Source organism: Cypionkella psychrotolerans (assembly GCF_001294535.1).
GTDB lineage: Bacteria > Pseudomonadota > Alphaproteobacteria > Rhodobacterales > Rhodobacteraceae > Cypionkella > Cypionkella psychrotolerans.
The window spans coordinates 55,779-110,916 of record NZ_LGIC01000069.1; the positions used below are offsets into that span (position 1 = coordinate 55,779).

Consider the following 55,138-nt stretch of genomic DNA (forward strand, 5'->3'; position numbering starts at 1 on the left):
TAGCGAAACATCCGTCCTCTGACAGTTGGTTCCAAAGCCGCGGCTTCGGTTTTCACGGTGCTGGCCTTTGTGGGCGCAGTGACATAGCACTCTGACTGAAAAGGATGTGCGGCAGGCGAGGTGTCTGATGCTCAACCCCAAGGGACAACAGATGAAGAACCCTATTCAGCCTGATTGTTGTGACACGTCCGGGTTTGCACCCGAACACCTCAATCAATCCTGCTTTTGTATAACGCTGGACCGCAATGAGCTGGGCCGGGAGCTGGATACTGCCGCGAGCGAGCCGGGGTTTCACGACCGAATCGCCGCCAATCAGCCGCATCTGTTTTCCAACGTCCCGGTGTTTCTGCCTGCCCGCGCCCTGATGGCAATGCAAGATATCGTCGCAGCCATCGAACAGGTGGCGCAAATACCCAGCTACAAGGCGACGGTTCTGGGCTGGGCCCCGCCGATTGCACAGCACGATCTTGGGCCGCAGGGGGCCCTGATGGGCTATGACTTTCACTTGTCAGACGAAGCCCCGAAACTGATCGAGGTGAACACCAACGCCGGGGGGGCATTTCTGAATGCGCTGTTGGCACAGGCGCAAACCTTGTGCTGCGCAGGGCGGGTGCATGTCGCTGATGACAGCCATGTCGCAGGCTTCGAGGCGGCTGTGATCGCAATGTTTCGCGCCGAATGGCAGCGCCAGCGTGATGCGGCACCGCTGCGCCGGATTGCCATTGTCGATGATGCGCCGCAGGATCAATATCTGTATCCGGAATTTGTGCTGGCCCAGCAGACGCTTGCGCGGCACGGCATGGATGCGCTGATCTGCGATCCGCAGACGCTGACTTTTCGCGACGGCGGGCTTTATTTCGGCGATCTGCTGGTTGATCTGGTCTATAATCGGCTGGTGGATTTCACCCTATCCGAGCCACGCCATGCCGCCCTCCGCGCGGCCTATCAGGCCAGCGCAGTGGTGGTCACACCCAACCCGCACACCCATGCGCTTCTGGCCCACAAACGCAATCTGACGGTGCTGTCCGACCCCGTCGCATTGGCGGCAATCGGAGTGCCGCCCACATTGGCCGCGCGGTTGCAGTCAATCCCGCAAACCCGATTGGTCACACCCGAAAACGCCGCCGCCCTGTGGCAGGACCGGCGGCAGTTGTTCTTCAAACCCGTCTCGGGGCATGGCGGCAAGGCGGTCTACCGAGGTGACAAGCTGACGAAATCTGTTTGGGTCGACATCACCCAGGCTGACTATGTGGCGCAGGCGATGGCCACGCCCAGTACGCGGATGATCCAGCTCGACGGGGTGCCCACCCCGCGCAAGGTCGATTTGCGGCTTTACACCTATGCCGCACATCCGCTGCTGGTGGCTGCGAGGGTTTATCAGGGTCAGACCACCAATTTCCGCACCCCCGGCGGCGGCTTTGCGCCGGTTCTGACTGTCTGATCCGCAGTTCCGGCAAATCCTCGCGGAATTAGCCCCGGCGCTGTAATCCGCAGCGGGGTCAGGCGTCTGTATGTTCAGAAGGCTCTTGCGCCATCAGGCGTGGCGGGCCTTGGCCCGGAACAGGATGCCGCAATGAGCATGAACATCGAAACACCGCCGGGCTGGCGGGCCGACACCGCGCCCACGGATGTGATCGAGGAAAAGGACCTGCGCAGGCGTGGCCGTCTGCAACAGACCAGCGGAGAGTTTCTGCTGTGTCGTTTGCTGGCAAAGATCATTCGAACGGGCACGCTTCACGTGCAGATGCCCAGCGGGCGCACCCATAACGGCACCAAGATGTAGGCCGCGCGTCCGGGCGATCCGTTGCCCGGACACACCGTCAGGGATCTTTAGCCCGGCGGGGCATCAGCCGCTCCGGCAACCACAGGCTTGGCCAGACCGCTAGCCCCAGCACCGCCGCCGTCAGCACAAAGGCGGCGTTGGGCAACCAAGTCACATCATAAAGCAGCCCGCCCGCCCCTGACCCCAGAGCCGCCCCCAGACTGGCTGCCGCCGTCTGCTTGCCCAGTTCCGCGCCGGATTTATGCCCGGCATGGCCAGCAATCCAATAGGTCAGGATCGGTGATAATATCCCGGCACTGGCCGCCACAGCCCCGACCACCCCCAGCATCGCCGGGAATTCCGTGGCCAAGGGCACGGCAAACAGCCCCACCCCCATCACGCCAAAGGCGGGTGCGATCAGCCAGCGGGTCAGTTCTGGCTTGACCAGCGGCGAAAACACCAGTGCCTGCACCGCGATCATTACGCCCGAGCACAGCGTGAACATCGCCGCAATCTGCGCCGGGGTCAGACCAAGTTCCTGCTTGCCGCGCAACGCCAACCCCACCTCGAACACCGCAACCCCAGCGGACACGACAAAGCCCAAGGCCAAAAGCCACCGCACCAGTCCCGGTTCGCTGGTCACGGCAACCTCACGGGCATCGGGCGGGGTGGCAACGGCTAGACGCACAGTCAACGCCACGACCAGCGCCGCGATCAGCGCCAGACCGCCCGTTGCGACCAGCGGCACCGCCAAAGCACCCGCCGCACCTCCAAGCCCGCCCAATCCACGTGTCAGTGCCACGCCCAGCGTCGGCCCCAACAGAAACCCGGAAATCCCCGCCAGCGAAACAAAGGTCAACCGACGGCCCAGTTCCGCCTTGGTCGCCGACACGTCCGTGACCGCCGCAAGGGCAACCGGGGTGACCGCGGCGGCGAATAGCCCGCTCAACGCCCGCTCCACATAGACTGCGGTCAACGTTTCGAACACTGCGAATGCCAACATAGTCGCGGCAAAACCGACAAGCCCGATCAGTAGGACAGGCCGCCGCCCCCACTGATCCGACAGCCGCCCCCAGAACGGTGCACATAGAAACAACGCGAACATATAAAGCGCCGTCAACAGCCCGGTAGCGCGCGACACATGCTCCGCCGTGCTGGCCTCGCCCAGCAGGCGTTCGATCAGGTCGGGCAGCTGCGGCAGCAATATCCCGAAACCGACGGAAATGGTGAACACCGCCAGCATCAGGGCGGCAAGCATTGATGTCCGAGGTCTGGCTTTGACAAGATCACGTGGGGTATCTGTCATACGGCGCGGCTCAGATCGCTGCAACTGCGCCAGCCAGCAGATCACGCACCTGACCGGCCACCGCATGTAGCGCCGGATTGTCGATGGCCGCCATCGAGGCCGTGGGATTTATGGCGCTGACCTCAACCCCGCCGTCAACCGCCCGGAGGATCACGTTGCAGGGCAGCATTGCGCCCACGCGCGGCTCCAGCGCGATGGCTTCCAGTGCCATCTTCGGGTTGCAGGCCCCTAGAATGCGGTAGGCTGGCATATCCACGTCCAGCTTCCTCTTCATCGTTGCCTTGACGTCGAACTCTGTCAGCACGCCAAAGCCGTTATGAGCCAGCGCGGCACGGGTTCTGGCGTCGACCACGTCAAATTCCGCACCTGTGATCAGCCGGTTGATCGTATAGTCCATCGGGTTTCCTTTAAGCTATTTGCGCAAGTATTTGACCAGCGCCGCAATCGCGAGGCCGACCAGCACGAGGGTGACGATCATCCAGAGCCAGCCGAAGCCCATTCCAAATCCCATACCATAGCCGTTCATCTTCATGGCCTCCTGATCTGTGTTGGGATTTCTCCCGCTAACGGAAACTTCGCCCAGTTAGCGGGAGAAAAAAGCCGCGTCAGTCGTTGTCCATCATGCCTTTACCCATGCCCTGCATGCCGCCTTGCTGTCCGCCCATGTGGCTTTGCATCATTTCTGCCATGGCGGACATTTCAGCCTCCGTCACCTGCGCATCTCCATCGGCGTCGTGCATCTGGAAGGCACGCACGGTCATCGGTCGAGTGTGGGCCGCATGCATCACCGCGAATTCCTCCAGCTACAAAGTACCGTTGGCGTCGGTGTCGTAGGTCTTGAGTTCAGCCTGAATCCCGGCTGTCATTTCCTCGGGACTGAGCGTGCCGTCTTTGTTGGTATCGAACGTGACCATGGCATAGCTCTGGCCGCCAGCCATCATTCCCATGCCTCCGTCCATCATACCGTCATGTTGCATATGGCCCTGCTGGGCGACGACCGGTACGGCGACAGCGGCTACGCCAAGGGCGGCAACGGTAGCGAGGGCGAATTTTGTCGAACGTTTCATTCTGTCTCTCCTGGATCAGATTGCGATGGGTCCAATCTGAGAGCGAGGTGTCCCACAGGTTTGTCAGGGCGACGCCAGTTTTGTATCAATCTGTCGCAAGCAAGGGCGTTGAGAGAGATTTGCGACAAACTTCTGTCCGCAGACCCAACAGGTTCGGCTAGGGTCGAAATCAGGAGACAATGATATGACCCAGCCGCCGCATATCCTGATCGTCGATGACCATCGCGATATCCGCGATGCGCTTGTGAAGTATCTGGAAAAGAACGGCATGCGCGCGACCTCTGCCGCCGATGCCGTGGCCATGGATGCGGCGATGAAGGTGGGTCAATTCGATCTGATCGTGCTGGATGTGATGATGCCAGGCGAAGATGGCCTGTCGGTTTGCCGACGTCTGCGCGCGCAGGGGGCCATTCCGATCTTGATGCTGACAGCCCTGGGTGATGAAACTGACCGTATCGTGGGTTTGGAGGTTGGTGCGGACGACTATCTTCCGAAACCCTTCAATCCGCGTGAGTTGCTGGCTCGGATCAAAGCTATCTTGCGAAGGTCCGACCGGGCGGAAGTCGTTGGTCGCAGCCTTGCCGGGCACAGATTGGCCTTCGACCGATGGGTGCTTGATACCGACCGCCGGACCCTGACCGACGACGATGGCATCGAGGTCGCACTGACAACCGCAGAATTCCGTCTGCTGACGGTGTTTCTGGAACGGCCGCGCTTCGTGCTCAGCCGCGAACAACTGCTTGATCTTAGATCGGGTCGCGCCGCACAGGTGTTCGACCGCACCATAGACAACCAGATCAGCCGCTTGCGCCGCAAGATCGAGGCTGATCCGGCCAAGCCTGCGCTGATCGCAACCGTCTGGGGTGGAGGCTACAGCCTTGCCGCAGATGTCAGTTGTCGCGTTGCCCTTAAATCTGGCACTTGGCGCGTTGGTCGGGAGTGGACAAAACATGGGTGTCGTCGTCGGTGATCTGGCCTGTGCTAAGGTAAGCTCTTTACGAGGGGGGCTGCCATGGACGTTCGGATTGCGATCGAAACGACCTTCGACAACGGGGAGAAGCGTACACATCAGCTTGATAGCATATCTCGACCCTACCGGGTCACCTGCCCAGACGGGATCGGGCTGCGCCTCGAGGATGGGAAGAAGATCGCCGAACAGTTCCAAAGGGTAATCCTTTACGACCAAGTCGAGGAGATCACTCGAGAGAGCCGCGTATGCCCTGATTGCGCCTCGGTTCGTGCCATTCATGACTATCGCACGCGCGTTCTCGACACGACCTTCGGGCGGGTTCGGGTCGAAGCCGCGCGCTTGCGCCGCTGTTCCTGTGATGTGAAGTCAGCGGCGATGCCCGGCGGACCTATTTCTCCGCTGGCCTATTTCTTTCCAGACCGGGCTACCCCGGAGCTGCAGCGGTTCCATGCGGAGCTCGGGTCCCGGCATTCCTTTCGCGAAGCCGCGCGGCTGATGAAGAGCTTCTTGCCCTGCCACCCGCCCCATCACGCCACAGTGCGCGCCCGGTTGGGTCGGATCGCCGAGCGGCTCGAGTGTAGTCGCAGGGCTTCAAGCAGTCCCGCTGAGGTGACGCCCAAAGGTGGTTTGACGGTTTTCCTAGACGGTGCACATATCCGCTGTCGCCCGGAATATCAGCAGCGACATCTGGATCTTGTGGTCGGTAAGATTGAAAGCCGAAATATATGTCGACGATTTGGCATGGTCGTCAATGCGACAGCGTCGCCACGCCGCCGCATGCGCGAGGAGCTTTCGGCCTTTGAATGGAAGCCAGGCCGTCTTTTGACGGTCATTTCGGACGGCGAGGCAGCTCTCCCGAACCTCATCCGAAATGCCACCAACGGCGACGGCCCGGTGAAGCATATCCTCGACTGGTGGCACTTCTCTATGCGTGTGCAGCATGTCGAGGCAGCCGTTCAAGGGCTCGTCCAGACACAACGTTTTGCCGGCAATCCAGTGCTGTTCCAGCGCCCCGCGAAAAGCCTACGCTGGTGGTTGTGGCACGGCAGAGCACGCGTCGCGGAAACCTACCTGAAGGGGCTCATGCACGATTGCGCCAGCTTTGCGGAAGAACCTCAGGCTGTCCGCGCGGCTGCCGCGCGCGTGCAGGCACGCTGCGAGACCCTGTACACCTATCTTGCGAACAATATGGAATCCCTTGTGGACTATGGCCGCCGCTATCGGAGTGGGCTGCCGATCTCATCATCTCGTGCTGAGAGTTCGGTCGATGACATTGCCAATGCCCGGATGGGAAAGCGCAGAAGGATGAGGTGGTCACTAAAAGGGGCTCACCGAGTTGCCGTCACACGGGCCGCCGTCCTCGACGGTCGCCTGACGGTCACAAACAGCAAACGCGCGGCATGACCCCCATGTTATGTCCACTCCCCTTTCGAGGTGTCCCAGATCAAAAACACGTTCTGGGGAACCCGCGAAGCAAGGTGTTTATGCCCGGGTCGGCCGGGGTATTAACTCGTTGGGCCATCATTTTCCTCTGCCCAGCAGGCGCGACCCGTCGGCAATCCTATACACTGGGCCTTATGCAGGTCAGACTGCTTTACATGACCGAATTCGATGACCTTACTGTCGCCTCCTATAATGTCCACAAGGGCGTGGGCACTGACCGACGACGTAATCCCGGCAGGATTGCTGCGGTGATTGCTGAAATCGGGGCTGATATTCTGGCCTTGCAAGAGGTCGACATGCGGTTTGGCAATCGTGAGGGTTTGCTTGATCTGGAGGCTCTGCGCCGCGATCTGGGCCTGATCGCCGTGCCGGTGGCCACTGTCCGCGAAGCGCATGGCTTTCACGGCAATTTGTTGCTGGTGCGCAACGGGCTGGTGCAACAGGTCCATCATCTGATCCTGCCGGGGCTGGAGCCGCGCGGCGCACTAATCAACGATCTGCAGATCGCAGGCCAATCTTTGCGGGTCGTGTCCACGCATCTTGGGCTGCTGCCCGCGTCGCGCAGGCTGCAGGCCCGCGCCATTCTGGACAAGCTAAGCACGCTTGACGCCCGGCCCATCCTGCTGATGGGTGATCTGAACGAATGGCGCCACGATGCCCGGTCACCATTGAAGGCCTTGAATGCACATTTCACCAAACCACCAAAACTGCGGAGCTTCCCAGCGCGCTATCCGTTGTTTGCGCTGGACCGGATGATGACCAATGCGCAGGCCGAACTGCATGGCCTTGACGTCCATGACACGCCTTTAGCGCGGCGCGCGTCAGACCATCTGCCGATCAAGGCGCAGTTGCGGCTGATCGGTTTGCAATCGGGTTTGGACCCGTTGGTGGATGAGACATGATCCACTGGAGCCTTGGCTTGCTGATCTGGATGTTTTTGGTAACGGCGGTTGTGGCCGTAGCCTCGATCTTGACATTCCGGTCGTGGCGGCGCTTTGCCAAAACGGCGCGCGGCAAGCCGGGCAAATCGCTGCTACGGACCGGGCCGGATACGCCGCTGGACGCGCTTTTCAACCCTCTTGAAGCGTTGCGTCCCGGGCAAAACGGATTGCTTGGCCTGTTCGATCCGCGTGAAGCTTTCGCCGCCCGTACCTTTTCGGCGCAACAGGCCGGGCGCAGTCTTGACCTGATCTACTATATCTGGCGCACCGATATGACCGGCTGGCTGCTCGTTGCCGATCTGCTGGCGGCGGCGGATCGCGGGGTGCGTGTCCGGCTCTTGCTGGATGATGTCAATGTGCAGGGATTTGATCCCGCTTTTCTTGCGCTGAACCAGCACCCGCAGATTGAGGTGCGCCTATTCAATCCGACCCGCAACCGGGGCCACGCGCTGCGGCGCGGGTTGGAGATGTTGCTGGGTCTGGCGCGGTTCAACCGCAGGATGCATTGCAAGGCCTGGATCGCCGACGGGCGGCTGGCCATCGTTGGTGGTCGCAACATCGGGGACACCTATTTCGGGGCGGTGGGTCAGGGCGGGCGAAACTCGATCGACGCGGACCTGATGGTGGTGGGACCAGCGGTCGCCGAACTCGAAACCCATTTCGATCTCCTTTGGAACCATGGCCTTGTGCTACCCATTCTGGCGCTGTGGCCTAAGTTCAGGATCAATATGACGCGCTTTCGCAGCAGGCTTGCACGGCGCCTGGCCGCGCCGCGCCCCCTGGATTTCCGCACGCAGGTTCTGGATGCACCGGACTCCAACACTGTGCTGAGCACGGGTTTGCGCTGGACCGATACGGTGCGCATCCTGCACGATCCGGTCAGCAAGGCTTACGGCCTGCGCGACGCACCGTGGATGTCCGAAACAGTAGCCGCCGTTCTGGCCGAGGCCCGTCAGGAGGTGCGCCTTGTAACACCATATTTCGTGCCAGGCAGTACCGGGATGCTGCCCTTGCTGGCACTGGCAGCCCGGGGGGTGCGCGTCAGCCTGCTGACCAACGGATTGTCCTCGACCGATATGATTTTGGTCCATGGAGCCTACCGCCGCTATCGCTGGCCGTTGCTGGCAGCCGGAGTGCAGATCCACGAATTCGCGCCACCCGCAGACCTAAACCGGGGCCGCGATGTGCTGCATGCCAAGATTTTTCTGATAGACGGGCGGCGGGCGATCATCGGTTCGCTGAACCTTGACTTGCGATCCGCCAATATGAATACGGAAATGGGGGTCCTGTTCGAAGAGCCCGAAATCATCGCCGAGCTGACCAGGATTATTGACCTCAGCTCCACGCCCGAGCGCGCCTATGCGCTGTCCATTCAGGGCCGTGCGCTGCGCTTTGCCGTAAGCCGACCGGGCCTCCCCGCGCAGATGGGGTTCGAGCCAGAGGTCCCCCCCCTGCGTCGTGTCATTTCCTGGGTGTTTGGCCGATTGCCTATCCATTCCTATCTGTAGGGTTGTGCCCCGATGCAGCCGCGATGTTGATACATCAACTGTTGGCATTGCTTAGCGGACTGCGGTCATCGCTTAGCCCAAGCCGTATCTGCTTTTCTATTTCGAGTATGGCGAAGAAGACCGCACCGATAGCGACGATCAGAATGCCGTCAAGGGGCGGCACGGGCTGCGTGCCCAGCACGGGCTGAAGCGGCGGCAGGTAGGTGATGGCGAATTGGGCGGCGGTAATAACGATGACTACGGTCCAGACCACCCGCGTCCCGCGCGCAGCAGCCCAGGTCAGCGAAGTGCTGTGGATGTTGCGGATGAAGAATAGGTGAAAAATCTCCAGCACCACAAGAGTGTTCATCGCCATGGTCTGGGCCAGCGCCAGCGGATAGCCCTTGTCGATACCATAATTGAAGACGCCAAAGACGGCAGCAAAGAACAGCCCCGCCACCAGAGCCACATGCCATACAAGCGCCCCCGATAGGATCGGCGCATCGCGGCGGCGAGGTGGCCGGGCCATGGTGCCGGCCTCGGTCGGCTCGAAGGCAAGGGCAAGGCCCAACGTAATGCCGGTAATCAGATTGACCCACAGAATCTGTACCGCCGTCACCGGCAGGGCAAGGCCGGCAAGCAGCGCCACAACCACCACGATCGCCTCGCCGGCATTGGTCGGCAATTCGAAGGCGATCACCTTCTTGAGGTTGTCATAGACTGTCCGGCCTTCGCGTACCGCTGCAGCAATGGAGGCAAAGTTGTCATCGGCCAAGACCAAGTCGGCTGCCTCCTTTGCCGCCTCAGACCCCTTGATGCCCATGGCGATGCCTGCATCGGCGCGTTTCAGCGCGGGGGCGTCGTTGACCCCGTCGCCGGTCATCGCGACAGACAAACCACCGGCCTGAAGGGCGGTCACAAGCCGCAGCTTGTGTTCGGGGCTGGTGCGGGCAAAGACATCGACATCCGCCACCTCCATTGCCAGTTGCGCATCGTCCAACTTGTCGAGATCGGCGCCCGTCAACACGCGATGCGGGTTTGCCAGCCCGATCTGGGCCGCGATGGCGGCGGCGGTGCCTGCGTGATCGCCGGTGATCATCTTGACCCTGATCGATGCTGCCCGACACTCGGCGACGGCCACGATCGCCTCGGGGCGTGGCGGGTCGATCAGGCCGACAAGGCCAAGGAATGTCAGCCCGCCCTCCAAGCCGGTGGCGTCGATGCAGTCGGCTGCTTCGGCCCGCTCGGCAAGCGCCAGAACGCGCAAACCGCGCCGCGCCAACAATTCAGCCCTGTGGTGCCAGTGGGGCTGATCGATGCCTGTGCACATTCGCAGCACCCGCTCGGGCGCGCCCTTGACATGGGTCAGGCGTCCTTCCGGCGTCTCGGTCAGAACGGCCATGAAGCGGTGACGGCTGTCAAAGGGAATGGCATCCAGCCTGCGGGCGCTATGGTCGCCGCCGACCTTGCGGGCAAAGGCCAAAAGCGCGCCTTCCATCGGGTCGCCTTCAACCGTCCAGATCCCGTTGCGCTGATGTAAAGCGGCATCGTTGCACAGCGCCGCCGCGCGGGCGAGGCGCGCAAGATCGCCCGAGGGTTCGATTACACCTTCGGGTGCATAGCCAGCACCTGACACGACAAACGCGCCGTCAGGTGTCTGGGCGGCGGCCACCACCATTTCGTTGCGGGTCAGAGTGCCGGTCTTGTCGGTGCAAATGACCGAGACCGAGCCGATGGATTCAATCGCCGGCAGACGGCGCACGATGGCATGGCGGCGCGCCATCGCCTGCACGCCGATGGCCAGTGTGATGGTCATCACGGCAGGCAGGCCTTCGGGGATCGCCGCAACAGCGACGGCGACCACGGTCATGAACAATTCGGAAAATTCGTGATGGCCGACGTAATAGCCCCAAGCCAGCAGCAGACCCGCCGCGAGCAGGATCAGGAATGACAGCCAGCGCGCGAAATGGTCCATCTGCGCCACCAGCGGTGTGGTCAATGTCTCGACCCCCGCCAGCAGCCCGCCGATCCGTCCGATTTCCGTGGCCTGTCCGGTCGCCACCACCAGCCCGCGCGCGGTGCCCTGGGTGATCAGAGTGCCTGACCACAGCATGGATTGGCGGTCGCCAAGCGGTGCATCAGCGGCCACCGGACCTGTGGTCTTTTCCACCGGCACTGACTCGCCGGTCAGGATCGCCTCTTGCGCCGCCAGCCCCCGCGCCTCCAGCACCCGCAGGTCGGCGGGCACCTTGTCGCCCGCCTCCAGTAGTACGATGTCGCCGGGCACCAGTTCGGCCCCGTCCACTGTCACGCGCTGCCCACCCCGCAGCACGGCAGCCTTTGGCGCAAGCATGTTGCGGATCGCGGCCATCGCGGCCTCGGCCTTGCCTTCCTGGATGAAGCCGATCACGGCATTTGCCAGCACAACGGCAAGGATCACCCCGGTATCGACCCAGTGCTGCAAGGCCCCTGTCACCACAGCGGCCCCCAGCAGGACATAGATCAGCACGTTGTGAAACTGCACGAGGAACCGCAGCACCGGCCCGCGACCCCGCTCCTCGGGCAGGCGGTTCGGCCCGTGTTCGGCCAGCCGACGCGCAGCCTCCTGCGCGGTCAAGCCCTCGGGACTTGCGTTCAGTTCGGCCAGGCAGGTTGCGGCGGGGTGGGCATGCGCGTCGGTCAGCACCATGTCATCGTGCCGTATAGCCGCCGTCCACCGCCAGCTCGGCCCCGGTGACAAACTTTGCCTCGTCCGACGCCAGATAGACCACCGCCCAGGCGATGTCGTCCGGCTCGCCCATATGCCCAACGGGGTGAGCCGATCCGGTAGCGACCTTTGCCGCTTCGGGGTCACCCGACATAGCGCGCAGGTGGTTTTCCACCATCGGCGTCCAGATATAGCCGGGATGGATCGAATTCACCCGGATGCCTTCAAGGGCATAAGCGATTGCATCGTTCTTCGTCATCAGCCGCACAGCCCCTTTCGAGGCGTGATAGGGTGCGAGGCTGCCGCTGCCGACCAGACCAAGGATCGACGAAAGGTTGATGATGGACCCAGCCCCTGCCGCGCGCAGATGCGGGATCGCGTGTTTGGTGCCAAAGAATACGCCCTTTACGTTCACCGCCTGCACCCGGTCCCATTCGGCCTCGGTCACCTGATCGGTGGGATTGGGACTGCCCAAGATGCCTGCGTTGTTCACCATGACATGCAGCCCGCCAAACCGCGCCGCCGCCGCGTCAATGGCGATTTTCAACGCGCCCTCGTCGGCGACATCGACGTGCCAAAACGCCACATCGTGACCTTGCGCAGACAGTGTGGCGGCCAGCGTTTTGCCCTCGGTGGTCAATATGTCAAAGACCGCGACCTTCGCGCCTTCTTCAGCCATCCGCTCCACACAGGCCCGGCCGATGCCGACGGCACCCCCGGTGACAATGGCTATTCTGGATTTGAGACGGTTCATGATGGCTCTCCTTTGATACGGCGGTTTCAACGATTGGGTGGCGATCCCGTCTGCGCGCAGATTCCAGTGAGAACCGTACGCGGGAAGGCATTCGTTTGACGGCTGCCCCCAAAGTTGGCGGACGAAACGGCAGCATTGCGCGACGGGGCGCGCGCCGATCTAGCGCGCGATGATCACAGTGCAGGGTGCCCGGTTTGCCACATCCGAGGCCACGGAACCGAGAAACAGGCGCGACAATCCGCGTTTGTCACCAGTGCCCAAGACGATGGCATCAATGTCATGTTCGATCGCACAGTCGATGATCCCGCCAGATGCCTCCCGGGCGAGAACGACCATCGCTCCAGACACCTTTTGTCCGCTTTTGGAAACCGACACTGCAGCGGCGTCGAGGATCGCCTGCGCTTCGTCCTTGGTCCAGACCAACGCCTGTGGCCCTCGGGGCGATGCGCCAAAAGCTACGTTCACCGTGACAAGCGAAAGTTCGGCCTCAAACTTGCTGGCAAGCTCCATCGCTGCAAGCAAGGCGATTTCTGCATGGTCCGACCCGTCGACACTGCATAGAATCCGTTTCATCAATTTTCCCTTCGTTGTTCAATTTGTGTAATTCGGTTTTTCGGTTGCATCGGCGTCGCCACGATCTCGACCATCCCGGGACCAGACATGAAGCCCCCGGCAAGTTGGTTGATCGTCGTCAATTTCCGGGTTCTGGCGGCCCCGCCATGCCGCCCAGACCGGCGGACGTATCAACGGCCTGATCGCGTGGAGCCGTCTCGTGCGCCTTGAGGAACCGAGCGAGATCGGTATCGGCGATGCGCCATCCCTTGCCGATATAGATGGCGCGCAAGTCACCGGACTTGATCCACAGCCGCACGGTCGCCTCGGCAACTTCAAGCCGTTCGGCAAGCTCCTGCACGGTCTGATACCCGTCTTTCGGCATTCAATTTACTCCCCAACATGATGCAGAATAGTGATGTCTGGTCATCTTTCGTTGATCTGGATCAACTCCAGAATTGCTTATTCGTGCGAATTTGGCTGTGTCCTCAGCGTCCCGCCGAGGATCCTCGCAGTCGTTCGTCGCGATGGTTTATGGTTCGAAAGAGGAGCCAGCCTGATGAAGATCCACACCGCCTACATGCCCTTGAACACATATCCCGATGCCGTTTCTGATGACGCGGTTCGGGCTGCTGTCGGCTTCGCAGCATCTTTGGGCGCGGCGCTACATGTCACGACCTTTGCCGTCAACATCCCGCAGATGCGCTCCCCTCTCGGCGGGCTGGTGCTGGACGTTCCGGGGATGGTGCGTGTCGCCGAAGAGCGCAGCCGGGCCGAGTGCCTCCGCCTTGGGGGTGTTGTGCGAGAGGCGGGACCTGCGATTGTTCTTGATCTGGACCAGCGCGAGGTCGTTCTGGGTGCCGCACTTGACGCGGCCGCCGACGAGGCGCGCTACTATGACCTGTCCGTGCTGCCTTGGTCGGGCGATAGCATCGCGGCACAGGATATGACGCAGGCCGTCGTCTTCGGGTCTGGCCGCCCCACCATCGTCGTGCCGCCGTCCGCCCGGGAAGAAACGCTGCACCATCTTGCGGTTGCGTGGGATGGCAGCCGGGTCGCCGCGCGCGCCCTTTGGGATGCCGTGGCCCTGCTCCCTGAGGGCGGCCGCATTACGGTTCTGACGGTGCAGGACGAAAAGCTGCTCGCTGGACAGGGGATCGCCCAGTCCCTCGCTTTATCATTGAGGAAACGTGGATTTGCGGCGGAGGTGCATGAAATTGCCATGGGAAGCCGTACGATAGGCGAAACGTTGCAAGAAGCGGCCCTTGATGCCGGCGCGTCGTTGCTCGCGATGGGCGGATTTGGTCATTCACGCATCCGCGACTTCATCCTTGGCGGTGCAACCAAGGGTGTCTTCTCGGATCTTCGCCTGCCCGTGCTGATGTCGCATTGACCAGGGATCCCGATCCAATTTTGGCACTGGCCGACTTGGGCATCACGCACGCCGTAGTCGAAGGCGAGCACAGAAGAATGCAAGCGATGATCTGAAGGCCGTGAGAGCCACGAGGACGACATCCATCGGCCACATCAGGGATGAGACCTCTTCCGTCAGTATGGAAAGGAGCACCACGAGTGCCGCACCTATAAGCAAATGATGGGCATTGCCACGATCGGGTCAACCCGGCCGGTGAGCCGCTTGATGGCGACGGTTCCCATGGAAACAACAGTCCCGGCGCATCCGAAATAGACGGTAACGAGGGAGTAGCCTTGGATGTGGTTTGCAGCGAATCTTGGCAAAACGATGGAGGCGATGCTGGTCCACCCGCCCGCTAGGCCAGCCATGCCAATTGCTTGCGAGGTTCCAGGAGATGAACGCTTGGAATCCATGCATGCATTTCGGCAATCTTGCCCATTTTCAACGTATGTTGATCCAGATCATACTCGGCGAATGCAAAAAGTGACCTAGTAGCCTTGCGGATATGGAGTTTATTACAGTGTTGGTCTGGCGTGTGATCATGTTTTTGACTGCTTTCATGATGGTCATGGGTACGGCCAGCATGAATTCAATGGGCCATGCATCAGCAGTTGGCGACCAGCGTGGCGTGTCCTTCCCGATGCCCGGCGACGCCGCCTTGGCCGACAAGTCCGGATGTTGCGATCATGGTTGCGGCGGTTTAGCTGACTGCGCGTCCTGTATCGTAGCCTTTCCGATTGTTACATCACAATCAGTTCCCTTTGATCGGGTTCGCATCACTTTTCCAAGTGAAGCGGTTGTTCGTCAAAGCCTGCAAACGGCACCTGCGAAGGCACCTCCACGACTGGTTTGAGATCCATCAGGTTAGATGTCGCGGAATAGTCCGCTGCGTCGGACATCGTCTCAACAAAAGTCAGGATTGCACTCAAATGGATCGCCGCAGTTTCTCGAAAGCCCTCGCAGCAGGATGCCTGCTTCCCTTCGTCAATGCACGCCTTGGCGGCGCCGGATATGCTCGGGCGGCCACGCCAAGCATTACTGTCAATGCCGTCACCCGCGTGATCGAGGTCAACGGCAAGGCCGCTACGGTCTTTGGGCTGATCGGGCCAGATGGCAAGCCGGGCCTGTCGATGGATGCGGATGTCGTCAGCACTGTCGATTTGATCAGTGTCTTGTCGGTCGAAACAATGATCCACTGGCACGGGCTGACGCCGACCTGGCCGCAAGACGGCGTGCCCGGTATGCCCAGCCCCCTGCTGGCAGCAGGCGAGACGCGGATCTATGGCCTGCCCGGCGGGCGTCCTGGCACGCATTGGATGCACGCCCATACGCTTCAGGAACAGGCGCTGCTGGCCGCCCCTTTGATCGTGCGCGGCAAGGCGGATAAGGCGCAGGACGCGCAGGACGTCGTGATCCTGCTGCATGATTTCTCGTGGAAGTCGCCAGAGGAGTTGCTGGTCGGATTGCAGGCAGGCGGGGCAATGGGCGGAATGGACAAGTTCTCGACGGAGGGGATGGCCATGGCGCACGACCTGAACGACATCCAGTATGACGCCTATCTCGCCAACGACCGCACGCTGGACGACCCCGAGGTTGTGATGGTTGAAAAGGGCGGCATGGTCCGGGTGCGCATCATCAACGGGGCCACGGCGACCGGATTCACGATGGACGTGGGCAAGTTGCAGGCGCAGGTCATCGCGGTAGACGGGCAGGATATCACTCCCCTCACCGCCACCACCTTCCCGCTGAGCATGGGGCAACGCGTTGACTTTCTGTGCAGGATTCCTGCCGAGGGTGGGGCGTTTCCGATCCTTGCGCTGCGTGAAGGTGCGCCAGAGCGCGCCGGTATCGTGCTGGCAACGAACGGGGCTGCCGTGGTGAAACTGCCGGTGGCAGGGGTCGCGAACGGCCCGGTCCTGACGCTGGACAGTGAAGCCATGCTGGTCACGGCCCGCCCACTTGTCGCGACCCCGGTCACACGCCGCTTTACGCTGGACCTGACCGGAACCATGAAAGGCTACACTTGGGCCATCGGGATACCGGCACCGATCAAGGTGGCACATGGTGATAGAGTGGAGATGACCTTCCGCAACACCACGATGATGGCGCATCCGATGCACCTGCACGGCCATCATTTCCAGGTCGTGGCGATCAACGGCGCGGCGTTCAGCGGCGCGCTGCGCGACACGGTGTTGGTGCCGCCGATGACCAGCGTCAGCGTGGCTTTCGATGCCAACAATCCGGGTGATGGCTGGGCGCTGCATTGCCACCATTTGTACCACATGGCCACAGGCATGATGAGGACCGTCGCCTATGGGGAGGCTTGAAATGTTTCGCTGCTTTTCAACCCTGAAAGGTGCGGCGCTGCTGGTGGGGGTCATGCTGCTGGCTGTCTATCTATTCGTCTGGCATGGCGCGCATGTCGCGGTGGCGCTGCCATTTCTGCTGCTGCTGGCCTGCCCGCTGATGCATGTGTTCATGCATGGCGGGCATGGGCACCAACATGGGTCCATGCGCCACGGCGATGACGCCGCGGAAGGATATTCTTCCCAGCCCAAGCAGCCGCCGTCGCCCGACGCTTAATGTTTCCCTCACGGCCCCGACCTCAACAAGGGTAGGACGCTGTGCTCCCTGCTTTCCACTTATCGCCACGCGAAAAGGAAATCTGATATGAAAACCTGCATGAAACTTGTTGTCACCTCTGCCCTTGGCCTTCTGATGCTGGGATCAGCCGGTTGGGCTGAAGATGCCCATCACCCGGCCACGCCCGAAGTCACTGCGGCCACGACCGAGACTGTAGCGCCCGCGACTGAAGTTGCGCCCCCCGCGCCAGGGATGATGGCTATGATGCCGGACATGATGAAGTTGATGGCGGCCATGTCGCCTGGCATGATCGGCGGGCCCACTGAACACGTCGAAGGCCGCATCGCCTTTCTGCATGCGGAACTCGCAATCACCGCCGATCAGAAGACCGCATGGGGAGCCTTTGCCAATGCGATCCGCGTCAACGCCAAGGGCTTGGCCGATTCACGTTCGTTGTCCAGCGATAGTGGGGCAACCGGGGTCGCAGCCCGGCTCTTGTCGCAGCAACACATAGTGGAGGCCCAGCTGACCGGGTTGAAGGCAATTAACGCGGCGTTGGACGGGCTGAACAAAGGGCTGAGCGATGCGCAGCGCACCACTCTGAACAGCCTATTGCCCGAATTTCTGGGCCTTCCCGCAATGGAAATGATGGGCAACATGATGACCGGCATGAAGATGGGCGGCATGACGCCTGGCAACATGGCGCAGAAACCATGAGCGAATTTATCGAAAGACTCCAAACCGCAGGATCGCTTGCGACCGTCGGAACATTCTGAAAAAGTGACAGGAAGGCTGAAACAATGACCACCAGCACGTTTGAAGTCGGCGATCTGCTCTCGATCCTCGGCGCGCACGGAATTGAAAAGCAGCTCAAGCAAATCGTTGGCGTCGGCAGTGTGTCGGTCAACCCGGTGTCAGGCTCGACCACAGTTGCCTTTGACCCGGCGAAAACAAGTTCGCCAGCGATTGAGGCGGCGATCAAGGAATGCGGATATCATTGTGCGGGCGAGGCTCTGCCTCAATCTGTGTGGCGGAGTGGAAGCTTTAGTACTCTCAGCAAATTCGGACCAACTCTGCCATACACGACACGTTTCAGGGTCTTCAACCGATTGATCTGGCCTTTAGCTTGAATGTTGCTCCGCGGTAGTTCGATGGCGTTTCTGAAAGCATCGATGTTCGGGTGAAGCGTTAAAGCAAAGCGCATGATAAGCGCAAGGTTCGTATTGATTGCGTTTTCGATCCAAGCATCAGGGCGATCGGCCTGACGACCGCGCAGGATTCCTTCGAACCGCATGGCAACGCTCCGCATCGTCGCGAAGGCAGGAGAACCGGCTTTCAATGCATCAACCTAAATCGCCATGACGGTCGAAAACTGCAGGGTTTCGGGCATGGTCCGCCGCCCCAACCCGCGCCCTTCGGCGGGGGTCTAATCGCTAAACACGGCAAGATGCACCGGGGCATCGCGCAGCCCCACCGGTTTCAGCCGGACATATTCCGCCTTTGTCACATCATCATAGCCCGCCGCCGCCTCATGGTTGCAGCGTTCAAAGATCTCCTGAACCGCTGCGCGCTTCCCCGGATCCATGACCCGCAGGACACGCCAGGGACGGGAGTTCCCCACCGACGGAGCCATATCCATCGCCGCCCGCAACCGATCGATGACGGGTTCCGCAACGGGATCAGTGCGAAAGTGCCGGACATCGCGAAGCCACCGCAGAATGTCGTTCAGCGTGTCGGCCTTTGTCGGTAGAAATTCCATCCCGCCTCACTGTGATGACCTTGGCCCGATCCTGCCCGCCAGTACCACGGTATTGTATTCTTGGCTTAATGTATCAGCCGCGCCCGCGATAGGGCGGCACGCCCTGATCGGGGATCCAGACGTTATCGGGCAGAGCGCCGGTCTGGTAGAACACATCGATCGGGATACCGCCGCGCGGATACCAGTAGCCGCCAATGCGCAGCCATTCCGGGTCGAGCAGTTCCACCAGCCGCTTGCCGATCGAAACCGTGCAATCCTCATGAAACGCGCCGTGATTGCGGAACGACCCGAGATACAGCTTCAGCGATTTGCTTTCGACCAGCCAATGCTGCGGCACATAGTCGATCACCATATGTGCAAAATCGGGCTGGCCCGTCATCGGGCACAGCGAGGTGAATTCAGGTGCGGTAAAGCGGACGCAATAGGCGGTGCCCGCCTGCGGGTTTGCCACCTTTTCCAGCACCGCCTCTTCGGGGCTTTGCGGCAGCGGGGTGGCAGTGCCAAGCTGTTTCAGATCCTTGTAGATATCAGTCATGTCGATCTCCATCGCGGTCAGACCCCGCGTTTGTTGCCCCAAAGCAGAACGTGAAGTTGTGGCAGCACGTGGGCGGCAAACCAACGGTCGGCAATCAACCGCTCCACCAGCCAGCCCATGCGCTGTAATATCCCGTCAGTGTCGATAAAGGCATCGTCGTCCTGCGGCCCCGGCGGGGTGTGATTGCCCGGTTGCAGATAAACCGGCAGGCCCGGAAACCGTGCTGCGGCATCACGGGCGTAGGCATAATCTGCCTCGTCGAACACCACGAATTTGAGCACGATGCGCGGCCCGGACGCGGCGGCTTCCACACAGGCCCGCAGCGCCGCCCAGTCGGTTGTCATCGCACTAGAGGGCGGTTTGGGGCTAAGCACCAACACATCAAGATCGGAAAACCAGTCGCGGCTGACCGAACCTTGGGTTTCCAGCGCAAAGCGATAGCCCGCAGCTTGCCCCTGCCGGATCAGTGACCCCAAAGGCTGAATGGCCGGATTGCCCCCCGACAAAGACACCATCAAGGGCTGCCCCCCCGACAAAGCCCGCACCTCGTCCAGCACCTCACCGGTGGTCATCGCCCGCCAATCAGCACGAAAGCGGCTGTCCACCGCATGCAGGCTGTCGCACCAGGAACAACGGTAATCGCAGCCGCCGGTGCGCACAAACACAGTGGGCTGGCCGATCAGGGCGCCCTCGCCTTGAATGGTCGGCCCGAAGATCTCCGAGACGCGGATGTCGCTTTCGACGGTCCCGGTCATGGCCGGTATTCCGCCCAGGTCTTTGGCGTCTCGCTGACCCGCACCGCGACGGTTTCCGGCAGGCGCGGTTTGCACCAGTCATAGAAATGCTGCGCCAGACATTCCGAGGTGACGGCGTCATGGCCCAGCACCTCGTTCAGGTGGCGATGGTCAAAATTGTCGTCGATGTAGCGCTTCAGCGGGGTCAGATCGTGGTAATCGCGCACAAAGCCAAAGGCGTTCAGCGCAGCGGCGGCCAGTTCCACCACCACGATATAGTTATGGCCATGCAGCCGGGCGCATTGATGATCCACCGGCAGTTGGCACAACTGATGCGAGGCGGAAAAGTGGAACTCCTTGGTGATGCTGAACATCAAACCGCCGCCCGCTTGACAGCTTCGCGCCAGAAATCCGCATCGGCGTAATCGGTGGGATCGGTAATGCCGGCCAGATCAAAGGCCTCGCGCCGCTCGACGCAGGTGCCGCAGCGCCCGCAATGGACCGCGCCCCCCTTGTAGCAGGACCAAGTCTGCGCAAAGGGCGTGCCGTGCCTTGCGCCATCGGTGACGATGGCCGATTTCGGTACATTCACATAGGGGGCCAGCAGCGCGATATCGGCATATCCGTCCAGCGCATGGCGTTGCATGGCCTGGAATGCGTCGATGAATCCGGGGCGGCAATCAGGGTAGATGAAATGATCGCCGCCATGCACTGCGGTGGCCACGGCATCCGCCCTGCGTGATGCAGCGACCCCGAAGGCGACGGCCAACATGATCGCATTGCGGTTCGGCACGACGGTGATGCGCATGCTCTCTTCGGCGTAATGCCCGTCGGGCACCGCCACATCATCGGTCAGAGCCGAGCCGGACAGGCTTTGGCCAATCGCGCGAATGTCGATGATCTGATGCGGCACGTTCAGGCGCGTCGCACAGGCCGCCGCAAAGTCCAACTCTTTGCGGTGCCGCTGTCCGTAGTCAAACGACAGCAGCCCGAGCAGGTCATGCTCGGCCGCGACCCTGTGGGCCAGCGAAACGGAGTCCAATCCGCCGGAGCAGATGACGATAGTTTTCATGCGAGTGTCCTTGTTTTAACCGGGTAGGCTGCGACCGGTAGTGCATGGCTCAGGTCATACTGCGGCGACTGGCGGAGGGGAAGGGGCATCATCCTGTCACTAGTCGTGGTTGATGTCTTGCGCGAAGGTGCCGATTTTGCCGCGGCTCGCGCTGCCGCGCCCCCGAATGATGACAGCCAAGACCATCCCGCGCAGATCAGGCATCCAGCCCAAGTCAAGCGTCCGCGCCCAATGTGTCAGCGCATATGCGGAGAAATAATCAACCCCGGTCGCCGCCCCTTCGGCAATCCGCCGGCGCGCCATGTTGCCCTACGCTTCGGTCACGCAGCGCCCCGCAACAAGCTGCAGCGCCGTGCGCAGGGTCGCGGTGTCCATATTTTCCAGCAGCACCCCAACTGCAAAGTTCAACGCCAGCACCTCGGCCAGTTGATCCAGTCAGTTGACCTGGATCTGGATCCCCTGCACTGCTAGCCCTGCGCGGTCGGCAATTGCGCCATTCACCTCGACCGGAGTGGTCATCGAATCCAACGATTACAAAATTTTTCAACGTGATCATTTTCATTTAAGAGCACATATTGCCCGAACCGACGAAATCCACTTCTGGCAGCGCATCCGCAATATTGCTGGCCATCGAATATTCCGTGGCCAGCATCGCCCTAGCAGGTTTCAGCCGCTGCACATATCCGATGGTGCCGGCAGTCGAGCCCGAAAAGTCGGCCTCGTCCACCAAATCAGCGGGCATTCCGGGTGGGCGATGAACACCCTATCGCGCTGAACGCTCGGAATTCACGCAGGTCTTGCGCGGTGCATCGTTCATGCACGATGCACGAGCCCTCCCGCCGCATCACCCGCTGATGCGGCACCATCCGCGCCACGTTCTGCGCCAGATCTTTGTCTGGCGTCTTAATCAGCGTATCGCCTTCCATTGCCGGCACGATGTGTGCCGCATTAGCCGACGTGCGGAAAATATGCGATGCGGCCTTTCCCGCTTCCTTCGTTTTCACATACGTGACCACCAGCGCACCCAGATAGCGCGCCCGCATCTGCGTAATCCCCGCCGGAGTGATCGCGTCCGCTAGAGCATGTCGTGTTCAATCACATTCAGGCATTCACCCCGCAACCCGAGGCAGCGATTGCCCTTGCAAACGCTGCCTCGGGTTGCGGGGTGAATTCAATTTAACGCGACACGCTCTAGCGAACACATCGACCTGCACCTCGGTCACCTTGATCGCCAGATGCAGGCTGTCGCCGACCACATCGGCGACGCCATGGAAAATATCTGGCGTCATCTAGTTATGCGCAAGTATCACAGCATTGCGCTCTTGCTTCAGCCGGTTAATCGCCAGCACATAGGGCGCATGGCACGCCCAATCAGCCAAGGGCACAACCCGCGCCACCCGAGCGTGTACATCCGCCGTCGCCTCTGCGGCGGCAAGGGAAGGTGCCAGATCAAAGCTTTGCGCCAGTTTGGCCCTGATCGCGTCAACGTCCATCATGCTCCTATCCAGACTTCCCAAGATCGGACGCGCCAGCACGGAAGCGATGCCACAGAAGGGCTAAGCGATGCATTACGAAGATTGACCCGGTCAATTCTCCCCCCTATCCTGCGCATACGTCAGGGGAGTCCCGCCGCAGGGACTGAGAGGCAGATGGCAATGGGGTAACCCGGAGCGGCGCTGCGACCCTTTGAACCTGACCCAGTTGATACTGGCGTAGGAAGCACAAACGGTCGCCCTTTCCGTGCGGAGGGGCCTTTCGGGGGCATGCCTGCGCCCCAGCTCCTGCCTCATCATCCGCTTGGGTCATCTTGTGCTTTGAAAGGGCAAAAGATGAACCATGTGACCAATATCGACCCGCAAGTGACCACCGGGCCGCTGCCTGCCTCGACCAAAATCCATCTGGCGGGCGCAGTTCACCCCGATATCCGCGTGCCGATGCGCCAGATTGCACTACACCCCACGGCGGGAGAGCCGCCGGTGGTAATCTATGACGCCTCTGGCCCCTACACCGATCCTGCGGCGCAAATCGACATTGGTGCGGGGCTTGTTTCTGTACGAACCGCGTGGATCGCGGCACGCGGTGATACCGAGTCCTATATGGGTCGCGTCGTGCAGGATGCTGACAACGGCTTTACCCCCGCAAGCCATCTGGTCCCCGCCTTTCCGATCCGCCCGGAGCCGCACCGCGCACTAAACGGCGCTGCGGTTACCCAGTTGGCCTATGCCCGCGCCGGGGTGATCACGCCCGAAATGGAGTTCGTAGCGATTCGCGAAAATCTGGGGCGCACGCAAACCCCGCCGCGCGATGGTGAGGATTTTGGTGCCTCGATCCCCGATCTGGTCACGCCGGAATTTGTGCGCTCGGAAATCGCCGCTGGCCGGGCGATCATTCCCGCCAACATCAATCACCCGGAACTGGAGCCGATGATCATCGGCCGCAATTTCGCGGTCAAGATCAACGCCAATATGGGGATCTCTGCCGTCACCTCCTCGATGGCGGAGGAAGTCGACAAGATGGTCTGGGCGATCCGCTGGGGGGCCGATACCGTGATGGACCTGTCCACAGGCCGCAACATCCACAACACCCGTGAATGGATCCTGCGCAATTCGCCGGTGCCGATTGGCACGGTGCCTTTGTATCAGGCCTTGGAAAAGGTGAACGGCGTTGCTGAAGATTTGACCTGGGAGATCTACCGCGACACTTTGATCGAGCAGGCCGAACAGGGCGTTGATTACTTCACCATCCACGCCGGGGTGCGGCTGAAATACATCCACCTGACCGCCAACCGGGTGACCGGGATCGTGTCGCGCGGCGGCTCGATCATGGCGAAATGGTGCCTGTTCCATCACCGCGAAAGCTTTCTCTACACTCATTTCGCCGAGATTTGCGAGATTTGTCGCGCCTATGACGTGTCTTTCAGCCTTGGCGACGGCTTGCGCCCTGGTTCCATCGCCGACGCCAATGACGCGGCGCAATTTGCCGAGTTGGAGACGCTGGGCGAGCTGACCCAGGTGGCTTGGGCGCGTGACTGTCAGGTGATGATCGAAGGGCCGGGCCATGTCGCCATGCACAAGATCAAAGCCAATATGGACAAGCAACTGGCCACCTGCGGCGAGGCACCGTTCTATACTTTAGGGCCGCTGACCACCGACATTGCTCCGGGTTATGACCATATCACCAGTGCCATTGGTGCGGCAATGATCGGTTGGTTCGGCACGGCGATGCTCTGCTATGTGACACCGAAAGAGCATCTGGGCCTGCCCGACCGTATTGATGTGAAGGTCGGGGTGATCACCTACAAGATCGCCGCCCATGCCGCCGATCTGGCCAAGGGTCTGCCCGGCGCACAGCTGCGCGATGATGCGCTGAGCCGCGCAAGGTTCGAGTTTCGCTGGGAGGATCAGTTCAACCTGTCGCTGGACCCCGACACCGCGCGGTCGTTCCATGACGAAACCCTGCCGAAGGACGCCCATAAGACCGCGCATTTCTGTTCAATGTGCGGGCCGAAGTTCTGCTCGATGAAGATCAGCCACGACATAAGGGCGGAGGCGCAGAAGGAAGGCATGGCGGCGATGGCGGAAAAGTTCCGCGACGGTGGCCAGCTTTACATGCCAGTCGTCGCGGAATGATCACCGTTCTGGGCATGGGCGGGGCGGGGCTGTGTGCCGCCACCGCCCTGACCGAGGCGGGGCTGGCGGTGCAACTCGCCGCGCCGCAAGGCCCAAGCGCCAGCCATTTGGCGGGCGGCATGCTCGCCCCGTTCTGCGAAGCCGAAGCCGCCCCGGCTCTTGTCACCACGCTTGGGCGCGGCGCTGCGGGTTGGTGGGAGGCCCGCGTGCCGGGCGTTCACCGCTGCGGCACCTTGGTGATCGCGCCGCCGCGTGACGGCACGGAGTTGCGGCGCTTTGCCAGCCGCTCCACGGGGCATCAAGCGTTGGATGGCACTGGAATCACAGCTCTGGAACCGGCCTTGGCGGGGCGGTTTTCCCGGGGCCTGTTCTTTGCGGACGAAGCCCATCTTGACCCCCGCGCCGCCCTCGCTGCGCTGGCTGCCACGCTGCGTGCCAAAGGTGTCGCCTTTGACCGGACCGCTCAAGGCCAGATCGTCGATTGTCGCGGCATCGCCGCGCGGGACCGCCTGCCCGCTTTGCGCGCCGTGCGGGGCGAGATGCTGCTGCTGCGCTGCCCGGATCTGACCCTGTCGCGCCCGATCCGGCTGCTGCATCCGCGCTTCCCCTGTTATCTTGTGCCGCGCGGCAAAAACACTTTCATGTTGGGAGCGACGATGGTGGAGTCCGACCATGCAGGGCCGATCACCGCCCGCTCTACGATGGAGCTGCTCTCTGCCGCCTTCGCCATTCACCCCACTTTAGCTGAGGCGGAAATCATCGAAACTGGCGCTGGCCTGCGTCCGGCCTATGCCGACAACATCCCGACCGTGCAGCATGACGCCGGGCGCTGGCACCTCAACGGCCTCTACCGCCACGGCTTCCTGCTGGCCCCTGCGCTGGCGCAGCAACTGGCGGCGCGCCTCACCATAATCCCGGAGCCCATCCATGCAGATTGACCTGAACGGCCGCCCGCAAACCATAACCGCCACAACTCTCGCCGCCGCCTTGACCGAATTGGGGCTGACCGGCCCGTTGGCCACCGCCGTAAACGGGCTATTCGTGGCAGGATCGGCGCGCGCCATCACTACCCTGAACAACGGCGACCGGGTCGAGGCACTGTCCCCGATGCAAGGGGGTTGAGATGAGGGTCTATGACACTGACCTCGGCTCAGACCTGCTGCTGGGAACAGCACAATATCCCTCGCCTGCCACCCTTGCACAGGCCATCACCGCTTCGGGCGCTGCGGTGGTTACGGTTTCGCTGCGGCGTGAAGGCGGGCACGGCACCGGCTTCTGGCCGCTAATCCAAGCCGCTGGCTGCCGGATCCTGCCCAACACTGCCGGGTGTCATTCGGCGCAAGAGGCGGTGACGACAGCTTGCATGGCGCGCGATCTGTTTGAAACCAACTGGATCAAGCTGGAGGTGATCGGCCATGCCGATACCCTGCAGCCCGATCCTTTCGCGCTGGTCGAAGCGGCAGGCATTCTGGTGGCTGAAGGCTTTGAGGTCTTCCCCTACACCACCGAAGACCTGATTGTGGGCGAGCGTCTGGTGGATGCCGGATGCCGCGTGCTGATGCCCTGGGGTGCGCCCATAGGCTCCGGTCAGGGCCTGCGCCACCGCGAGGCTTTGGCGACCATGCGGGCGCATTTTCCGAGCGTGCCGCTGATTGTCGATGCCGGAATCGGCGCGCCAAGCCAAGCGGCTTTGGCGATGGAGATGGGCTTTGACGGGGTTCTTCTGAACACTGCCGTCGCCAAGGCGGGCGATCCGGTGGCCATGGCTCGCGCCTTCGGTCAAGCCGTGCAGGCGGGGCGGGCAGCACATCTGGCAGGCCTGATACCGCCACGTGACATGGCGTCCCCCTCGACCCCGATCTTTGGCATGGCGGATTTGGCGACGGTGTTGGCATGAGGCTGGACCGGTTCTATCTGATCCTGCCGGATGCAACGATGCTGGCGGCTTTGGTGCCCTTGGGCGCGCGCTTGGTACAATTGCGCCTGAAGTCCGATGATGTGGCAGAAGTGCGCCGTCAAGTCGCGCAAAGCCTTGAAATCTGTGCCAAACATGGTACGCAACTGGTGGTCAACGACCATTGGCAAACGGCCATCGACCTTGGCGCCGATGCTGTGCATTTGGGGCAGGAAGATCTGGATACCGCCGATCTGCCAGCCCTGCGCCGCGCCGGAGTTGCGATTGGCATGTCCACCCATGATGAGGCGGAGTTGGAGCGCGCCTTGTCGCTAAGCCCGGCGTATGTGGCGCTGGGGCCGATCTATCCGACGCTGTTGAAGCAGATGCCGTGGCAGCCGCAGGGGCTGGAAAAGCTGACCCGCTGGAAGACCTGGATCAGCGCCCTGCCCCTTGTCGCCATCGGCGGCTTGACCCTGCCCCGTCTGCCCGGCGTATTTGCGGCCGGGGCTGACAGTGCCGCCGTGGTGACCGATATCGTCACGGCCCAGGACCCCGTCGCACAGACCCAAACCTGGCTGAGGGCGACCAGATGAGCAATGAACGCTATGCCCGCCAGATGATCCTGCCGCAGTTCGGCGCTTTGGGCCAAGCGCAGTTACAAGCGGCTCATGTCGTAGTGGTTGGCGCCGGCGGCCTTGGGTCAACTGTGATCCCGGCTCTGGCGGGCGCAGGAGTTGGGCGGTTGACCATCCTGGACGCCGATGTGGTGGAGGCGAGCAACCTGCACCGCCAGCCGCTTTATACGATGCACGATCTTGGTCAGGCTAAGGCGCAGGTGGCGGCGGCGCGGGTGCGGGCGATCAACCCTGATTGTCAGGTGCAGGCCCGCATCATCCGCGCGGGTCCGCAGGATGAATCTCTGGTCGCTTCGGCTGACCTGATCCTCGATGCGGCCGATAATTTTGCCACGTCTTACGCGCTGTCTGACTTGTGTTTTACGGCGGGAAAGCCGCTGATCGCGGCCTCGATTCTTGGTATGGCGGGCTTTGTCGGCGGGTTTTGCGGCGGCGCGCCCAGCTTCCGTGCGGTCTTCCCCAAACCCGACGCGGCGGCGGGCACCTGTGCCACCGCGGGGGTGCTTGGTCCTGCGGTGGCGGTTCTAGGCGCGATGCAGGCGCAGATGGCGCTGGCGGTGCTGTTGGGCATGACCCCCTCGCCGCTTGGCCGGATGGTCACGTTGGATCTGCAACGCTGGCACTTCGGAGGCTTTGAGTTCTCGAAAGCCGAAGAGATTGCCGGTTTTGCCTTTATTGCCAGCTCTTTGCCGTCGGACACACTGATTGATCTGCGCGCGGCACCGCCCGATCTTTCCACACTGGTTCTGCCCCAATGCCGGATCGTTCTGGCCTGCAAGACCGGACTGCGGGCCTGGCGTGCCGCAGAAATTCTCGCCGCGCGCGGGGCGAAAGACGTGGTTCTGCTGGCAGACGGCCAATGAGCGTTCTGGTCATTGCCGGGCTTGACAGTTCCGGTGACGCCGGAGTGCTGCGCGATTGTGCCGTGTTGGCCGAACACGAGCTGACGGCACGGGTCGCGGTGACCGCGGTAACCGCGCAAGGGGCGATGGGCGTGACGGCACTGCACCCGGTGCCCCCGGCGGTCGTGGCGGCGCAGATCGCGGCCGCCGGATCGGTTCGGGCGATCAAATCCGGCATGCTGGCCAATGCAGGTATCGTGCTGGCAGTCGCCCGGGCACTGCCATGCGGCATTCCTTTTGTCCTCGATCCGGTGCTGGCCGCAAGTTCGGGTGCCGAGCTGCTGGATGCGGCCGGACGTGCCGCCCTGCTTCAGCATTTGCTGGCACGCGCGACGCTGATCACGCCAAATCTGCCTGAAGCGGCCAAACTGACCGGCCTGCCTGAGGCGATGGACGACCACACCCGAAATGCTACGGCGGCGGCCCTGATCGCCATGGGCGCGCAGGCGGTGCTGTTGAAAGGCGGCCATGCCAGCGGGCCGTGGGCCACAGACTGGCTGCACCGCCCCGGCCAGCCAACTCTTGCCTTCACCGCCCCGCGCCTGCCCAATGACAAACGCGGTACAGGCTGCACTCTTGCAACGGCTTTGGCATCGGCTCTGGCACGGGGATACGATCTGCCGGAGGCCTGCGCCGTCGCCCGCGAGTATTTGCAGCAGTGGCTGGCGAGCTGCTAAGTTAAGCATTGCGTTCGGCACCGCAGCCATTTTATCTATAAATATGGCTAACTCCGACACGCCCCCAACAGAAACCCTCTCCGACCGAATCGCCAACGCGCTGACCGAGCAAATCGTGCGCGGCGATCTCGCCCCCGGTGAAAAGCTTCGCCAAGATCACATCGCGCAAGCGCATAATGCCAGTCATGTGCCCGTGCGCGAAGCGTTTTTACGACTGGTCGCTAAGGGCCTTGCTACCAACGAGCCGCGCCGTGGCGTGCGCGTAGCCCCGCTCAGCCGCGACGATATGCGCGAGGTGCTGGACATGCGGCTGGCGCTAGAGGTGCTTGCCTTGCGACACGCAGCCCCCGTGATGGCCCCGGCGGACTTTGCACGTGTCGATGCCGCCCGCATTTCCTGCGATACCGCAGACAACAGATTGGATTGGGAGATTCATAATCGCGGCTTCCATTATGCCTTGGTTTCTCCCTGTGCGATGCCGCGCCTGCTGGCCGAAATCGGCACGCTGCAACTGCTCAGCGCGCGGCATTTTCACGCCACTTGGCGCGCCGATTGGGAAAGCCGCACCGACATTGACCACCGCAACATCCTGTCTGCGCTGCTACGCAAAGACACCGAAGCAGCGGTGGCAATTCTGATCCGGCATTTGCAGCGGTTGCGTTAACGCCGCCGCGCCAACACCCGAATCGGCGCATAGGTCAGCGTCACGCCGCCCGCGCCATCGGGGAATTGCGCGCGATAGGCCTGTTCAAATGCCGACAAATGGCCCCGCGACCACGGAACCTGCGCTGTGGCATTCACTCCAGTTCGGCGCAGATGCAGCAGCACCTCGCGGGGCGAGGCAATGCGCAGCACCTGTTCTGCGGCCCGTAGCTCCAGAAGATTCAGCGCGGCAAGCATCCTCTGCCAATCCTGCGCCCCGTGATAGCTCATTCCCGAATTGCCCGGCACCAAAGTCCGCAATTCAACGAAATGCCGGGGCGTAAAGCTGCTCAGCGCCAGCACGCCGCCAGAGGTCAGCGCCCCCGTCAACCGGGCCAGCAAAGCAGGCACATCACGCACCCATTGCACCGCTGAGGCGGCAGTGATCAGGTCGAATCCTTGCGGAAGCTCCATCTTTTCAACTGCACCCGCCCGGAATTCCCAAGCACGATGGCCAGCAAACAGCGGCGCGATTTGCGCCTGCGCCTCGGGCAGCAAATCGTTGATCAGCCAGTTTGAGCAACAATTCCGATCCCGCAAAGCGCGGGTCAAAAACCCGGTGCCGCAGCCAAACTCAAAACCGGTGCGATAGCCCTGTGCCGGGGATGCGGCGGCGATCGCCTGTGCCAACCCCGTCGCAATTTGCGCCTGCACGCCCGCATCGGCGGTATAGCTGGCCAGCGCGCGCCGGAAATGCGCGCCGATTTTGGGGTGGGGCGCGTGCTCCGTCATGCCAGCACGTCCTGCAGCCGCGACCATTGCGCGAACGGCGCGTGCGGCGCGTCGATCAGGCGCACGGCGGCGCACCCCGCCCACGCCCGCAGCATATTGGGCAGCGGAAAAATCTGATCCTGCCGGGCGATCCAAACCCGATCCCACGCCACTTGCACCGGATAGTCGCGCGCCGCAATCGCCAGCAATTCGGCGCGGCAGGCGGCAAGGTCAATCTGCTGCTCCGGCTGTTCTGCACCAAAACACCGGGTCTGAAACGTGGCAAAACTGGCCTGCGACAGGCTGTTGGCCGTCACCTGCAGCCGTTGCGGCGCGATCCCGGTCAGCCGGTTCACCGGAGTCATACTGCCGCACAGTGCCACCTTGCGCTGAAATGGATCAACCCGCCCCGCCTGCCACAGCGTATAAGTCGCCACGCCGAACGACCATGAAATCAGACTGCGCGCCGCATAACCGCCAAGCTCTGGCAGGGCGGCGTCAAGGCTGCGGTAATCGCTGACAAACAGCAGATCGGCCGCACTTTGCAGCGTCAACCAGATCTGCGGCCCTACCGCCCAGCCGCCGAATATCACGGTGACTTCCTTCGCACCTTCGGACTTTCGCAACCAATCAACGCGCATTTACAACACCTTGGCCAGTTCAAACATGGCATGGCTGATCTGCGATAGATCATCAGCCCCCGTGATAAACGGCGGCATACAATAAATATTGCGGCCAAACGGGCGCAGCCAGACGCCCAAGTCTTTGCACAGCGGATGCGCTTGCGCTGCGCTGACCTCATGATCCATCTCGATCACGCCAATCGCGCCCAGCACCCGCACATCTGCCACGCCGGAAAGGCTGCGCGCGGGGCGCAGCTCGGTTTGCAGCTGCGCCTCAATCGCGGCGACGCGGCTTTGCCAAGGCGTCGTGTCCAATAGCGACAGGCTGGCACTGGCGGCAGCACAGGCCAGCGGATTGGCCATGAATGTCGGCCCATGCATGAACACGCCCGGCGTGGCCGCACTGATCGCCAGCGCGATGGCATCTGTGGTCAGCGTGGCGGCAAAAGACATCGCGCCGCCGCTCAAAGCCTTGCCAAGGCACAAAATATCTGGCCGCACCCCGGTCATCTCGGTGGCAAACATCCGTCCGGTGCGGCCAAATCCGGTGGCAATTTCGTCGAAAATCAATAGCACATCGAAAGCATCACAGAGTGCGCGTGCGCGGGTCAAATAGGTCGGGTGGTAGAAATACATCCCGCCCGCACCCTGCACCACGGGTTCCAAAATTAACCCAGCAATCTGCGCGTGATGAGCTGCCAACAGCCTTCGCAAATCGCCCAAACCGTTTTGCGCTTCATCCTCAACCCACTCCGCACCATACCGCAGCGGCGGCTGTGCGCAGAAATACTGCGGGCTCAGCGCACCGGCGAAAATCTGGTGCATCCCGGTCACCGGGTCGCAGACGCTCATCGCTTTCCAAGTGTCGCCATGATAGCCGCCGCGCGGTGTGGCAAAGCGCACTTTTCCCGGCCGGCCCTGCGCCACCTGATATTGCACTGCCAGTTTCAGCGCCACCTCGACCGACACCGAGCCGGAATCGCAGTAGAAAATCCGCGGCAATCCGGCCGGCGTGATCGCCAGCAACTGCTGCCCCAACCGGATCGCGGGGGTATGGGTCAGCCCGCCAAACATCACATGCGCCATCGTCTGCGCCTGATTGCTGATCGCCTGCACGATCGCAGGCTGGCCATAGCCGTGGATGGCGCACCACCACGACGACATCGCGTCAATCATCTGCCGGCCGTCATCCAGCGTCAACCGCACGCCTCTCGCCCCTGTCACCAGATGCACTGGCCCGGCGGTGCTGACGCTGGCATAGGGATGCCAGAGGTGATCTCGGTCAAAAGCCAGGTCCGTCATGCAGGATCAAAAGCGGCAAGGTCAAAGCCAGCCGCAAAGGCGTAGCGCAGACCGCCCGCAGTCAGCATGGGCAACATCGGCAACCGCCCCAGATTGCGGCACGCACCGATCTCGCAGATTGTAGCCTCAACCTGCGGATTGGCCTCGCCGATAAAGGCCATGCCCAGCAGCGCGCAGCCGCGTTGGCGCAGCGCCACCAGTGACAGCAGACTGTGGTTGATCGTGCCCAGACTGGTCCGCGCGCAGAGGATCACCGGCAGGTGCCAGCGCGCGAACACATCGACAAACAGGGTGTCGCGCGTCAACGGCACCATCACGCCACCCGCGCCTTCGATCACCAACGGGTTGCTGTCGGGCAAGCTCAACCGCGCCGGGTCAATCGTTACCCCTTCCGCCTCGGCGGCCAGATGCGGCGAGGCAGGCATTTGCAGCCGGTAGGCCTCTGGCAAGGGGACACAACCGCTAAGCCGCGCAACACAATCGCTGTCGGTTTCTTCCATTAGCCCCGACTGTACCGGCTTCCAATAGAGGGCACCAAGCGCCCCGGTCAGGCCTGCCGCAAACACTGTTTTGCCGATGCCAGTATCGGTACCCGTCACGATAAATCGCTGTGTCATACTGCCTCCAATTCTGCGACCAATGCGGCAAACATCGTGTCAATCTGCGCAATCGTCACATTGCGCGTGATAGAAATCCGCAACCGCGCCGTGCCCACCGGAACGGTCGGTGGACGAATGCCGCGCAGATCAAAGCCGCGCGCCTGCATTGCTGCCGCCACCTGCATTGTCCGCGCATTCTGCCCCAGAACCACCGGCAAGATTTGCGACCCTGACCGCAGCAGCCCCAATGCCTGCGCCGCCGCTTGCGCGCGCGCGACCAGCGCCGTTAGCTCTGCCTGAGCAGCACCCTGCTGCAACTCCCGCAATGCCGCGCGCACCAATGCCGCCATCAACGGCGAGGGTGCTGTTGAAAAGATAAAGCTGCGCGCCTTGTTGATCAGCAGCTCAATCAGTCCTGCGGCACCGCAGATCAGCGCGCCGGATGCGCCCAAAGCCTTGCCGCAGGTGTGCAGCAACAGCACGTTATCCGCAGCCTCCATCAAGCCGCGCCCCTGCACCCCGAACACCCCGGTCGCATGCGCCTCATCCACCACCAGCACCGCGCCGTGCCGCAAAGCCAGCGCCTGCAACGGGGCCAGCGGGGCCAGATCGCCCTCCATGCTGTAGACGGACTCGCAGGCCAACCAGATCCGCCCCGCCCCTCCCGCCCGCCGCCACGCCACAATCTGCGCCTCGGCATGGGTTACATCATTGTGGGCGAAGTCCAGGACCGCAGCCCGACCAAACCGCATGCCGTCATGCGCGCTGGCATGGATCAGCGCATCGTGCAGAACCAGATCGCCGGGGCGCGGCAAGGTGCTGAAAATCGCCAGATTGGCGGTGTAGCCATTCGCCAGATACAGCGACCGCGCGGTTCCAAAAAACACCGCCGCCTCCGCTTCTAGCGCCTCGTGCTCGACGTGGTTGCCGCGCAACAGCCGGGCTGAGCCTGCCCCAAGCGGCACACCTCGATCCACTGCCTCACGCGCCGCCGCACGCAGAATTGCCGAATTCGCCAAACCCAGATAATCATTCGAGGCAAAATCAATCCCGGCGATAGGTTGCAAGCTGCGCAAACGGCCCTTGGCTTGCAAGGCCGCCAGCAACCGCCGTTCTGGGCCAGGAGCGTTCATTCCGCAGCTTCGGCTCCGAACTCCATCGCACGAATGCCCAAGCGGCGAAACAAATCCGCATCGCTGCTTTCGTCCGGGTTGTCCGCTGTCAACAACTTGTCGCCCACAAACATCGAGTTCGCACCGGCAAAGAAACACATTGCCTGCAATTCCGCGCTCATCGCCGACCGCCCCGCCGAAAGCCGCACATGTGATTTCGGCATCAGCACCCGTGCCAGCGCAATGGTGCGCACAAATTCCAGCGGGTCCAGCGGCGGCGCATCGGCCAGTGGGGTATCGGGCATCGGGATCAACATGTTCACCGGCACCGAATCCGGATGCGCGGGCAGCGTCGCCAGTGTCAGCAGCATGTCGATGCGATCCATCTGCATCTCGCCCATGCCAACGATACCACCGGCGCAGACCTTGATACCCGCGTCGCGCACCCGCGCCAATGTCGCCAGCCTATCCGCAAAAGTCCGGGTTGTAATCACCTGCGGATAATAGCGTTCCGAGGTGTCGATGTTGTGATTGTAATAATCCAATCCCGCCGCCTTCAGCCGCCGCGTCTGAAAATCGTCCAACATCCCCAGCGTCATACAGGTTTCCAAGCCCAGCATTTTGACGCCTTGCACCATCGCCTCCAGCGTTGCCATGTCGCGGTCTTTGGGCGATCGCCACGCTCCTCCCATACAAAACCGCGTGGCCCCGCCAGCCTTTGCCTTGCGCGCCTCGGCCAGCACCTTTTCCACTTCGACAAGTTTTGACGCCGGCAGGGCAGAGCCGTTACGTGCCGATTGACTGCAATAGCCACAATCTTCGGGGCAACCGCCGGACTTGATGTTCGACAGCTTGCTAAGCTGCACCGCATTCGGGTCGAAATAGCGCCGATGCAGGCTATGCGCTTGAAACATCAAGTCGTTGAAGGGCTGGCAGTAAATCTGTTCAGCCTCGGCGCGGGTCCAATCGGTGCGCAGGTCGGTCTGGGCGTGCAAGAGTGGCCTCCTGGATCAGGGCAGCAATGTTGTGGAGAGCATCTCACACATAATAGATAAAAATACCATAGCGTGCAGTCTAAATTATAAATTATAGATATTTTTTCCCTACTGTCCAGACCAGCAGCAAGGTCGCCCGCACCCAAACTCTCCATCTGCATCGCTCTCGCTCACCCGCACCGCTCACTATACCCGGTTCATGCTTAACACGTCGGCCGGTCGCGAGCGACAACGACGCAAGTACAAAAGTGGAAGCGGCACGCCCGGTCGCCGCGCAGGCTTCGGGCACCATAATGGCCACGCCAGCAGTCCTGTTACCTTTGCCGCTCTGCCGTGACCAATGGTCAATGCTCTTTGTAAACCTCGGTGCTCAGATATTTGATGCCGGTGTCGATCATCAGGGTCACCACAGTTGCGTCCGGTCCAAGCCGTTCGGCCAGCCTCAATGCCGCGACCACATTCGCTCCCGAAGAGGCACCGGCAAATATTCCTTCCTCGCGGGCCAGACGACGCGACATCGCCATCGCGTCACTGGCCGACACGGAGATGATTTCGTCCACAAGGTCCGGCTTCCACAGCGGCACGACATAACCCATCCCGATGCCTTCGATCCGGTTGGCTCCGGAGGTACCACCTGACAGCACCGGCGACTCGGCCGGCTCAACCGCGACGATGCGGATGGCGCGGTCATGCAGACGCAGCGCTTCGGCGGTGCCGCGCAGCGAGCCGCCAGTGCCCACCAACTGCACAAAGGCATCGACGCGCCCGGCGGTCTGCGTCCAGATCTCGTTGCCCAAGTCCGTGTAGCCCGACAGAACATCGGGATTGTTGAACTGATCTGCCCAGAAATGCCCCGGCTGCTGGCTGAGTTGCCGCGATGTCTCGATCAGGGTCTTGACCAGTTCGGCGGTGATCTTCTTGTTGTCACTGCGGACAATCTGCAACTCAGCCCCAAGTGCTTGCATATGTGCCAGCTTTTCGGCGCTGAACGCGTCCGATGACACCAGCAGGCATTTATAGCCCATCGCCACCGCGACACTGGCCAAGGATGTGCCGGTGCTGCCGCTGGTGCATTCGACAATCGTGTCGCCGGGATGCAACCGCCCCGATTGGGCGGCGCAACGCGCGATGGCAAGTGCCGCCCGGTCTTTCATGCTGCCGGTTGGGTTGGCCTGCTCCAGCTTGACCAACACTCGGGCATGCCCCTGCGGCACCAAACGGCGCAGTGGCAGCAAAGGGGTATTGCCGATCAGATCCATCACGCTGCTTTGCACCATGCCCCCCATCGAATGCTGATCTGTCAACCACCATACTGAAGCCCGCCATCCTCGCCCTCATCCGCCAAATCCTTACCATCGGGGGCACGGCGCTCGTCGCCAAGGGCTATGTTCAAACTTCTAACATCGAACCAGTGATCGGTGGCATGCTTACCATCGGGTCAGTGATTTGGTCGGTGGCTGACAAATTGGGGCTTTGAACGCTGAGTTTCAGCATTTTCCAGCCGGAACACCGTTTCGCCGACTTCTGTCGGATCTTGCCATAGCTTATAGGGTAACCACGGTCTGGCTCAGATGGGACCGCTTGCAATTTTCTGTTACTCCATCAGGACGCGAAGGCGTCGCAATATCTGGGCGTGCGACGTGTCTTTGAACAATCGCTCCATCGCCTGTCATAGCCATATGTCGCAGCATTGCCTGCCGCCCTTTACTTTCGCAAATCTGGCGTTTTAGCTGGCAAAGACGACCGTGTAATTTTTCCACGGCCAAGCAACAGAAAAGAGACCCCCATGACCAACCCGAACATTGTTCTGATCGATCGCCATCCGGGCCGCTCTACCCAGACCATCGTCCTCGCGCTCGAGATCGGCACCGACCCGGCACTGATCCACGAACCTTCTGTTGGCGTGGTTGGCACCAAAGGCGACAGTCAGTGCTATCTTGGCGTCATGGCCAAGGTCGAGGCGATTCACCGTGCCCTCAAGGACCGCATCGGCACCGGGCCGGGGCAGTTGAAGTTCCGCCTTGTGCAGCCTGAATACACGATTGCGACCTCGGACGGCATCCGCAATGGCACGCGGGAGATGCGCTATTCGCTGATCGGGCGCGAGGTGACGCAAGATGCCTTGTGCGAACACTTCAGTGCAACCGGTCTTGCCGGTACGATTGCTGTCGTTGCCTGTGACAAACCGCCTGTCGGCACACTCGCGGCCATGCTGGAGCATAACCTGCCGTCCATCATCATGTCGGATGGTCCGATCCACCCCGGAACCGACCCCAAGACCGGCGAAAAGCTGGATATCGTCAGCGCATTTCAGGTCGCCGGGCACCCGGACCCCGAATATCGCGAACACATCGCCTTTCACGCCTGCCCGGGCATCGGCAGCTGCGGCGGTATGTTCACCTACAACACCATGCAGACATTCATCGGCGTGCTGGGCATGCAGCCGTTGCACATGGTGGCACCGCCGTCCGACGATCCCCGCCGTTTGAACGAGTTCCCTGCCGAATTGGTCACCCTGCTGGCGCAGATGATCGAAAATGACCTCAAACCCCGCGATATCGTCGTGCGCGACAGCCTGCGAAACGCCACGATTGTCGCCATGGCCATCGGCGGCTCCACCAATGCGATGTTGCACGCGCCCGAGATCGCCCGTGCCGCAGGCTTTGCTGATTTCTGGAAAGAGATCATCACGCCGGAGGAGTTCAACCACCTTTCAGAGCATGTCGTGCCAGTGCTTACCAACGCGCGGCCCTACGGGCAGTATTCCATGGTCGATATCGACCGGGCGGGCGGCGTGCAGGTCATCGTGCGCGAGTTGCTGGACGCGGGTCTGCTCAATGGCGATATGCTGACCTGCACCGGGGAGACGCTGCGCGAACAGGTGGTGCGCCTTTGCGCGAAGCCTGCCGATGGCGAGGTCATCTATCCGGTCGAGGCACCCTACAAGACAACCGGCGGCCTGCGAATGCTTGGCGGCAACCTTTCGCCAGAGTTTTCTGCAATCCTGAAGCTTGCAGGCGTCGAGGGCGGGCTTGAGAACAACCTGTTTCGCGGCCGCGCGCGCGTGTTCGATGGTCAGCAGGCACTGATAGATATGCTGGACAAGGCGCCAGAGACTTTCGAGAACAATGACATGATCGTCGTGCGTTACGAGGGACCCAGCGGCGCACCGGGCATGCCGGAAATGCTTGACCCCACCGCGCGCATCACCACCTTGTGCCGCGAGCGCGGCATCGTCATCGCCCTGATGACCGACGCGCGCTTTTCTGGTGGCTCGATCGGCCTTGTGATCGGCCATGTCGGGCCCGAAGCGGCACTTGGTGGGCCGATCGCGTTTGTTGAAAATGGCGACGAGATTGTGGTGGATTTGAAGAGCAACGAGATCAACTGCACAGCACTGAACGATCCCGCTGTCTGGAAGGCACGCGAATCTGCGTGGGACAAGGTGGTGGCCGACAACTGCGGTTTCCACCCGAACTGTGGCGCTGCGGATACGCGCCTGCTGCAACGCGCGCGGCACATGGCCGTTCCGGCAAGGCGTGGCGCGGGTCTGCACCCTAACCGTGAAGTCTGGGTGCGCAACCCGCGAGAGGCGACCCCCTCAGGCTTTGCACCGCGTAACAAATTCCGTCCTGGGACCGGAAATGGGTCCTGATCCGTGACACCCCTTGGCGTACATTCAGATCAGGAGGCCAATGAACCTGTCATCGCGGGTGCAGCGTCTGTGTTCTATCCAAAGCGACCCTGCGCCAGAACCTCGGACAAAAGCGGGTTGGGAAAGCGACGCGCTGCGGTTACGGCTTGAAATGTCTCAGTGACATCGTCAAGCCGTGCCGCCTCAACCAGCAGACCTGCCGCCAGTTCGTCTTGCACTACGATTGGCGGGATGACCGCGAGCCCCGCATTTTCGCGGGCAAGCAGGCGCAGCATTGCCATGTCTTCAACCTCGGCGGCGATCATCGGCACGATGTTCAGACGGCTGGTGAGGGCGTCGAACGCAGCACGCAGCGCCGTCTCTGGCGGAGGCAGGATCAGCGGTTCCTGCAACAACAATTCCTGTATCGTCCGGGGGACTTGGCCAAGGCGCGCAGACGTTCCGATCAGACTGACGCGCTGCTCGGCCAGCCGGTGAACCAGCCACGGCGTTGCCGCATCGCGCGGCGGAGCAAGGTTGGTCAGCACGACGTCGAACACCAAAGACTCCAGCCCGCGCAACAGTTCCGCCTGACTGCCTGAACGCAGCACGACCTCCACATCGGGCCGTCCGATCAACGGGCGAACGAACTGCATCTGGAAATTGCGCGACAGCGTGGCAAGCGCGCCCACCCGCAAGGCCCGCCGCCCCCTGCCGGTTTCGCGCAGGGTCGCGGTCAGGTCATCGGCGGTGCGAAAGATCGCCTCGGCATGGTCAAGTGCTATGCGCCCTGCCTCGGTCATGATCAGGCCACGGCCGCGGCGTTCAAACAGATCATGGCCCAGTGACTTCTCAAGCGCTTTGATCTGCGTAGACAATGCCGATTGCGACAGGTTCAGCCCCCGTGCGGCGCCAGTCAGCGTGCCGTCCGATGCCACAGCACGGAAAAGGCGCAGGTGATGCAGGTTCAGGGGTGCCACTCTTCTACCATACAGAACGTTTCGCCGGATAATATGTAATTTATTTTGTAAATCGCAATCGCTATCCCGGTCAAACCTATCGCACACCGGAGAATGCCATGCCCTTTGTTCCACCCCTGATCGTTTTCGCACCAATCCTCCTACTGGCCGTGGCCAGGTTTGCTCTGTTCCAACCCGGCCGCCGACCGGGCGCATTGCCGCGTCTGGCCGAGGGTGCGGCGCTTGGCGTTCTTGCTTTGGCAATCGCGAGCGTCGGGCAACTGATCCTCAATGGCCCGGCCACTGTCGGGTTCGGCGGAGGGCTGGCGCTGATCGCCTTCCGCCTTGACGCGATAAGTGCCACGATGGCGCTGCTCGTTGCCTTTGTCGGCTGGGTAGTCGTGCGCTATGGCCGAACCTATCTGGACGGCGAGGCCAGGGAAGGTGCGTATCACGGGTTGATGCTGGCCACGCTGGCCGCTGTGCTGACGCTGGTGCAAGCGGGCAGTCTGGCAGTGCTGGCGCTGGCCTTTGTCGCCATCGGTCTGGGGCTGCGGCAGTTGTTGCTGTTCTACCCCGAACGGGCCGAGGCACGGCGGGCGGCGGCCAAGTTTACCCTTGTCTGGGGGGCGGGCGATGCGGTGCTGGTGCTGGCTGCCATGCTGCTGTGGACCGCGTTTGGCACGGCGGACATTGCCGCGCTGTCGCAGGCTGCCGGGGGCGGACTGCCTTTGTCGGCTCAAGTTGCCGTGGCGCTGCTGGTGCTGGTGGCAGCGCTCAAAACGGCGACGTTCCCGCTACATGGCTGGCTGACCGAGGTCATGGAGGCGCCAACGCCCGTATCTGCGCTGCTGCATGCGGGGATCATCAACGGCGGCGGGTTCCTGTTGATCCGCCTGTCCGATCTGATGCAGGCCAGCCCCGGTGCGATGGCGGCGTTGGTGATGCTGGGCGGGCTGACCGCGCTGTTTGGCGCTACAGTGATGCTGACGCAAAGTGCGGTAAAGACGGCGTTGGCCTGGTCCACAGTCGCGCAAATGGGGTTCATGCTGCTGCAATGCGGGATGGGGCTCTGGGCACTGGCGCTGCTGCATATCGTGGCGCATTCCCTGTACAAGGCGCATGCGTTCCTCGCCTCGGGTGGTGCTGTCAGGGCGGTGGCCGAGGTGCATCGGCCCGGTCCGGTCGCCGTACCGGGCATCGGCGCAGTGGCGCGGGCCTTTGTGCTGGCGCTGGTGCTTTATGCGGTCGTGGCAGTGGGCTTTGGGCTGGTGGTTGGGCCGAAGTCGGCGCAGGCGCTGGCGTTGGGGGTGATCCTGATCTTCGGCGTGGCTTATCTGGTGGCCCAAGGGCTGGCCGATACCGCACCACGCGCGCTGACACAGCGCACGGCGCTGGTCTCATTGGCGGCAGCAGTGGCTTATTTCGGCTTTCAGGTGGTCGCGGCGGCACTTTGGGGCCCCTATCTGCCCTTGCCCCCGGTGCCCGGGCCGCTGGAATGGGCGCTGATCGTCCTGGCGCTGATGTCCTTTGGTCTGGTTGCAGTGGCGCAGGCGCTGTTCCCGCATTGGGCGCATCACCCGGCGGCGGCGGGTCTGCGGGTGCATCTGGCCAATGGCCTTTATCTGAATGCGGTTCTTGACCGGATGATCGGTGGCTTTCGCGCCACCAAACCCCTCTGACCCCCCTTTCCCCTTCGGAGACAAAGATGTTCCTTAAACATGCACAGATCGCGCCAGCCCGCCTCGCAGGTCTTCTCAAAGCCGCCGAGGCTGCGGCCCGCGCCATTCCGCCCGCTTTTCCGCTGGATGCAACGGTAGCCGTCAATCCTTTCCTTGGGCAGACCGGCGAAGATCTGGCCACCGCGAGCGCACGGCTGGCCCGTGTGGCCGGTGTCAAGATTACCCGCATGCGCGCCGACTATGCAGGCCAGGTGCGGGCAGGCAGCATCAGTGACGACGATCTTGCTGTGGCCCTGATAGCTTGCCAGTCGCCCATAAAACCCGCCGATCTGGCGCGGCTCAAGGCATCACTGACCGCGACCAGTGCCGCGCCCCGGATGCTGCCGACGGTGGCTGATCTGGCCGCCAAGGCCGTCGGCACCGACTGGCCTTCGGTCATCGCGCGCAGCTTTGGCCTTTGGGCGGCGGGTCATTTCGACCGGGGTCAGGCGCTGTGGTCGCCAGCGCCGATGCTTGGGGCCTTTGCCGCCTGGCGTGCGTGGGCGTCACACGACCTGACGCCCGAGATTGCCGGGCTGACCGGCTTTTGCGCCCATGTCGCCGGGTCCGACGATGCGCCCGAGCGCGTCATCCTGCGCGCAACCGACCGGCTGGGCCTGTCGGACACAGCGGCCGAGACCACCTTTCACCGGATGTTGATGGATCTGGGCGGCTGGTCGCAGCACGCCCGCTGGCTGTTGTGGGAGGCCGAGCTGAAGGGCCAATCCGACATGACAATCATTGATCTGCTGGCCATTCGCCTGATTTGGGAAGAGGCGTTGCTCGCACATGTGCCGCAGGTTGCAGCAGACTGGGCGTTGGCAGTTGCGGCACATGGCGCGCCCGTGCAGCCTTCGCCGGATGAGGTGATCGACGCGATCCTGCAAGAGGCCGCCGAGCGGGCGCATCAGCGCAAGCTCGACGCGGCGCTGTCGGGACCCAAAGCCACGACGGGCCGTCCGGCGCTGCAAGCCGCCTTTTGCATCGACGTGCGGTCCGAAGTGTTCCGCCGCGCGCTGGAAAGCCAAAGCCCGGACATTGAAACCATCGGCTTTGCGGGCTTTTTCGGGCTTCCGCTGCAACACAGGGCGCATGGCACCGAAGAATTGCAAATCCACCTGCCTGTCCTGTTGAACCCCGGTATGACCTCGACCGGCCATACCGCCCCCGAGGTCGAGCGTGCCACGCGGATCGCTGCCCGCACCACCCGCGCCTGGGGCCGGTTCCGGCAGGCGGCGGTGTCGTCCTTTGCCTTTGTCGAGGCGGCGGGACCGGCCTATGCTTTGAAACTGGTGCGCAGCGCACTTGCGTTGCCACCCGGTCACCAGCCCCCCGAACCCGCGCCGCGCATCGAGGGCGGCCTGAGCGCCGAGGCCAAGGCCGCGACCGGGTCTGCCGTGTTGAAGGCGATGAGCATGACCACGAACCACGCGCGGCTTGTCCTGCTGCTTGGTCACGGCGGGCAGGTTACCAACAACGCCCATGAAAGCGCCTATCACTGCGGTGCCTGTGCCGGGCAGACCGGCGAAGTTTCCGCCCGGCTGCTGGCCCAATTGCTGAACGACCCCGAAACGCGGGCGGGTTTGCCAGCGCAGGGCATTGATCTGGCGCAGGACACGGTGTTTCTGGCGGGCCTGCACGACACGACCACCGACCAGATCGCGCTGTTTCGCGACGACGCGGCCCCTGCACACACAGCGGATATCGCGCAGGCCGCAGACTGGCTTGCCCGCGCCGGGGGTCTGGCGCGGTCTGAACGCGCGTTGCGTCTGCCGGGGGCGACGGCCAGGTCGATCGGCCAGCGGGCGCTGAACTGGGCCGAGGTGCGCCCTGAATGGGGACTGGCCGGCTGTGCTGCCTTCATCGCCGCGCCGCGCCCGGCCACAGCCGGGGCCGATCTTGCAGGTCGCGCCTTCCTGCACAACTATGACTGGCAGGCCGACGCGGGCTTTGGCACGTTGGAATTGATCCTGACCGCACCGGTGGTCGTGGCCAGCTGGATCAGCCTGCAATACTATGGATCATCCGTCGCACCCGAGGTGTTTGGCGGCGGCAACAAGTTGATCCACAACGTGGTGGGCGGCATCGGCGTGGTGCAAGGCAACGGCGGCAAGCTGCGCCCCGGTCTGCCATGGCAAACCGTGCACGACGGCGCGAAGTTGGCGCATGAGCCGTTGCGGCTGTCGGTGCTGATTGAAGCCCCACGCGAGGCAATCATCGACGTGCTGGCCCGTCACGCCGGGGTGCGCGCCCTGTTCGACAACGGCTGGCTGCATCTGTTCGTCCTTCATGAGGGTCAGATCGCGGCCCGCTATCAGACTGGTCTGGTCTGGGACGACAAGGAATATCAACGCCGTGCCGCATGACACTGCCTGACCGCGCCGCCCTTGGCACCATGCACGGCAAATCGGCGGCAATCGCGCCGCCGCTCGCCCGTCTCGGTATTACGCTGGTGGTTCCCGAGGGGCTGAACACCGACCAGTTATGCACCTTCACCGCCGAAACCCCGCGCATGGGCACGATGGAAGATGCCGCCCGCGCCAAGGCACGTGCCGCCATCGCAGCCACCAGACTATCGGTCGGTATTGCCAGTGAAGGCGCTTATGGCCCACATCCATTCTTCCCTTTTCTGCCCATTGGCAGGGAGGTGCTGTTGTGGCGCAATGAGGAAACAGGGCATGAGGTTATTGAAAGGCTGATAGACGAGGCCCCGTGCTACGATCATGCAACCATCTATTCGGCCGACGAAGCGACCGCTTTTCTGTTGAGCATGGGCTTCCCCCGGACCGCGGTCATCGTGGCTTCGACAGGCGCAGGCGCGACACCTTTGGCCAAGGGTTTGCAGGACCGCGATGCTGTTGATGACGCAATCGCGCGCGCGGCTCAACTGTCAGCGCAGGGGGGAGCGTTCCTTCAGACCGACATGCGCGCCCATCTGAACCCCCGCCGGATGGAAACCGTCGGCCGTCTCGCCGAACGCCTTGCCGCGCGGCTGGCGACGGCATGCCCAAGCTGCGCAGCGCCCGGTTGGGGGCTGTTGCGGGTGGAAACCGGCCTGCCCTGTGCCTGGTGCGACGGTCCGACGCTGCTGGTCAAGGCCGAGATCCACGGCTGCACGCTCTACGGACAACAAGTTGTTCAACCCCGCGTCTACGGACCGAACGTTGCCGACCCAGGCCAATGTCCGACCTGCAACCCGTGATCGCAAAGTTACGTAAAAAACCAAAGCGGCGCAAAAACGTTGCACGTTAGTCCGGTCCCCTCTGCCACTTTAAGGAAAGTGTATCCGCTCCGGCTGTGGCCAGATTTTCCTTTTGTCCTGGAGGGATTGACAATTCTAACGCCATCCGCCGCTGGCAAAAATGGCGATGGGTCACGACATCCGAGGCGAAGGAGACTACCGTCAAACGGTCGCGGGAGTTCAAACGATCCAGCAGCCCCAGGGACGCCAGTTTTGCAGCCTCGAGCTTGCCGCCAGACATCGACCCACTCGCGTCGATCGACAAGGCAATGTTGAGGGGACCGCGCTCGACCCGGCTTTGCAATTTAGCAGTTTGAACCTCCAGCTTCGCCACAAGGTAGCGGACAGACCCACCTTCGGCCAAGACAAGGTTGCGGTCAAATCTGTCAATCGGCACGCAAAATTGGCTCTGACTCAATCTCGATGCACATCACGCACTCCCCAGCAGTCGCGCGCGCAGGAGGTCGAGGTTTGCTCTGCCATACATCTGGCGTTTGACCAGCTTCAGCTTGGTGATCTGTCCTTCTGTCTGGCCATTGGACCAAGGGCTGGCGATGGCAGCGGCGACCGCAGTCCGATCCGCGATGATGCCGCGTGTGAAGGCGACCAGATGTTTAGACGCGTCTTGGATCCATGTATCGAGGTCTTTTGCACATCCGGTGCGGATCATGTGGTGGAAACGCTGAACAAGGGTCTTTGCTTGCCATAGGTCTGGCAACTCCGCTTCTATCAGAGTTGCCAGCATGAGGTCGGCACGTGGAAGGCGGTCTGGATCGAGCATAAGCAATCTGGCGATCATTCGCGAACTCAGACATCTGCGCGGTAACTCCGTTGCCTCATCCCGGCGGCGCCGGGTCGCCCACTCGGTCACGACACGCAGTGAGCCTGCATAACCTTGGGCGCGCAATCGTCTCCAGAGTTCCGCGCCGCTCCGGCAACCACTTGCCCACTCGTGCGACAGCCAGTCGAGATATCCGTCCAGTGTGCTGGCTTTTGATCGGAAGACGTCAGAACGATCGCCTCGAGCAATGTTGCGCACGCATTGCCGCGATCGGCCGGTTCGGCGGACGATGTCTTTGATTGGCACCTGCGCCTTCACCAGGTCCGTGATCATGGCGCTCTCCGCAGAACGATGGCGCCAGCCCTCGTATTGCTTGCGCTCGACGGCCGTCATGACCTCCGGACCAAGCTGCCTTACCCCCACAACCCGGCGGATGTCTCGCATCGCGTTCCGGACAACGCCTAACAGGGCCGCACTACAATTTTCCATGAGATGCCAACGGTCTGCGACCTGCACGGCGTCCGGACGCCCGCGACGGCCGGCAGGTCCATAGCCACCGCCACGATCCCGCGCGATGATCTCGATGGAGGGGCGTGCCGCCAGCCAGGCCTGAGCCGTCGCCGTCTCGCGATCCGGCAGGACATCGATGATCCGCCGCCGTTCGAGGTCACAGACGACGGTTCCATAGCGGTGACCCTTTCGCCAGGCCCAGTCATCGATGCCGACCACCCTGGGTGAGGCGTCAGTTGCTGGTGCCCTTCGGCGCACGACCCTGAGCAGCGTATCGCGGCTGACCGGAAGGACCAGTCGCTTCGCTGTCCGCTGGCCCGGGCGACCACCAAGTGCGAGGCCAATATGATGAACAATCCCCTCGAGACGCTCCGTCCGCCTCCCAAATCGCTGCACGATAGACGGGTCAAACCGCTCGGCGAAGATCTTCACAGGGCAACCGATTGACCTGCATCTGAACCGCCGGGTTTGAAGCAACAGTCTTCCCGCCGAACCATGTGACGGCAAATCCGCCAAGCTCCTGACGTATCGACTGTGAACCGAACCCGACACCGCCCCGCATCCAGGGCAAGCCGATGATCGCAACAATGACCGTGCTACGACCGTGACCAGGCCGTCGCAAACTTCGATCGATTCAACGATCAGCCCCTCCGGCACCTCCAAATCATCCTTGTGCATCCGCGACATCTTGTTGGTCCTCCCGGAACCATCACAACATGTCGGCCAGAAAAGCGTGCATCAAGATTGAGTCAGAGCCAAAATTGGACGCCGATTACCCCGCCAACGGGGTCCGTTTTGCACGCCGAAACACAGCCTCGGCGGCCGGGGTCAGGATTTCGTAGCGATCACCGTCCAACTCGTCGAACCGGTGCTGGACCAACTGCGCCGCCCGGCCCAGCGCGGGCCTATGGATCAGGAAATGCAGTGCCGAAAGGGGCTCAGGGTAGGCAATGGCATGGGCCATAGCCTGCTCTTCGGCCTCGACATCGTCGAAATCCGCAAGGCGCTTCAGATAGGCGCGCAGGTGGTCCGCAGCGAGGCTGCGGTGAAAGCACTCCAACCGGAACACCTGCGCCTCGTCCGACCGGCCTAGCCCTTCCAGCACATCCAGCCCGGCCGCCTGCCATTCCTCAGGCACCCAAGCGCGATCGCGAAACTCGGCCCGCTCCAGAAACCCCAACGCGTCCCCAGCCCGGCCAGCGGCCAACAACCGCACCGCAATCTGCGCATCGATCTTCGGCACCTTGCGCGTGGCGGGATCGTATTGGGCGATGAAGGCGTCCACGTCGCCCATCGCATCGGCAATGTCCTTCAGCGCCATCCGCGCCAGGCTCTGCCGGGCGCGTTCTTCCATTTGATGCGCATAGGTAGCGCCGCCGCTGACATAGCCCACCGCCTCCCATTCACCCTTCGGCGGCACGGGAACCGACGTCGCCGCCAACGCCTCGATGCGCACCTTGAGATGGGCAAGCCCCTCGGCCCCCAGTGCGGGGGTAAGGATGGCGATGAGGCCGTCATATTGGCCGCAGCCATTGTCGCGCAAAGCCTCGACTGCCGCATCGGCCAACGCCTCGGGACGCGTTCCGGCTGCAAGTGCGATCTCACCCAGCAGCGCGCAGGCATCGTGAAACACACCAATGACGATGCCGCTCCTGTCGTCTTAGCGCTCGAACAGGGGCGTGGCAACTTGCAAGAAGCGCTAGGTCAGCGCCAGCGCCTCGGTCGGATCGGTAGGTGCGATCTGCTCCTTGATCGCGCGCTTCTGGCTTTCCAGATCAGTGACCAGCGGCTTGCGGTTCTGCCAGTGCACGAAACTGCGCGCCCGCGCAATGCTGGTCAGCCGTTTGGCCACCTCGCGCCCGGCTTCCTTCGGGCTTTGCGCCCCCGCCAGTTCCAGCCGCAGCCGCCGCTTGGCCATGGCCGATCCGGTGCTGATTTCGACCAGCAGTTGAGCCAAGCGCTCTGCACCCAGCGTCTCGAGGTTCTTTGCATTCAGGGTGGTCTTCGATGCCATTGGAAATCCGTATCAATTCGGGCCTACCCTAGCAGCGGCTGGATCAGAGTGAAACGCCGACGCTGATTCGATTTGGGCGCAGAATAGGCTGGGCGTATCACACCGGTGCCCTGCGCGCCAAAGCTGCGGAGGTGATGAAGATCAGAAAGAAAACGGGACGTATCGATCAAGGCTTTCTCACTTTTACAAGGAACTGGACAAGCTTAAAGGCGGGCCGCTGGAATTAGAAGTCCGGACTGAAGCCTCGATGGAATGCGCGCGAGTCAAACGGACGGCTGTTCTGCTCTGATACTGGCCGAGGAAGGAGACAGCGGCCATAATGACGGCCCATGCCCCTTTCGTTATCTGTGCATCAACGGGTAGCTAAAAGCAGAACAGGTTGTGATGCAGCTACCACGTCCGATCTGATAATTTCCCGATCTCAGTCGCCACAATTTCAGCGACCGCCAGTGCTCCTTCCATATAGCCCCCCATCCTCGGCGCAACTTCAGTTGAGACGAAATGAAGTCTTCCGTTCCATAGGCCCGACAAGCTCTGGGGAAGGCCGTAATCCGGATGCGCAGACAGGAGCACAAGATCGTGCTCAGTTGCGGTTTCCGGCTCGAAAGCCCAATCCTGAAGCGCCACCTGCGCAGGTGTCATCGCCTTCGCCCCGAAAATGCGGGCCAACTGCTCCAGTGCTGCTGTCGTGATCTCTTGCGCACGACCCTTGCGGTGCGCGGGGTGGCAGTCCCAAGAAGCCGAAAAGCGCAGCGGGTGTACCATTCGTGCCAGAGGCATCGTGGATTTCCGCCATAGGGCCGCGCCTACTTGTAGCATCGCCGGAAAGGCCAGCGTCGCGCCAGAACGGTGTGTCGCACACGGCGACAAACTTCGCGTGCCCTGCCATCCAGGTCGGGATGGCTTCCAGGCTGTGCTTTTGATCAGGTCTTAAGGCGGGCAGGAATGTCAAACCGGCGGCTATGCGGGGCGGCAGGGCAAGAACAACGTGCGGCGCGGTGCATATCTGCCCGTTTGCAAGTTGAACGCCGCTCTGCTCGTCAATCGTCGCGACCCGGGCGCTGTTATGCAGACGATCTGCGGGCAGACCGGCCACAAATGCATCGGCCAGCCGAATAACCCCGCCCGCAATGCGCAAAGAGCCTTCCATCGAGGCAAAGCCCAAGCCGTGATGCACCCTGCCGGTTTCATCCTCATACCACTGATCGCCTGTCGCATATTGCGCGAAATCGGTCAGGCCCAACGCCTTGAGCAGCGTCGCAATGCTCTGCTGCCCCGGCCAGAACCACGATGGCCCCAGATCGACCGCGCCGTTTGGCGTTTGTAACGCTGCGATCCGGCCACCAAAACGGCTGCGCGCCTCGAACAGCTGAAAATCGACGCCGGTTTGATCAAGCCGTCGTGCAAGGGCAAGACCCGCAAGTCCACCACCGATGATGGCCACCTGTGTTTTCATCGGGCTGTCTTTACGAAGGGGCTGCGACAAAGCGGAGGTGCCCGGTTTTCATCCAGAGCTTGGCGCCGCCCTGCCCCGCCTCTGCCGCAAAGGGCTGCCCTTCGGGCAGGCGAAGCCAGGATCCTTGGCGCAAGTCATCGCCACTTTCCATCAGGCTGCCGCTCAGCACAAAAACCTCGATCCCGCCGGGTGCTTCAACTTGCAGCGCCGCGCCGGGGTCGAGTTCGAAATAGGTGACCACCTCACGCGCGTCGCGGTGCAACTCTGCAGACCGCACGCCATCCTCGACCGACAACAGCCCCTCGGCCATGTTTTTACTGAATTGGTCTCGATCAGCAGGATCGAACTGCCACAGCTTCACAAGGATGGTGCAACCTGCATCCGATCGGGGGGTATGCCGCGAAGTGGGAGGATTACGCACATAGGTGCCAGTGGGGTAATCGCCATGCTCGTCTTGAAAAATCCCGTCCAGAACCACGAATTCCTCGCCCCCGCCATGGGTGTGCGCCGAAAAGCTGTGGCCCGGCGCAAAGCGCACGATGGTGGTCGCACGCGCAACCTCGCCACCGATCCGGTCCAGCATACGGCGATCCACGCCAGCCAAAGGTGAGTGCTGCCAAGGCATCTCGGCCGTACGGAGCAGAATTCGCTGCGAAAAGTCTGTATGAAGTTCCATAATTCCTGCAGTTTGTGTGAGCGTGCCATCCATCATATTGCGGCAAAATGCTGCGACGGTGGCATGCAATTGTTCGAGCGCACTTGCGCACTTTATTGGTTATCCTAATCTCATATTCAGAGATTTCAAATGCACAGGAACGGGCCATGCCGGACGGAAGCAAGACAGATAAAGGCGCACAGCGCAGCATCGTTGTGGGCAGCTTCACCAACTCAGTGTTAGACCCCGATGCCCAGATGCTTGGCCCAGTTGAAGACGGCGGCACGATCATCGCGAACACTGCACCGGGCTGCTGGGGCCCGATGATCACGCCAAGCCTGCGCGGCGGGCATGAGGTGACGCAACCGGTGTTCATCGCGGGCGCCGAGGTGGGCGACGGGGTGGCCATCCGCATCCGCGACATCACTGTCACCTCGATTGCCACCGCGTCTGGCCATGACAGCTCTCCCGACGGTTTCTGCCTTGGCGACCCCTATGTCGCCGGACGCTGCCCCACCTGTGACACCGTTTGGCCCGAGACGCATATCGAAGGCATCGGCCAGGACTCGGTGAAATGCAATGTCTGCGGCAATGCGGTCACCCCGTTCGCGATTGTGCACGGCTATACCGTCACCTTCGATGACACGCGCGCCGTTGGCTTGACCCTGCCGAAAGCGGCGGCCGAGACCATTGCCGAGCGGGCCGACCACTACTCGGCCCTGCCAGATGGAAGCCGCCAGCACTCGATCCTCAACTTCGCGCCCTCTGACATGCCCGGCACTTTGGTGCGGATGCGCCCCTTCATGGGGCAGCTTGGCACCTGCCCGTCCATCGCGATGCCCGACAGTCATAATGCCGGCGATTTTGGCTCATTCCTCGTTGGCGCGCCCCATGCTTATGGCCTGACCGCCGAACAACTAGCGCAGCACAAGACCGATGGCCACATGGACATCGACGCGGTGCGGGCGGGCGCGATCCTTGTGTGCCCGGTCAAGGTGAAAGGTGCAGGCGTCTACATGGGCGACATGCACGCGGGCCAAGGCGATGGCGAGATCGCCGGGCACACCATGGATGTTGCAGGCAGCGTCACGCTGCAAGTCGAGGTGGTAAAAAACTACCCGCTGGACGGCCCGGTCCTGTTCCCGCTGATCGAGGATCTGCCACCTATGGCGCGGCCCTTCACCGATGCCGAAAAGGCCAAGGGGCAGCGCCTTGCCGACAAGTGGGGTGTGGCCAACATCGAACCGCTAGCCCCGATTTCCGTGATTGGCACGGCGGCCAACCTGAACGAGGCCATCGAGAACGGCCTTGCACGCGCGGCCAAGCTGCTGGGTGTGACCGTCGCCGAGGTTCGCAACCGCGCCACTGTGAACGGCGCGATTGAGATCGGACGCGCACCGGGCGTCATCCAAGTGACGTTCCTCGCCCCCCTAGCCAAGCTCGACGCCGTCGGCCTGGGCGGTTACGCGCGCGAGCAATACGGGCTTTAGCGGTCAGGGCGGCAGTTCGGAATGATGTGACTCCGGGCCAGATTTCAGCTGATGCAACGGCTGCACTGGCCCGGCGGCGGCTTTCAAAGGCCGATGCTGGCAAGTCGGCATCGACTCCTGAGAACTCGACTTGCCTGCGGACTTTGATACGACGTTCGGAAGGTTTCAGAACCCGTGGCGGCGCAGTTCGGCGACGATCAGCGATCTGGAGGCGGTGTCCTGCGTGGGGAAGGCTGCAAGGTAATGTGCGGTCGTCGCGTCAGCCTTGCGCCGACGCACCTCTTGCCGCCAGCGGGCCGCCTGATCTCGGCGCCCTGCCAGCCCATTGGCAGCAACCGCTATCATCGCGATCAGGTAATGCGCGCCGGGCGTGCTTGCGGCCTTGTCGCCCCAGCGGGCGGCGGACGGGTAATTGCCTGTTTGCATCAGCATCTGCGCCCGGACCCCGTGAAACCCGTAAAGCAGCGGGTCCAGCGGGCTAAGCTGCAGGGCGATGTCCAGCCCGGCCTCGGTCGCCGCAGCATCACCTGCCAGCATCGAGGTCAACGCCGAGGAATAGAAGCCCTGCGCATAGTTCGGGTTCAATGTGGTGGCCCGGTCAAGCCACCCTGCCGCTGAACCCAGCTCATGGGTCAACCAGAAGGACCGCCCCATGGTGAAATTCGTGAACGGGTCCAGCGGGTCAAGTTCCAGCCCACGCTCGGCATGGCGGCGCGCAGCAAGCGTCGCGGCGGGCACATCCGGGCCGAGATGAAGGAATGCCTCAAGAAAACTGGTGAAGGACAGCCCGGCATGAGCACGAGCGAATTGCGGGTCCAGCGTCACGGCCCGTTCAAAGCAGCCCTTTGCTCGCAGGTTGTCGTCACCCGTAAACCGATACAGATGTTGCAGACCGAGATGGTAGTTCGCCCACGCATCCAGTGTCTCGATCCCGGCCATCTGGGCAACCCGCGCCTCATTCAGCGGAATGTAGACCTCAAGCGCTGTGACAAGATGCGTGACGATCTGAAAACGCAGATCGTCGATGTTGTCGATCTGCGCTACCAGACGATCCCCCCAGATCACTTCGTTCTTGCTGCTGTCCGAGAGTTCAAGCGTTACGGCAAGGCTGCGATTTCGGGCCTCGATGATGCCGGTCAGGACATAGCGCGCACCCAAGGCTGTGGCGACAAGATCAAGGTTCGGCTCGGGGTCTCGGAACCGGAAAGACGAGCCGCGCGCAATCACCGCTAGCCAACGCATGCACGACAGCGCCTGGATGATCTCACACGGGATCGCCTCGGCCAGAATGGCTAGATCGGGGGCCATTGCCAGGGCGCGAAACGGAAGGATGGCAATCGACGGTCTGCCGGCCAGCGTACCCTTCGGTTGGGCGATCTCCCGTGCCGCGGGTTGCGCGGGTTGTGTTTCCACAACCTCTGCCACGAAACGGAATCCCCGGCCGTGAACGGTGCGGATGATCGTCTGGCCTTCGCCATTATCGTCAACCGCGCGGCGCGCCGAACGGATACGGCTGGAAATGCTGGCATCCGAAACTGCCCGTCCCTGCCAGACCTCTGCCACGATTTCGTCCTTGGTCACCATGCGATCGCGGTTGCGCACCAGATGGACCAGCAGGGTAAGCACCTGCGGTTCCAGGCGCACGGACTCGGACCCGCGCGACAATTCGAACCGCTCTGAATCAAGCCGGAAGGCGCCAAAAATCCATGTCATGCGTCAGAATACCGCAGAATCACACGTTTCTACACGAATTCTTCAGGACTCCATCAAGCCCGCCGGAACCGAAAGACGTAAGCTTTCCTGATCAGCGACCACGGCAACGGGAAAACGTATCCATCCAACGGAGGACGACATGAACGCGAATGCTATAGAAACACGGCGGTTTGAAACCCCTGACCAACGGCTCGACATGAAGGAACGCGGCGGCATTTCCATCGTCAAGATGACCGATGGCAGCATGGGAATGCACGCGATCTTCGAGCCGGGCTGGACATGGGAAGCGGATGAAAAACCGTTGCTTGGCTCGCCCGACTCCTGTCCGATGCGGCATACCGGCTACTGCATTTCGGGCAGATTGGTCGTCCGAATGATCGCCAGCGGTGTCGAAACGCGTCTTGGCTGCGGCGATTTCTTTGAAATCCCGCCGGGGCATGATGCGTATGTCGAAGGTGACGTGCGGGTTGAACTCATCCTGTTCGCGCCGCCCGAGCACCAGCACTGACTTGTCAGTTATCCCGGACTGATGCGGGCGATTGCAAACCTTGAACATCCGATGGAGAAAGCCAATGGACGCGATGGCTATAAGGACGACCAAAGGGCGCGGGATGCTGTACGACAGTATCCTTGAGACTGTCGGTGACACGCCCGTGGTGCGGATCAACAACCTAGGCCCGCAAGGCGTACGGCTTTACGTCAAGGTTGAGGCGTTCAACCCGGCAGCCTCGATCAAGGACCGGCTGGCGCTGAACATCATTGAGGCGGCAGAACGGACGGGGGCGCTGAAGCCGGGCCAGACCGTGGTCGAGGCCACAAGCGGCAACACCGGAATTGGACTTGCGATGGTCTGCGCGCAAAAGGGTTATCCGCTGGTCGTGACAATGGCTGACAGCTTTTCGGTCGAGCGGCGGCGGCTGATGCGGATGCTGGGGGCCAAGGTCGTGCTGACCCCGCGTGCGCAAAAGGGCACCGGCATGTATATGAAAGCGGCAGAGCTGGCCGAAAAGCACGGCTGGTTTCTGGCCCGACAGTTCGAAACTGCTGCGAATGCCGACATCCATGAGGCGACCACGGCACGCGAGATTATCGGTGACTTTGCCGGGGACCGGCTGGACTATGTGGTGACCGGCTATGGCACCGGCGGCACGGTGACAGGGCTTTCGCGTGTGTTGCGCCGCGAACGTCCCGAGACGCGGATCATCCTGACCGAACCCGCCAACGCGCAACTGATTGGCAGTGGAAAGGCGCAGGAGCGCGGCGTCGGTGGCGCGCCCGCCGCAAGCCATCCCAGCTTTGAGCCACACCCCATTCAAGGCTGGACGCCGGATTTCATCCCCAACGTCTTGCAGGAATGTCTCGACAGCAGCGGCTATGATGAACTGATCCCAGTTGCAGGAGCCGACGGCGTGGCTTGGGCGAAGAAACTGGCGCAGCGCGAGGGAATTCTGACCGGTATTTCGGGCGGCGCTACCTTTGCCATAGCCATTAAGGTTGCCGAGCGGGCGGAAGAGGGAGCGGTGATTCTGGCGATGCTGCCCGACACCGGCGAACGCTATCTGACGACGCCGCTTTTCGCCGACATTTCCGAAGATATGGACGCGGAAGAGGTGGCGCTGTCGCAATCGACGCCCGGAAATCAGATGGGCTGAGGCCGTCGTAGCGAAGGAGAAGGACATGACTACGCAGGAAACCAACTTCGCCGAAGAGACGCTTGATCCCACCGACTGGGCTGCCACACGGGCGCTGGCGCACCGGATGGTCGATGACGCCATAAACCATCTGGACGCGGTTCGCGAACGGCCATTGTGGCTAGAGATGCCTGCCTCGGTGAAGGCCGGTTTTACCGAACCGCTGCCACAGGGACCGCAGCCTCTTGAAGACGTTTATTCTGACATTACCGCCAGTCTGATGCCGCATCCGATGGGCAACATCCATCCACGGTTCTGGATGTGGTATATGGGGGCCGGAAATTTCACCGGCGCTTTGGGCGATTTTCTGGCGGCCATCGACGGGTCGAACCTCGGCGGCGGGAACATGGCGGCCAGCCAGATCGACCGGCAGGTGACTGACTGGATCAGGGACATGATGGGC

Annotated in this window: 60 protein-coding genes and 3 pseudogenes (2 of these 63 only partly in view); 30 read left to right on the top strand and 33 right to left on the bottom strand. The window is 62.1% G+C overall.

Features of this window, described 5'->3' with window-relative positions:
* From ppk2 to AKV04_RS16060, 3 genes are all read left to right on the top strand, one after another.
* Positions 1 to 3 carry the end of a polyphosphate kinase 2 gene (ppk2, locus tag AKV04_RS16050; RefSeq protein ID WP_054007496.1) on the top strand. Its footprint begins 801 nt before the window's first position, so 3 of the gene's 804 nt are visible here — the last part of the coding sequence; the start codon falls outside the window, past its left edge; it ends in the stop codon at positions 1 to 3.
* 148 nt (positions 4 to 151) lie between these two features.
* Positions 152 to 1,441 carry an ATP-grasp domain-containing protein gene (locus AKV04_RS16055; RefSeq protein ID WP_054007497.1) on the top strand — a complete coding sequence of 430 codons (1,290 nt, stop codon included), beginning with the start codon at positions 152 to 154 and terminating at the stop codon, positions 1,439 to 1,441.
* 132 nt (positions 1,442 to 1,573) lie between these two features.
* Positions 1,574 to 1,783, top strand: coding sequence for a hypothetical protein (locus AKV04_RS16060; protein WP_156317587.1), 210 nt, complete (start codon positions 1,574 to 1,576; stop codon positions 1,781 to 1,783).
* A gap of 37 nt (positions 1,784 to 1,820) precedes the next feature.
* Here the strand turns inward: AKV04_RS16060 and AKV04_RS16065 are convergent, their stop codons facing one another.
* The 4 genes from AKV04_RS16065 to AKV04_RS27210 all read right to left on the bottom strand — a co-directional run bounded on the left by AKV04_RS16065 (position 1,821) and on the right by AKV04_RS27210 (position 4,135).
* On the bottom strand, positions 1,821 to 3,068 hold the full coding sequence (locus AKV04_RS16065) for an MFS transporter (protein WP_202905638.1): 1,248 nt from the start codon (positions 3,066 to 3,068) through the stop codon (positions 1,821 to 1,823).
* Between the two features lie 10 nt (positions 3,069 to 3,078).
* Complete coding sequence (locus AKV04_RS16070) at positions 3,079 to 3,465, bottom strand: DUF302 domain-containing protein (RefSeq protein ID WP_054007434.1); 387 nt, start codon at positions 3,463 to 3,465, stop codon at positions 3,079 to 3,081.
* Between the two features lie 208 nt (positions 3,466 to 3,673).
* Positions 3,674 to 3,853 carry a hypothetical protein gene (locus AKV04_RS27205; protein ID WP_235815666.1) on the bottom strand — a complete coding sequence of 60 codons (180 nt, stop codon included), beginning with the start codon at positions 3,851 to 3,853 and terminating at the stop codon, positions 3,674 to 3,676.
* 18 nt (positions 3,854 to 3,871) lie between these two features.
* A complete protein-coding gene (locus AKV04_RS27210) occupies positions 3,872 to 4,135 on the bottom strand; it encodes an EF-hand domain-containing protein (RefSeq protein ID WP_235815667.1) in 264 nt (87 codons plus the stop codon).
* Between the two features lie 184 nt (positions 4,136 to 4,319).
* Between AKV04_RS27210 and AKV04_RS16080 the strand changes: the two genes are divergently transcribed.
* The 4 genes from AKV04_RS16080 to AKV04_RS16095 all read left to right on the top strand — a co-directional run bounded on the left by AKV04_RS16080 (position 4,320) and on the right by AKV04_RS16095 (position 8,997).
* Entirely contained in the window at positions 4,320 to 5,105 is a 786-nt protein-coding gene (locus AKV04_RS16080; protein ID WP_235815668.1) for a response regulator, read from the top strand.
* A gap of 42 nt (positions 5,106 to 5,147) precedes the next feature.
* Positions 5,148 to 6,509: an ISKra4 family transposase gene (locus AKV04_RS16085; protein ID WP_054007435.1), complete on the top strand. Its 1,362-nt coding sequence runs from the start codon at positions 5,148 to 5,150 to the stop codon at positions 6,507 to 6,509.
* A 194-nt stretch (positions 6,510 to 6,703) separates the two neighbouring features.
* On the top strand, positions 6,704 to 7,450 hold the full coding sequence (locus tag AKV04_RS16090) for an endonuclease/exonuclease/phosphatase family protein (protein ID WP_054007498.1): 747 nt from the start codon (positions 6,704 to 6,706) through the stop codon (positions 7,448 to 7,450).
* Positions 7,447 to 8,997 (top strand): phospholipase D-like domain-containing protein, encoded by a 1,551-nt coding sequence (locus AKV04_RS16095; RefSeq protein WP_054007436.1) that lies wholly within the window; start codon positions 7,447 to 7,449, stop codon positions 8,995 to 8,997. Before AKV04_RS16090 ends, AKV04_RS16095 begins: the two co-directional genes overlap by 4 nt.
* A 34-nt stretch (positions 8,998 to 9,031) precedes the next feature.
* On the opposite strand, the gene AKV04_RS16100 is transcribed toward AKV04_RS16095, so the two are convergent.
* The 4 genes from AKV04_RS16100 to AKV04_RS16115 form a co-directional block, all read right to left on the bottom strand.
* Entirely contained in the window at positions 9,032 to 11,665 is a 2,634-nt protein-coding gene (locus AKV04_RS16100) for an HAD-IC family P-type ATPase (RefSeq protein WP_054007437.1), read from the bottom strand.
* A gap of 1 nt (position 11,666) precedes the next feature.
* Positions 11,667 to 12,437: an SDR family NAD(P)-dependent oxidoreductase gene (locus AKV04_RS16105; protein WP_054007438.1), complete on the bottom strand. Its 771-nt coding sequence runs from the start codon at positions 12,435 to 12,437 to the stop codon at positions 11,667 to 11,669.
* Between the two features lie 159 nt (positions 12,438 to 12,596).
* A complete protein-coding gene (locus tag AKV04_RS16110; protein ID WP_054007439.1) occupies positions 12,597 to 13,010 on the bottom strand; it encodes a universal stress protein in 414 nt (137 codons plus the stop codon).
* A 118-nt stretch (positions 13,011 to 13,128) separates the two neighbouring features.
* Complete coding sequence (locus tag AKV04_RS16115) at positions 13,129 to 13,374, bottom strand: helix-turn-helix domain-containing protein (protein WP_054007440.1); 246 nt, start codon at positions 13,372 to 13,374, stop codon at positions 13,129 to 13,131.
* Between the two features lie 174 nt (positions 13,375 to 13,548).
* Here AKV04_RS16115 and AKV04_RS16120 point away from each other — a divergent pair, with 174 nt between their 5' ends.
* The 6 genes from AKV04_RS16120 to AKV04_RS25665 all read left to right on the top strand — a co-directional run bounded on the left by AKV04_RS16120 (position 13,549) and on the right by AKV04_RS25665 (position 18,116).
* A complete protein-coding gene (locus tag AKV04_RS16120; RefSeq protein ID WP_054007441.1) occupies positions 13,549 to 14,382 on the top strand; it encodes a universal stress protein in 834 nt (277 codons plus the stop codon).
* Between the two features lie 526 nt (positions 14,383 to 14,908).
* Positions 14,909 to 15,256, top strand: coding sequence for a hypothetical protein (locus AKV04_RS26255; protein WP_162232887.1), 348 nt, complete (start codon positions 14,909 to 14,911; stop codon positions 15,254 to 15,256).
* Between the two features lie 76 nt (positions 15,257 to 15,332).
* On the top strand, positions 15,333 to 16,730 hold the full coding sequence (locus tag AKV04_RS16130) for a multicopper oxidase family protein (protein ID WP_054007443.1): 1,398 nt from the start codon (positions 15,333 to 15,335) through the stop codon (positions 16,728 to 16,730).
* A 1-nt stretch (position 16,731) separates the two neighbouring features.
* Entirely contained in the window at positions 16,732 to 16,986 is a 255-nt protein-coding gene (locus AKV04_RS16135; protein ID WP_235815669.1) for a DUF2933 domain-containing protein, read from the top strand.
* Positions 16,987 to 17,085: 99 nt separating this feature from the next.
* A complete protein-coding gene (locus tag AKV04_RS16140; protein ID WP_162232888.1) occupies positions 17,086 to 17,703 on the top strand; it encodes a Spy/CpxP family protein refolding chaperone in 618 nt (205 codons plus the stop codon).
* Positions 17,704 to 17,786: 83 nt separating this feature from the next.
* Entirely contained in the window at positions 17,787 to 18,116 is a 330-nt protein-coding gene (locus tag AKV04_RS25665; protein ID WP_082351685.1) for a heavy-metal-associated domain-containing protein, read from the top strand.
* Here the strand turns inward: AKV04_RS25665 and AKV04_RS27215 are convergent.
* From AKV04_RS27215 to AKV04_RS27895, 11 genes and pseudogenes are all read right to left on the bottom strand, one after another.
* Positions 18,005 to 18,334: pseudogene (locus tag AKV04_RS27215) on the bottom strand (hypothetical protein); the annotation flags it as partial. The gene AKV04_RS25665 and the pseudogene AKV04_RS27215 sit on opposite strands and share 112 nt — an antisense overlap.
* A gap of 78 nt (positions 18,335 to 18,412) precedes the next feature.
* Positions 18,413 to 18,745, bottom strand: a complete 333-nt coding sequence (locus AKV04_RS16150) for a nitroreductase family protein (protein ID WP_054007446.1) — start codon at positions 18,743 to 18,745, stop codon at positions 18,413 to 18,415.
* Between the two features lie 73 nt (positions 18,746 to 18,818).
* On the bottom strand, positions 18,819 to 19,280 hold the full coding sequence (gene queF, locus AKV04_RS16155; RefSeq protein ID WP_054007500.1) for a preQ(1) synthase: 462 nt from the start codon (positions 19,278 to 19,280) through the stop codon (positions 18,819 to 18,821).
* Positions 19,281 to 19,297: 17 nt separating this feature from the next.
* Positions 19,298 to 20,035 carry a 7-carboxy-7-deazaguanine synthase QueE gene (gene queE / locus AKV04_RS16160; protein ID WP_054007447.1) on the bottom strand — a complete coding sequence of 246 codons (738 nt, stop codon included), beginning with the start codon at positions 20,033 to 20,035 and terminating at the stop codon, positions 19,298 to 19,300.
* Positions 20,032 to 20,388 carry a 6-carboxytetrahydropterin synthase QueD gene (queD, locus tag AKV04_RS16165; protein ID WP_054007448.1) on the bottom strand — a complete coding sequence of 119 codons (357 nt, stop codon included), beginning with the start codon at positions 20,386 to 20,388 and terminating at the stop codon, positions 20,032 to 20,034. Before queD ends, queE begins: the two co-directional genes overlap by 4 nt.
* A complete protein-coding gene (queC, locus tag AKV04_RS16170) occupies positions 20,388 to 21,086 on the bottom strand; it encodes a 7-cyano-7-deazaguanine synthase QueC (RefSeq protein ID WP_054007449.1) in 699 nt (232 codons plus the stop codon). Before queC ends, queD begins: the two co-directional genes overlap by 1 nt.
* 207 nt (positions 21,087 to 21,293) lie before the next feature.
* Positions 21,294 to 21,530, bottom strand: a pseudogene (locus tag AKV04_RS27875) (carboxylating nicotinate-nucleotide diphosphorylase); the annotation flags it as partial.
* A 118-nt stretch (positions 21,531 to 21,648) separates the two neighbouring features.
* Positions 21,649 to 21,828, bottom strand: coding sequence for a hypothetical protein (locus tag AKV04_RS27880; protein ID WP_407638455.1), 180 nt, complete (start codon positions 21,826 to 21,828; stop codon positions 21,649 to 21,651).
* On the bottom strand, positions 21,818 to 22,129 hold the full coding sequence (nadA, locus tag AKV04_RS27885; RefSeq protein ID WP_407638456.1) for a quinolinate synthase NadA: 312 nt from the start codon (positions 22,127 to 22,129) through the stop codon (positions 21,818 to 21,820). Before nadA ends, AKV04_RS27880 begins: the two co-directional genes overlap by 11 nt.
* Positions 22,130 to 22,195: 66 nt before the next feature.
* Entirely contained in the window at positions 22,196 to 22,375 is a 180-nt protein-coding gene (locus tag AKV04_RS27890) for a hypothetical protein (protein ID WP_235815670.1), read from the bottom strand.
* Positions 22,376 to 22,582: a hypothetical protein gene (locus AKV04_RS27895; RefSeq protein ID WP_235815671.1), complete on the bottom strand. Its 207-nt coding sequence runs from the start codon at positions 22,580 to 22,582 to the stop codon at positions 22,376 to 22,378.
* 333 nt (positions 22,583 to 22,915) lie between these two features.
* On the opposite strand from AKV04_RS27895, the gene thiC reads away from it, so the two are divergent.
* From thiC to AKV04_RS16220, 8 genes are read left to right on the top strand one after another with little or no spacing between them, the layout of a single operon-like run.
* Positions 22,916 to 24,715: a phosphomethylpyrimidine synthase ThiC gene (gene thiC, locus AKV04_RS16185; protein WP_054007451.1), complete on the top strand. Its 1,800-nt coding sequence runs from the start codon at positions 22,916 to 22,918 to the stop codon at positions 24,713 to 24,715.
* Positions 24,712 to 25,653, top strand: coding sequence for an FAD-dependent oxidoreductase (locus tag AKV04_RS16190; RefSeq protein WP_054007452.1), 942 nt, complete (start codon positions 24,712 to 24,714; stop codon positions 25,651 to 25,653). Before thiC ends, AKV04_RS16190 begins: the two co-directional genes overlap by 4 nt.
* Complete coding sequence (gene thiS / locus AKV04_RS16195; protein ID WP_054007453.1) at positions 25,643 to 25,837, top strand: sulfur carrier protein ThiS; 195 nt, start codon at positions 25,643 to 25,645, stop codon at positions 25,835 to 25,837. The genes AKV04_RS16190 and thiS overlap by 11 nt, the downstream gene beginning before the upstream one ends.
* A 1-nt stretch (position 25,838) precedes the next feature.
* Positions 25,839 to 26,612 (top strand): thiazole synthase, encoded by a 774-nt coding sequence (locus AKV04_RS16200; protein ID WP_054007454.1) that lies wholly within the window; start codon positions 25,839 to 25,841, stop codon positions 26,610 to 26,612.
* A gap of 2 nt (positions 26,613 to 26,614) precedes the next feature.
* On the top strand, positions 26,615 to 27,205 hold the full coding sequence (locus AKV04_RS16205) for a thiamine phosphate synthase (protein ID WP_054007501.1): 591 nt from the start codon (positions 26,615 to 26,617) through the stop codon (positions 27,203 to 27,205).
* A complete protein-coding gene (locus AKV04_RS16210; protein ID WP_082351686.1) occupies positions 27,202 to 28,110 on the top strand; it encodes a HesA/MoeB/ThiF family protein in 909 nt (302 codons plus the stop codon). The genes AKV04_RS16205 and AKV04_RS16210 overlap by 4 nt, the downstream gene beginning before the upstream one ends.
* On the top strand, positions 28,107 to 28,826 hold the full coding sequence (locus AKV04_RS16215) for a hydroxymethylpyrimidine/phosphomethylpyrimidine kinase (RefSeq protein WP_054007456.1): 720 nt from the start codon (positions 28,107 to 28,109) through the stop codon (positions 28,824 to 28,826). The genes AKV04_RS16210 and AKV04_RS16215 overlap by 4 nt, the downstream gene beginning before the upstream one ends.
* A gap of 43 nt (positions 28,827 to 28,869) precedes the next feature.
* A complete protein-coding gene (locus AKV04_RS16220; RefSeq protein WP_082351687.1) occupies positions 28,870 to 29,490 on the top strand; it encodes a GntR family transcriptional regulator in 621 nt (206 codons plus the stop codon).
* Here the strand turns inward: AKV04_RS16220 and AKV04_RS16225 are convergent.
* The 7 genes from AKV04_RS16225 to AKV04_RS16255 form a co-directional block, all read right to left on the bottom strand.
* Positions 29,487 to 30,260: a methyltransferase gene (locus AKV04_RS16225; protein ID WP_054007457.1), complete on the bottom strand. Its 774-nt coding sequence runs from the start codon at positions 30,258 to 30,260 to the stop codon at positions 29,487 to 29,489. The genes AKV04_RS16220 and AKV04_RS16225 overlap by 4 nt on opposite strands.
* Positions 30,257 to 30,880 (bottom strand): pimeloyl-ACP methyl esterase BioG family protein, encoded by a 624-nt coding sequence (locus AKV04_RS16230; protein WP_054007458.1) that lies wholly within the window; start codon positions 30,878 to 30,880, stop codon positions 30,257 to 30,259. The genes AKV04_RS16225 and AKV04_RS16230 overlap by 4 nt, the downstream gene beginning before the upstream one ends.
* Positions 30,881 to 32,164 (bottom strand): adenosylmethionine--8-amino-7-oxononanoate transaminase, encoded by a 1,284-nt coding sequence (bioA, locus tag AKV04_RS16235; RefSeq protein ID WP_054007459.1) that lies wholly within the window; start codon positions 32,162 to 32,164, stop codon positions 30,881 to 30,883.
* The gene (gene bioD / locus AKV04_RS16240; RefSeq protein WP_054007460.1) at positions 32,161 to 32,781 is read right to left on the bottom strand and encodes a dethiobiotin synthase; all 621 of its coding nucleotides are present in this window, start codon (positions 32,779 to 32,781) and stop codon (positions 32,161 to 32,163) included. Before bioD ends, bioA begins: the two co-directional genes overlap by 4 nt.
* On the bottom strand, positions 32,778 to 33,896 hold the full coding sequence (locus AKV04_RS16245) for an 8-amino-7-oxononanoate synthase (RefSeq protein WP_054007461.1): 1,119 nt from the start codon (positions 33,894 to 33,896) through the stop codon (positions 32,778 to 32,780). Before AKV04_RS16245 ends, bioD begins: the two co-directional genes overlap by 4 nt.
* Positions 33,893 to 34,870, bottom strand: a complete 978-nt coding sequence (gene bioB, locus AKV04_RS16250; protein WP_054007462.1) for a biotin synthase BioB — start codon at positions 34,868 to 34,870, stop codon at positions 33,893 to 33,895. Before bioB ends, AKV04_RS16245 begins: the two co-directional genes overlap by 4 nt.
* Before the next feature lie 344 nt (positions 34,871 to 35,214).
* Entirely contained in the window at positions 35,215 to 36,147 is a 933-nt protein-coding gene (locus tag AKV04_RS16255; RefSeq protein ID WP_054007503.1) for a PLP-dependent cysteine synthase family protein, read from the bottom strand.
* A 77-nt stretch (positions 36,148 to 36,224) separates the two neighbouring features.
* On the opposite strand from AKV04_RS16255, the gene AKV04_RS27990 reads away from it, so the two are divergent.
* Entirely contained in the window at positions 36,225 to 36,347 is a 123-nt protein-coding gene (locus AKV04_RS27990; protein ID WP_456062144.1) for a Pam3-gp28 family putative phage holin, read from the top strand.
* A 309-nt stretch (positions 36,348 to 36,656) separates the two neighbouring features.
* A complete protein-coding gene (locus AKV04_RS16260) occupies positions 36,657 to 38,525 on the top strand; it encodes a dihydroxy-acid dehydratase domain-containing protein (RefSeq protein ID WP_054007463.1) in 1,869 nt (622 codons plus the stop codon).
* Positions 38,526 to 38,599: 74 nt separating this feature from the next.
* Here the strand turns inward: AKV04_RS16260 and AKV04_RS16265 are convergent, their stop codons facing one another.
* The gene (locus tag AKV04_RS16265) at positions 38,600 to 39,484 is read right to left on the bottom strand and encodes a LysR family transcriptional regulator (protein ID WP_054007464.1); all 885 of its coding nucleotides are present in this window, start codon (positions 39,482 to 39,484) and stop codon (positions 38,600 to 38,602) included.
* 98 nt (positions 39,485 to 39,582) lie between these two features.
* Here AKV04_RS16265 and AKV04_RS16270 point away from each other — a divergent pair, with 98 nt between their 5' ends.
* Genes AKV04_RS16270 through AKV04_RS16280 form a run of 3 tightly spaced genes read left to right on the top strand, consistent with a single transcriptional unit; the run spans position 39,583 to position 44,386 of the window.
* Positions 39,583 to 41,145, top strand: a complete 1,563-nt coding sequence (locus AKV04_RS16270; RefSeq protein ID WP_054007465.1) for a proton-conducting transporter transmembrane domain-containing protein — start codon at positions 39,583 to 39,585, stop codon at positions 41,143 to 41,145.
* Between the two features lie 26 nt (positions 41,146 to 41,171).
* The gene (locus tag AKV04_RS16275) at positions 41,172 to 43,550 is read left to right on the top strand and encodes a YbcC family protein (protein ID WP_054007466.1); all 2,379 of its coding nucleotides are present in this window, start codon (positions 41,172 to 41,174) and stop codon (positions 43,548 to 43,550) included.
* Positions 43,547 to 44,386 (top strand): DUF6671 family protein, encoded by an 840-nt coding sequence (locus tag AKV04_RS16280; RefSeq protein WP_054007467.1) that lies wholly within the window; start codon positions 43,547 to 43,549, stop codon positions 44,384 to 44,386. The genes AKV04_RS16275 and AKV04_RS16280 overlap by 4 nt, the downstream gene beginning before the upstream one ends.
* A gap of 46 nt (positions 44,387 to 44,432) precedes the next feature.
* Here the strand turns inward: AKV04_RS16280 and AKV04_RS16285 are convergent, their stop codons facing one another.
* The 5 genes and pseudogenes from AKV04_RS16285 to AKV04_RS16310 all read right to left on the bottom strand — a co-directional run bounded on the left by AKV04_RS16285 (position 44,433) and on the right by AKV04_RS16310 (position 49,862).
* The gene (locus AKV04_RS16285; RefSeq protein ID WP_054007468.1) at positions 44,433 to 44,822 is read right to left on the bottom strand and encodes a VWA domain-containing protein; all 390 of its coding nucleotides are present in this window, start codon (positions 44,820 to 44,822) and stop codon (positions 44,433 to 44,435) included.
* 33 nt (positions 44,823 to 44,855) lie between these two features.
* On the bottom strand, positions 44,856 to 46,403 hold the full coding sequence (locus AKV04_RS16290; RefSeq protein WP_054007469.1) for an ISL3 family transposase: 1,548 nt from the start codon (positions 46,401 to 46,403) through the stop codon (positions 44,856 to 44,858).
* Positions 46,404 to 46,488: 85 nt separating this feature from the next.
* Positions 46,489 to 47,730 (bottom strand): annotated as a pseudogene (locus tag AKV04_RS16295) (DUF6880 family protein).
* 583 nt (positions 47,731 to 48,313) lie between these two features.
* Positions 48,314 to 49,186 (bottom strand): FAD-dependent oxidoreductase, encoded by an 873-nt coding sequence (locus tag AKV04_RS16305; protein WP_235815672.1) that lies wholly within the window; start codon positions 49,184 to 49,186, stop codon positions 48,314 to 48,316.
* 10 nt (positions 49,187 to 49,196) lie between these two features.
* Entirely contained in the window at positions 49,197 to 49,862 is a 666-nt protein-coding gene (locus tag AKV04_RS16310; RefSeq protein WP_054007472.1) for a cupin domain-containing protein, read from the bottom strand.
* A gap of 146 nt (positions 49,863 to 50,008) precedes the next feature.
* Between AKV04_RS16310 and AKV04_RS16315 the strand changes: the two genes are divergently transcribed.
* Positions 50,009 to 51,331, top strand: coding sequence for an acetamidase/formamidase family protein (locus AKV04_RS16315; protein ID WP_054007473.1), 1,323 nt, complete (start codon positions 50,009 to 50,011; stop codon positions 51,329 to 51,331).
* 165 nt (positions 51,332 to 51,496) lie between these two features.
* Here the strand turns inward: AKV04_RS16315 and AKV04_RS16320 are convergent, their stop codons facing one another.
* Positions 51,497 to 52,975, bottom strand: coding sequence for a winged helix-turn-helix domain-containing tetratricopeptide repeat protein (locus tag AKV04_RS16320; RefSeq protein ID WP_162232889.1), 1,479 nt, complete (start codon positions 52,973 to 52,975; stop codon positions 51,497 to 51,499).
* Positions 52,976 to 53,183: 208 nt separating this feature from the next.
* Between AKV04_RS16320 and AKV04_RS16325 the strand changes: the two genes are divergently transcribed.
* From AKV04_RS16325 to AKV04_RS16335, 3 genes are all read left to right on the top strand, one after another.
* Positions 53,184 to 53,552 carry a cupin domain-containing protein gene (locus tag AKV04_RS16325; protein ID WP_054007475.1) on the top strand — a complete coding sequence of 123 codons (369 nt, stop codon included), beginning with the start codon at positions 53,184 to 53,186 and terminating at the stop codon, positions 53,550 to 53,552.
* A gap of 64 nt (positions 53,553 to 53,616) precedes the next feature.
* Complete coding sequence (locus AKV04_RS16330; RefSeq protein ID WP_054007476.1) at positions 53,617 to 54,696, top strand: PLP-dependent cysteine synthase family protein; 1,080 nt, start codon at positions 53,617 to 53,619, stop codon at positions 54,694 to 54,696.
* Between the two features lie 25 nt (positions 54,697 to 54,721).
* Positions 54,722 to 55,138 carry the beginning of a pyridoxal phosphate-dependent decarboxylase family protein gene (locus tag AKV04_RS16335; protein WP_054007477.1) on the top strand. It continues 1,074 nt past the right edge of the window, so 417 of the gene's 1,491 nt are visible here — the first part of the coding sequence; it begins with the start codon at positions 54,722 to 54,724; its stop codon lies beyond the right edge, outside the window.

Bases quoted from the DNA above. Each gene is read 5' to 3' on its own strand.
- AKV04_RS16095 (WP_054007436.1), top strand. From the start codon at position 7,447: ATGATCCACTGGAGCCTTGGCTTGCTGATCTGGATGTTTTTGGTAACG.
- AKV04_RS16055 (WP_054007497.1), top strand. From the start codon at position 152: ATGAAGAACCCTATTCAGCCTGATTGTTGTGACACGTCCGGGTTTGCA.
- AKV04_RS16150 (WP_054007446.1), bottom strand. From the start codon at position 18,745: ATGGAATTTCTACCGACAAAGGCCGACACGCTGAACGACATTCTGCGG.
- AKV04_RS27890 (WP_235815670.1), bottom strand. From the start codon at position 22,375: ATGACGCCAGATATTTTCCATGGCGTCGCCGATGTGGTCGGCGACAGC.
- AKV04_RS16275 (WP_054007466.1), top strand. From the start codon at position 41,172: ATGTTCCTTAAACATGCACAGATCGCGCCAGCCCGCCTCGCAGGTCTT.
- bioD (WP_054007460.1), bottom strand. From the start codon at position 32,781: ATGACACAGCGATTTATCGTGACGGGTACCGATACTGGCATCGGCAAA.
- thiS (WP_054007453.1), top strand. From the start codon at position 25,643: ATGCAGATTGACCTGAACGGCCGCCCGCAAACCATAACCGCCACAACT.
- AKV04_RS26255 (WP_162232887.1), top strand. From the start codon at position 14,909: ATGGAGTTTATTACAGTGTTGGTCTGGCGTGTGATCATGTTTTTGACT.
- AKV04_RS16085 (WP_054007435.1), top strand. From the start codon at position 5,148: ATGGACGTTCGGATTGCGATCGAAACGACCTTCGACAACGGGGAGAAG.
- AKV04_RS16290 (WP_054007469.1), bottom strand. From the start codon at position 46,403: ATGTCGCGGATGCACAAGGATGATTTGGAGGTGCCGGAGGGGCTGATC.
- AKV04_RS16215 (WP_054007456.1), top strand. From the start codon at position 28,107: ATGAGCGTTCTGGTCATTGCCGGGCTTGACAGTTCCGGTGACGCCGGA.
- AKV04_RS16200 (WP_054007454.1), top strand. From the start codon at position 25,839: ATGAGGGTCTATGACACTGACCTCGGCTCAGACCTGCTGCTGGGAACA.
- AKV04_RS16330 (WP_054007476.1), top strand. From the start codon at position 53,617: ATGGACGCGATGGCTATAAGGACGACCAAAGGGCGCGGGATGCTGTAC.
- AKV04_RS16100 (WP_054007437.1), bottom strand. From the start codon at position 11,665: ATGGTGCTGACCGACGCGCATGCCCACCCCGCCGCAACCTGCCTGGCC.
- AKV04_RS16210 (WP_082351686.1), top strand. From the start codon at position 27,202: ATGAGCAATGAACGCTATGCCCGCCAGATGATCCTGCCGCAGTTCGGC.
- AKV04_RS16090 (WP_054007498.1), top strand. From the start codon at position 6,704: ATGACCGAATTCGATGACCTTACTGTCGCCTCCTATAATGTCCACAAG.
- AKV04_RS16070 (WP_054007434.1), bottom strand. From the start codon at position 3,465: ATGGACTATACGATCAACCGGCTGATCACAGGTGCGGAATTTGACGTG.
- nadA (WP_407638456.1), bottom strand. From the start codon at position 22,129: ATGCGGGCGCGCTATCTGGGTGCGCTGGTGGTCACGTATGTGAAAACG.
- AKV04_RS25665 (WP_082351685.1), top strand. From the start codon at position 17,787: ATGACCACCAGCACGTTTGAAGTCGGCGATCTGCTCTCGATCCTCGGC.
- AKV04_RS27880 (WP_407638455.1), bottom strand. From the start codon at position 21,828: ATGCCCGCTGATTTGGTGGACGAGGCCGACTTTTCGGGCTCGACTGCC.
- AKV04_RS16135 (WP_235815669.1), top strand. From the start codon at position 16,732: ATGTTTCGCTGCTTTTCAACCCTGAAAGGTGCGGCGCTGCTGGTGGGG.
- AKV04_RS16325 (WP_054007475.1), top strand. From the start codon at position 53,184: ATGAACGCGAATGCTATAGAAACACGGCGGTTTGAAACCCCTGACCAA.
- queD (WP_054007448.1), bottom strand. From the start codon at position 20,388: ATGTTCAGCATCACCAAGGAGTTCCACTTTTCCGCCTCGCATCAGTTG.
- AKV04_RS16060 (WP_156317587.1), top strand. From the start codon at position 1,574: ATGAGCATGAACATCGAAACACCGCCGGGCTGGCGGGCCGACACCGCG.
- AKV04_RS16310 (WP_054007472.1), bottom strand. From the start codon at position 49,862: ATGGAACTTCATACAGACTTTTCGCAGCGAATTCTGCTCCGTACGGCC.
- AKV04_RS16105 (WP_054007438.1), bottom strand. From the start codon at position 12,437: ATGAACCGTCTCAAATCCAGAATAGCCATTGTCACCGGGGGTGCCGTC.
- AKV04_RS16245 (WP_054007461.1), bottom strand. From the start codon at position 33,896: ATGAACGCTCCTGGCCCAGAACGGCGGTTGCTGGCGGCCTTGCAAGCC.
- queC (WP_054007449.1), bottom strand. From the start codon at position 21,086: ATGAAAACTATCGTCATCTGCTCCGGCGGATTGGACTCCGTTTCGCTG.
- AKV04_RS16255 (WP_054007503.1), bottom strand. From the start codon at position 36,147: ATGGTGCAAAGCAGCGTGATGGATCTGATCGGCAATACCCCTTTGCTG.
- AKV04_RS16225 (WP_054007457.1), bottom strand. From the start codon at position 30,260: ATGACGGAGCACGCGCCCCACCCCAAAATCGGCGCGCATTTCCGGCGC.
- AKV04_RS27895 (WP_235815671.1), bottom strand. From the start codon at position 22,582: ATGATGGACGTTGACGCGATCAGGGCCAAACTGGCGCAAAGCTTTGAT.
- thiC (WP_054007451.1), top strand. From the start codon at position 22,916: ATGAACCATGTGACCAATATCGACCCGCAAGTGACCACCGGGCCGCTG.
- AKV04_RS16315 (WP_054007473.1), top strand. From the start codon at position 50,009: ATGCCGGACGGAAGCAAGACAGATAAAGGCGCACAGCGCAGCATCGTT.
- AKV04_RS16190 (WP_054007452.1), top strand. From the start codon at position 24,712: ATGATCACCGTTCTGGGCATGGGCGGGGCGGGGCTGTGTGCCGCCACC.
- AKV04_RS16305 (WP_235815672.1), bottom strand. From the start codon at position 49,186: ATGAAAACACAGGTGGCCATCATCGGTGGTGGACTTGCGGGTCTTGCC.
- AKV04_RS27210 (WP_235815667.1), bottom strand. From the start codon at position 4,135: ATGAAACGTTCGACAAAATTCGCCCTCGCTACCGTTGCCGCCCTTGGC.
- AKV04_RS16140 (WP_162232888.1), top strand. From the start codon at position 17,086: ATGAAACTTGTTGTCACCTCTGCCCTTGGCCTTCTGATGCTGGGATCA.
- AKV04_RS16115 (WP_054007440.1), bottom strand. From the start codon at position 13,374: ATGCCGAAAGACGGGTATCAGACCGTGCAGGAGCTTGCCGAACGGCTT.
- AKV04_RS16280 (WP_054007467.1), top strand. From the start codon at position 43,547: ATGACACTGCCTGACCGCGCCGCCCTTGGCACCATGCACGGCAAATCG.
- AKV04_RS16080 (WP_235815668.1), top strand. From the start codon at position 4,320: ATGACCCAGCCGCCGCATATCCTGATCGTCGATGACCATCGCGATATC.
- AKV04_RS16260 (WP_054007463.1), top strand. From the start codon at position 36,657: ATGACCAACCCGAACATTGTTCTGATCGATCGCCATCCGGGCCGCTCT.
- AKV04_RS16065 (WP_202905638.1), bottom strand. From the start codon at position 3,068: ATGACAGATACCCCACGTGATCTTGTCAAAGCCAGACCTCGGACATCA.
- AKV04_RS16110 (WP_054007439.1), bottom strand. From the start codon at position 13,010: ATGAAACGGATTCTATGCAGTGTCGACGGGTCGGACCATGCAGAAATC.
- AKV04_RS16120 (WP_054007441.1), top strand. From the start codon at position 13,549: ATGAAGATCCACACCGCCTACATGCCCTTGAACACATATCCCGATGCC.
- queF (WP_054007500.1), bottom strand. From the start codon at position 19,280: ATGACTGATATCTACAAGGATCTGAAACAGCTTGGCACTGCCACCCCG.
- AKV04_RS27205 (WP_235815666.1), bottom strand. From the start codon at position 3,853: ATGCATGCGGCCCACACTCGACCGATGACCGTGCGTGCCTTCCAGATG.
- bioA (WP_054007459.1), bottom strand. From the start codon at position 32,164: ATGACGGACCTGGCTTTTGACCGAGATCACCTCTGGCATCCCTATGCC.
- queE (WP_054007447.1), bottom strand. From the start codon at position 20,035: ATGACCGGGACCGTCGAAAGCGACATCCGCGTCTCGGAGATCTTCGGG.
- AKV04_RS16220 (WP_082351687.1), top strand. From the start codon at position 28,870: ATGGCTAACTCCGACACGCCCCCAACAGAAACCCTCTCCGACCGAATC.
- AKV04_RS16130 (WP_054007443.1), top strand. From the start codon at position 15,333: ATGGATCGCCGCAGTTTCTCGAAAGCCCTCGCAGCAGGATGCCTGCTT.
- AKV04_RS16230 (WP_054007458.1), bottom strand. From the start codon at position 30,880: ATGCGCGTTGATTGGTTGCGAAAGTCCGAAGGTGCGAAGGAAGTCACC.
- AKV04_RS16270 (WP_054007465.1), top strand. From the start codon at position 39,583: ATGCCCTTTGTTCCACCCCTGATCGTTTTCGCACCAATCCTCCTACTG.